Here is a 55,948-nt window from a genome sequence, read left to right on the forward strand (position 1 = left end):
GGAAACCTGACGCCCAGAGAATTTGCTGAGAAAAGAACGATGGACAAACTGGCCGCGTAGGGCCATCAAACCAACCCCAAGGACTCTCCGCTAGGTGGAGGAAACTTGGGGCTCAGGTCACCAAGAAAGCATGGGGGTTACAAGGCGAAAAAACCCGATTTTGATTTTTTTCCGCTGGGGCAACAAACCCTTTAAAATGGCACCGAATTGCACCGGGTTTGGGAACCTTTTGGTCAAGCCCACTCACAGGAAAAGCACCTTGGACTGTGTCACGAAAACTGTGCGACAGCATTCGTCGGGCGGGAGGACGAATGATCGAAAGGTATTTCAGCCGACGCTCGCCCGAACCGATCTGCTTTTTGTAAGGCGGCCTGGTATGAAGAACGTCAGGAACGATCCGGGTTCGGCACGTACAGAAGAGCTGGCCGAGTATCGAAGAGTACCACAGTCAGCTGACTTACTATCGGAACGGCCCGGCGGTCGTCGCGCAGAGCAATCAAAAACGAGGACGGAACCTGACTAAGCTTTTCAACATGGATTTTGCATTTCTTCTTCGGTACTTCCAGGTTCGGCTATACCCACCAATAATCTCTGTCAGAATAGGACTGTACTGCAACGCGTGTTTCACTGCCTTTCTGTTTCCAGTCCTAAGAGACTGGTCAACAAAGTGAAGGATCCAGGCGTGTGCCAGCTCTGGAAACGACCTATCGGGGAAATAGCGGTCTCGCCAATCGACAATCGTTTTGATCTGATTCCAGGTATTCAGATGCTGGTTATTGCCGTGTTTGCGGTACTTCATGCCGGGTCGGTGAACGAGTTCAAATTCAAGGTCGGGATGTTCTATCATGAACATGAAAATCTTGGTGCGCAGGATGATGTCGTCACCTGAGATATCCGGATCCATTCCTCCGATTGCTCTTACGATGTCTGCCTTCACGACAGAAGCCTGTACATAAAATGTACCCAAATTCTCGTACTCGACTTCTAGCAGTTCCTGCGCCGATGCATAGGTCTGGCGGTAAAGCTGCGATGTAAAGCTCTCGCAGGTCACCTCTCCGGCATTGTCGATTTCCATGTTCTCGGTATTCGCGACCAGGACGACTTTGGGATTGTGCTTGATTATCTGCATCTTGGAGGAAATGGCATCCGGCAGTAACAGATCGTCCAATGACAGAAACGAGAAGTACTCACCTGTCGCGGCCTCAATCCCTCTATTGACGTTTAACGGAACATTGCCGGTATTGTCTTGCAGGATTAGCCGGAAAGGATAGGGGGACTGCGCAAGCGTATTTTCCAACACCTCGGCATTTCCGTCCGTCGAGCCGTCATCGACGACCACGATCTCAATGTGGTCGTAGTCCTGCTGGAATATCGACTCGAGCGCCGCCCGCGAGAATGCCTCGTGGTTATATGTGGTGCAAATGATCGAGCACACGGGCGACGGAGAGATCGGGTCTGTCACTTAGGCCATCCTTTCATGGTTTTGTACTAGCTCAGGCGAGCCAAAGATCGTTCTCGATCATATGTTCTATCTGTTCACTGGGTTGGGACGGGCGCATCTGATTTTATAGCGGGCGTTGGCTAGCCGCTTCTGAAAGGTCTCGTGTCTAACAGGCCGGGGCAGAGCGATGCCAGACCGCCCGCCCCTGTCCGACGCAAGCGACACATCCAGATCGCAGCAGCCTTCACGAGGCATGACGGTTCCCCCCCTATTGGAGGTGCCTTTTAGTACCTTGTGCCTGCTATGTCGACAAACGGTTTTGCGCCACCAGATCGCATGGTGCACGCGCCCGCATTAGGACCTGCAATAAACGCGGTAATTGCGTCGCCCCCAGTCGGTATATAGATCGGCCATGATTGTACAAAACTGGCCTTCGACCGTGAACTGCCGGATCGGAGCAGCCCCCGGGCCACCAAAGACGCTGACGGTATCCCCAATCTGAATACTGTCGGCCCCGGTGACATCAGCAACAATCGCATTCATAGAGATTTTCCCAACCACCGGCGCCAGAAAATCCCCTGCGACAACCACATTGCCATTGTTTGAATTGCGCCTGAACCCATTCTCATACCCGATCGCGATACAGGCCAGACGGCGGCTGCTCTCGATCCGGTAATCTCTATCATACCCAACGGTTGACCCCGCCGGGTAGTCTTGCAGGCTCACCACGCGCGCCTCAAGATCCATCGTGCTGCGAAAGCCCAGTTCGGGCTTGAGAATCCCATATAGTATGGCACCGCAGCGATACATGTCGGTGGAGACTTCCGTCTCTGAGATCAGCGTCAGCGAACTGCCCGCATGCACCAAGACATCGGCGCGGTTCAGATCACTGTTTTCAAAGACCCACGACACCTGTTGCTGGAACAGGGCGTCACTTTGCTGCAATTGCAGCGGGTCGTTTGATGGAAAATGCGTACAGATCCCGCCAATGTTGTCGCCCAGGGTGGCCAGGATATCACTGCATTCGGCCTCACCCACCTCTGTCGAGATTTCAAGCGCATCCCGCGACATGCCTGCTGAATTCAGGGCTAGATGCACGCAGGTCCTATACCGTCCAGTCTCCAGATGGTTGAGGATCAGTTGTGCCGCCTGACGCGTGGCAACCTGCTCTTCGACCCGATCCTCCAGCGCGCCCTCGATTTCCTGAGGGGCCGCAGCCCTAAGACGAATAACAGAGCCGTCGAACCCCGCCTGACGCACCGCCCGTGCCTCGGCATTGGTGGTGATCCCGATGCAGGTGACACCCTGTTCGCGGACAAGCGGCACAACCTGCGAAATGCCATGCCCGTAGGCATCGGCTTTCAGCACCGCACAAAAACGTCTCCCCTTTGGGACGAGATCAAGAGCAAGTTCAAGGTTCTTCGAAATACGATCCGTGTGAATGGTACACCAAGAGGCGGGTCGGGCTTCCATGATTTTCAACTCTGCACGGGTCTAAGAAGGTCATCAATGACGCAGCAAAATAGGTCGGTCACAACCGGAAGCAAGGCGTCTGGGAAATCGTAGTCCGGGTTGTGAAGCTGCGGCTGCGCCTCCCCCGCACCGACATACAGCAGGGCCGCCTTGGCACCGTCTTCCCCGAAACGGCCAAAGTCCTCTGACCAGCGCATCGGTGCCGCCATCTCCAGGCAGGTCTGACCCAGAGCCTGCGCGCCGCGCCGCGCGACTGCCGTGGCCTCTTCATCATTCACGACGGCCCGAAAGATATCATGCCAGTGGGTCTGGACCTTCAGATTGGCGCTCTTGTCTGCAACCAACTGCAGCGCCTCGGCGATCAGCCCATCCATCCGTTCGTTCGTCATCGAGCGCAGCGTCACGCGCAACTCTCCGTCTGCAGGCGATATCCCAAAAGCGGGTTCACCAAGGTTTGCATGGGTCAGAGTGCTGAGCGCGAAATCGGCATCGCTGGTCACCCCCTGGCTAAGCCCGGGCAGAGCAACCATCAGATCGGCCATTGCATTGGCGGGGGAAACCCCATCTTCGGGGGCTGCCGCATGAGAGCTTTTGCCCTCCAGCAGAATCTGCATACCGCGCGACGCACAGTTGCCCGGCCCCGCCCGCAGGCCGATTTCGCCAAGCGGGCGACCAGGAACATTGTGATAGGCAAAGGCATAGTCTGGACGTATCTCGGGCCAGCGCGGATCTTCGATAACGGCCTTGGCGCCAGCGCCTGTTTCTTCGGCGGGTTGAAACAGCAGAATGACGCGCCCGGCGGCGGGACGATGGCGCGCCAGCCGCATGCCAACCCCAAGAAGCGAAACCATGTGCCCGTCGTGCCCGCACAGATGTCCGCGCCCCTCTATTTCGGATTTATATGGCAAGGACGAAAGTTCACGGATCGGCAGCCCGTCGAGTTCGCACCGCAGCAGCACGGTGGGACCTGCCGCAGCCCCGGTGAACTCAGCCGCGACGCCATGGCCACCAAGGCCCTGCCAGATCCGATCTGCACCCAGCAGGGTCAGCTCAGAGGCGATCCGCTCTGCCGTTGCGGCCTCTTCGCCCGAAAGTTCGGGGCGGCGGTGCAGCGTCTGGCGCAACGCCGTAAGCTGCATAATCTGATCAGAAGAAAGAGCAGGCATCAAAAACTCCTCAGAAGACCTTGGCGTTCACGGCAACGACAGGGGGGATATTGACCGCAAGAGGCGGGGGTGGAGCAAAGGCTGTTGGCGTGGCGCATAGATTGCTCCTTAGATCTCTTCGGTGCCGCACCAGTCGGCGATGAACATGGCTGTGGCTTTGGTTATGCGACGCATGCTTTCCAGGTCGACGCGTTCATTGAATCCATGAATGGCTTCGGCGCGCGGGCCATAGACCAGTGCTGGCGTATCCGCATAAAGACCAAAGAAACGCGCGTCGGTTGTGGCAGTGATCGCTTCGCGCACCAACGCCTCGCCCGTGGCGGACCGATGCGCCTGATCCAACGCCGCGATGGCTGATACCGCCTTGGCGGAACTGTCCCGCGACAGTGCGTAGCCCTCGGCGTGAAAGCCGTGATAGACAATTTCAGGCAGCGAATTGCGCAGAAAATCATTGTCACGGGCGGCATCCAGAATCACTTGCTCGATCTCGGCCTTTGCGGCCGCGATGGATTGGCCGGGAAAGATAGCCATGCGCACGTCAAAGACGCTCCAGGCTGGGACCGAACTGGTCCAGTCTCCACCTTCGATCTTGCCGACATTCAGGTTCAGCGCATGATCCATATGCGCGTAGTCTTCAGGCCGGTTTTCAGCGGCGTTCCAGCGGTGTTCCATATCATGCAGCGCCCGGATCAACGGAAAGGCGGCTTCGATCGCATTGGCACCGCTGCCCGCATAGGCAACATGGGTCGGCAGCCCCTTGAGATGCACCTGGAACCAGATCACCCCCAACTGTGCAGTGACCAGATGTTCGCTAAAGGGTTCCGGGATCAGGGCCGCATCGGCCCGATACCCGCGCGCCAGACAGGCCAACGCACCGTTGCCAGTGCATTCCTCTTCAACCACGGACTGGAAAAACACATCCGCTGCCGGGGCGCGGCCACAGGCCCTAAGCGCATCCAGCGCAAAAAGGTTCGAGGCCAGCCCGGCCTTCATGTCGCCGCCGCCCCGCCCATAGAGCCAGCCGCCTTCGACCCGCGGTTCAAACGGTGGGCTGTCCCACATGTCCAGCGGCCCGGCAGGCACCACGTCAATATGCCCGTTCAGGATGAGTGATCGGCCCGCCTGTGTCCGGGACCGGTGGGTGCCCACCACATTGACTGCATCCTCATAGGGGCCAAGCACCGGCGAAAATCCCGGCAGGTGCTGGATCTCGGCGATATCAATCTGCCAGCGATCAAGATCATAGCCGCGCGCGCTTAGCTCCGCCGCCATGAAATCCTGCGCCGATTGTTCATTGCCACGGGTCGAAGGATGCGCGGTCAAATCGGACAGGAAGGTGACCTGCCGGTCAAAAGCTGCATCCACAGCGGCGCCCAGGTCTGTGTTCAGGCCTGCGTTCAAGTCATCTTCCATGGCGGGCCTCAAATTCTGGCAGATCGGTATCCGGCAGCAGCAGGGGCGCGCCGGTGGCCTCGGCCACTTCTGCCGCGCTAATGCCGCCCAGTGTTTCAACAAGCACAAAACCCCGTGGCGTTACGTCGATAACGGCCATGTCTGTAAAGATCCGTGCCACACAGGCCCTTGCCGTTAGCGGCAATGAGCATGTTTCTTTCAGCTTCGGGTTGCCAGCGCGGTCGGTATGCGTGGTCAGAACCACCACCCGCCGCGCCTTTTGGGCCAGCTCTACGCCGCCACCGACGCCGGGGCTGAATTTGCCGGGGATCTTCCAGTTGGCCAGATCGCCGCTGGCGCTCACCTCGAAAGCGCCCAGCATTGTCAGATCCAGCCGTCCCGAACGCACCATGGCAAAGCTGGTGGCACTGTCGAAAAAGGCCGATCCCGGCACTGTCGAGACATAGCTGCCACCGGCATCAATCAGATTGCGGTCGGCCTGGTCCGGCGTCAGCGTTGGACCGATACCAGTCATGCCGTTTTCGGTGTGCAAGCAGACCGGAAAATCCCTGGGCAGGTGGTTGACCACCTGGGTCGGCAGGCCGATGCCAAGGTTGACCACCATCCCCGGTGTGATCTCGCGCGCGGCGCGGGCAATCATGCGTTCTTTAGCGCTGGACAACGGCGTATTCCTTGCTCAGTTCTGCCAGTTCGGCAACATGATCGACAAAAACACCAGCGGTATGGACGGCATTCGCAGCCAGCCCGCCAAGCGGCAGCAGGGTTTCGGTCTCGGCAATCACGCAATCAGCCGCCATTGCCATCAGCGGGTTAAAGTTCTGCGCAGTTGCGACATAGGCCAGGTTGCCAAAGATATCGGCGCGGTCGGCGTGGATCAGCGCCACATCGGCACGCAGGGCGGTTTCCACCAGATGCGGCTTTCCCGCGATCTCGACCACCTGCTTGCCCACCGCCAGCTCGGTGCCGATACCGATATCACTCAGCACAGCCCCAATCCCGGCACCGCCTGCCCGAATACGTTCGGCCAGAATACCCTGTGCGTTGAACTCCACCTCGATCTGGCCTGTATTCATCAGCGAAATCGCATGGGTATTCAGGCCCAGATGGGTGGTGATCAGCCGCGAGACCTGGCCGCTTTGCAGCAGGTGATCGATGCCCATGCCCGGCTCGTTTGCGTCATTCTTGATGATCGTCAGGTTATCTGCCCCATGGTCGACAAGCGCCTGGATCAGCGTCATCGGTGTGCCGGGCACGCCAAAGCCGCCAATCATGACCCTGTCGCCCGGTTTGATCTTGGCAATGGCGCTGGCAATCTTGCAGCTTTTGTCTGGCAGTCTCATGCGGCCTCCGCGATGGGCAGTCCCACCTCTGTGGCAAAGGCATCCAGCGCATCCAGCAGGATCGTCATGATCTCGTCGATCTGCGCTTCGGTAATGATCAGCGGCGGTGCGATCAGGAAATGGTCGCCTGCGGTGCCGCCTCGGGTGCGGCGGGAATAGATGATAAGGCCGCGCTCATAGGCCAGTTCGACAAGCCGTGCATGGGCGTCCAGCTCTGGCGGCAGGGGCTCCATGGTTGTACGGTCCGCGACAAATTCAAAAGCCGTCAGCAACCCCTTGCCGCGCACATCGCCGATAAAGGGATAGCGATCCATCAAGGCACGCAGGCGCGTCATCAGGACATCCCCCATGCGGGCAGCATTTTCGATCAGGTTTTGGTCTTCCATCTCTTCCAGCACCGCCAACCCAGCGGAACAGGCAAGCGGATTGCCGGCATAGGTAAAGCCATGCAGAAAGCCACCCGCATCCAGAACCGGATCGACCAGACGCGCGCGCGCCACAATAGCACCCAAAGGCGCATAGCCTGCGCCAAAGCCCTTGGACATGGCGACAATATCCGGGGTGATGCCCCAGTGTTCGGCGGCCAGGAACTTGCCGGTGCGGCCTGCCCCGGTCATCACCTCATCATAGATCAGCAGCACGCCAAATTCGTCGCAGATCTCACGCACCCGGCCATAGTAGCTGTCCGGGGCAACCAGCGCCCCGGTCGAGGCCCCGCCGACGGGTTCCATCAGGAAGGCCAGCACATTCTCCGGCCCTTCTTTCAGGATCTGCTCGCGTAGCAGCTCGGCGTATTTCAAGCCGCGTTCTTCTTCGCTCAGGTTGTCGCGGTCCAGATAGGTCGCGGGGGCCGCCACCTTGGGCATGCCCTGCATCATCGGGGCAAAGGGTTCGCGCAGCGGATCATAGCCTGTCAGGTCCAGCGCCCCGAAGGTGCACCCATGATAAGAAGGAAAGCGCGAGATCACCCGGTGACGGCTGCCCTGCCCCTGGGTCAAGGCATATTGCCGGGCCAGCTTCACGGCGCTTTCCACCGCTTCGGACCCGCCCGAGACAAAGAAAACACGATCCAGCCCGTCCGGCGTCATCGCAACGGTTTTTGCCGCCAGATCCTCGGAGGGATGGGTGCGAAAATGCAGCCGGTAACCAAAGGTGGCCTTGTCCATCTGCGCCTTCATCTTGGCAAGGACGCGCGGGTTGGAGTGACCGATGTTGGACACCATCGCGCCGGACGATCCGTCGATGTAGCGTTTGCCGGTCTCATCAAACAGATAGATGCCCTCGCCATGCTCCAGAAAGGGGCGCGGCGTGCGGGATTGATAAAACAGGTAGGAAATCTCGTCGCTCACTTTGCACCTTCGATATGTTTGCGGAGGAACTCTCGGGTTCGTTCCTTGGTTGGATGTTTGAACATGGTCGCAGGTGGGCCTTCCTCGACAACAACGCCCTTGTCCATGAACAGCACGCGGTCACAGACCGAGGCCGCAAAGTCCATTTCATGGGTGACGATAATCATCGTCATGTGCTCTTCTGCGAGCCGTTTCATGACCAGGTTCACCTCTTCCACCAATTCGGGATCCAGGGCAGAGGTTGCTTCGTCAAACAGCATCAGCTTTGGCTTCATCGCAAGCGCCCGGGCGATGGCGACCCGCTGCTTCTGACCACCAGACAGCTGCGAGGGATAGTAGTCGATCCGCTCCAGCATCCCCACCTTGTCCAGCTGCTCTTCTGCGAGCTTATCGGCGGCCTCTTGCGACAATCCCTTGAGCATCTTTGGCGCCATCGTGACATTTTCGCGCGCGGTCATGTGCGGGAACAGGTTGAAGTGCTGGAACACCATGCCGACCTGCTGACGCATTTCATTGATGTGTTTTTCATATTGGCGGTGCGGCAGGCTTTTGTTCACCTGCACGCCGTCCAACCAGATTTCCCCGCCGGTCAGCGGATCCAGATCGTTGATGGCGCGCAGCAGTGTGGATTTGCCTGACCCTGATGAGCCGATGATGCCAACGATCTGGCCGCGCGTAACGGAAAGGCTGATGTCCTTGAGAACCTCAAGCGCGCCAAAGGATTTCTGTGCATGGCGGATTTCGACGAAGTCTGTCTGTTCGGTCATGATTGGTCTCGCAAGATCAGCGGGAGATGGCAATGCGGCGCTCGATCTTGCGCTGCACCCATTCCATGCAAAGGTTGATGACGTAGTAGAAGGCAGCGGCAAGGATGTAGAACTCGAACGGACGATAGGTCTTGCCGATCACCCGCTGGGCGGAAAGCGTCAGTTCGCTGACCCCAATTACCGAAACCAGGGCGCTGTCTTTCAGCAGGGCAATCATGTTGTTGCCAATCGGCGGGATCACGGCGCGCACCGCCTGCGGGATCACTACTTTGCGCAGGGCTTCGCCTCGGCTTAATCCCAGGGTGCGTGCCGCTTCCATCTGGCCCTTGTCGACTGCTAGGATTGCCGTCTGGATCAGTTCAGAGTTGTAGACCGCAAAATGCAGCCCCAACCCGATGATACCGGCCACAAAGGCAGGCAGGTCAATGCCGATCTGCACCAGGCCAAAATAGATCAGGAACAGCTGCAGCAGAAGCGGCGTGCCCATAAATACCCACTCGATCAGGCGGAAAGGCTGGCGGATGATCCAGGGCGCATAAAGCGCGATCACGGCGAAGACGATACCGCCAAAAAAGCTGAGGATCGCGGATGCGACGGTGATGCCCATAGTCCAGGCAGCACCCAGCAATACCACATCCAAATACTTGGGAATAATCGAAAAATCGAGGCCCATCTGTCTTTCCTTTTCCGATCAGTTAATCTGAACTTTGCGATCCAGCCAGGCAACGCCACGGCCCACCACATAGATGATGATCATGTAGAGAACCCCTGCCAGCAGGAACATCTCGAAGGGTTTGTAGGTCGAGCCGATATAACGTTGTGCGGTATAGGTCAGTTCGATGACCGAAATCGCCGCCACCAGGGCTGTCGCCTTGATCAACATATTCAGGTTCACGCCCAACGGGCGCACCATCAGCCGCGAGGCCTGCGGCAGGATAACCTGATATGTGGCTTGCCAACTGCTAAGCCCCAGGGTCCGGGCGGCTTCGCGCTGCCCCTTGTCGATCGAAATGATCGCCCCGCGAATGGTTTCCGTCATATAGGCTCCGGCATTGATACCCAGACCGATGACGCCAGCCTCGAAGGCATCCAACTGGATGCCGATCTGTGGCCCGCCAAAATACAGGATGAACAGCTGAATCAAGGCGGGGGTGCCGCGAAACAGGCTGACATAGGCGGCCCCGAGGAATCGCAGGGCCGCAAATCGTGACAGTCGGGCGGCAGCGCCGAGCGTGCCACAGGTCAGGCCCAGAATGGCGGTCAGCACTGACAACAGGATCGTTGTCCAGGCGGCCTCCAGAAAGAACGGATAAACCTTGAGCATCAGTTCAAAGTCCATGCTTCACTCCTTTGACCTGGCGACACAGCCGCGATGCAGCCATGTGCAACATTCGTGACGAAAGAAATCCCATGCTGGAAATCATGCAGGTCCACACTTTGTTTGGGTAGGGATCGGCCTCTACGCTTAGGTCAGGCCACAAAGGGGCCGAATTGCCGAGGCGCGTAATCCATCATGCCATTGCGGCAACCCCCTGCCGCCGTATCCGGCGGCAGGGAACAGCGATATCAGCGGATGTCAGCGCCGATCCATTTTTCAGCAAGAGCGAGATAGGTGCCGTCTTCCATCATCGAATCCAGGGCTTTTTGCATTTCTGCGGCCAGCTCGGGGCTGCCCTCACGAATGGCAATACCCGCGCCGAAGGGCTCTGTGGTGGGGTCGGCAAACATCTCGAACGCCTGCTCCTTCGCGGTCATCGCCAGGATGGCTGCAATCGAGTCGTTTACAATTGCATCAACCCGGCCGTTTTCCAGCTCAAGCAGCAGTTCTGGCAGACCTTTGTAGGTATTGATGTCATAGCCGCGATCACGGGCCCAATCTTCGTGGGTTTCGCCCAGTGTCAGGCCAACACGCTTGCCTTCCAGATCTTCAAGGCTGGCAATGCCCGACCCCGGCTTGGTAAAGATGGCGCGCTTGTCCGAATAGTAGGGGCCAACAAAATCAACCACTTCGTCCCGCTCTGCGGTGATGGTCATCGACCCGACAATCGCATCATATTTATTGGCCAAGAGGCCACCAATGATGCCGTCCCATGCCGTGGTGACGATTTCGGCTTCCAGGCCCATGCGCTTGGCGATTTCGGTCCCGACGGCAGGGTCAAAGCCGACAACCTCGTTTTCATCGTTCACAAAGTTGAACGGAGGGTAAGCGCCGGACATCGCGATGCGGATCACCCCTTTTTCTTTCAGGCTATCCAGCTCCTCGGCGGCGGCAGTGTTCATGCCGAAGGCCGCAAGACCTACGGCTGCGATTGCACTTTTAAGGATGGTACGGCGGAATGTCATTGTGATCTCCCTATTGATCAAAATCAGGATTTATCCTGTGCGTTTATTGGCGGCAGGCCCGCTCTGAGAAAAGACTTGCATGTGGCATCACATCGCGCAAATAAATAATAGGCATTCTTAACATAGATGAAAACTATGAAGCTACCACATGGACATCGCTTTCCCTGGAACCTTGATTGGAATCTCTTGCGTACTTTCATGGTGGTGGTCGAGCAGCGCGGCATCTCCAAAGCAGCGAATTTTCTTGGCTTGAAGCAGCCGACGGTATCGGCAGCCCTAAAGCGTCTTGAGCAGACCACCAATAAGACGCTGGTTATCCGCAAGCCCAATGAGTTCACCATTACCCGCGCAGGCCATGCGCTTTATACCGAATGCGCCAAGATCTTTGGCTCGATCTCCCAGCTTCCGTCACTGCTTGACGCGGATACCGCCGAATTGCGCGGACATCTGTCGATTGCCATCACCAGCTCTGTGATTTCAGAGCACTTCGGGGATATTCTGAACCGGTTCTGCAAGGCGCACCCACATGTCACCTATTCTTTTTCCGTGCACGAAAGCGGCGATATCGAGACCATAATATCGCAAAACCGGGCCAGTTTCGGGGTCTGCCTCTTGTCGGCGCTTCCGAAAAATCTGAACACATTGGTCCTGTACCGGGAATTCTTTGGTCTTTACTGCGGCGCACGGCACCCCCTGTTCAGCGCCAAAACCATCACCCCGAAAGATCTGGAAGGCGAACCCTTCGTGGCCTTTCAAACCGAAGCCGAAGGCGGGCCGCTTGAAGTCATCTCTCGCCTGCGTGCCCGGATGGGATTGGCCAATACCTGGCGCGGGGTATCCTCGAGCCTGAATGAAATCCGCCGGATGATCATGGCTGATATCGGGATCGGCGCCCTGCCCCTGCACGTCGCCAAACCGGATGTGGCAGCTGGCCACATCCGCCAGTTGCCGCCCTATGACGCCCTGCCGATGGTGAACATCTACCTGATTACCAACCCGGCACGCCGCCTGTCCGATGCGGAAGCCGCCTTCTTGTCCACCTGCGAAGCTGAGATTTCAGCCATCGATATTACCGAACGGACATATGGGGCAGACCTGGATCCCCAAGCCCTGCAATACCCAGCCGAGGGCACCCCCCTATCGCCGCCCGTCCAGTCGGATTGAAATCCGCATTTCGAACCACATTCAGGTGCGTCGCAATTCTATTGTGATCCAAAAAGATGTGGCCTTCGTAGATTGGGTATGATGACATTCGACATTGATATCTCTCACAGGCGCGCTCTCACCGGGCGCCCTCGCCATGAAGGCAAAGACGTGTCGAAAGTGCAAAGCAACTATTCTGAGCAAACCAAATGGATGCTGAGGGTGAAGATCGATAGGGACAGGGCCGCCTTTGCTGCCTTGTTCGATCACTTTGCACCGCGCCTGAAGGGGTTTGTCATCCGTGGCGGCACCCCTGCTGCGCAGGCCGAGGAAGTGATCCAGGATGTGATGCTGACAGTCTGGCGCAAGGCCGAGCAGTTCGACCCGCATCGCGCCCAGGTTTCCGCCTGGATCTATCAGATTGCCAGACACCGGCAAATTGACATAGCCCGCAAAGAGGCCAGGCCGGTTCCTGAAGAACTGAAAGAAGATCCGGGCGCTGAAGCGGATGCCAGCCAGATCCTGGCGATAGAGCAGGAAAGCGAACACCTGAAGCAGGCGCTTCAGCGTCTGAGCGAAGATCAAAGGGTCATTGTCGAAAAGGCCTATCTGGGGGAACTGACCCACCAAGAGATCCAAACTCAGACGGGGCTGCCGCTCGGGACCATCAAATCAAGAATTCGTCTTGGCCTTGAGCGGCTGAGACATGACCTAAAGGGGCTGCGCTCATGACCGCAATCACCCATCATATCCCAGATCATTTGCTCGCATCCTATGCTGCGGGCACCCTGCCGCATGCCTTTGCCCTGGTCGTGGCCAGCCATATTTCCATGTGTAATGACTGTCGCGCCGCCGTTGCCGCCCATCAGGCCGTCGGCGGGGCCATCCTGGAAGCCACCAGTGCAAGCCCTCTGTCCAGCGGGTTGCGCGCCAGCGTCCTGGCGCAATTGGATGCACCGGCCAGAGCCGAACCAATCTATGACCGTTCTGGCATCTACCCCGGTCCCGTCGTGGCGGCGCTGCAGGGACAGCAGCCCAAATGGAAAGCTCTGGGCATGGGGGTTCGCCAGACCATCCTGACGGCGGATGCCGAGTCAAATGCGCGCCTGCTGTTCATCCCGGCAGGGCAAGCGGTACCAGACCACAGCCACAACGGATTGGAGCTGACAATGGTGCTGCAGGGCAGTTTCAGCGATAGCACCGGACGTTTTGGCATTGGCGACGTCGAAATCGGCGATGAGGACCTTGATCACACGCCAACCGCCGATCCAGGTGACCCCTGCATTTGCCTTGCCGCGACAGATGCGCCGCTGCGCTTCAAAGCCCTGATACCGCGCCTGCTGCAACCTCTGTTTCGGATCTAGCCCCCGTGCCACCATGCAACAGCGGCCTGGTCGCGGGCCGCGATCCTGCAAGATGAAGTGCGGCACCGGGGCAGTCATCAACCGCATTCCAAAGCGGCAAGCCCCCGGTCAACTGCCCCGCCGCCGCTGGCTGGCTGGCTTGCACCAGCGCAAAAGCCCGATGATCAACGGTGCATCGTGGCCAGAAGCTCGGCAACTTTGATGCCGTATTTGCGCATTTCAGACTTGTTCATAATGACGCCATTCTCAGTCAAATACATCCAATCCGTCGCCTCCAGGGTATAGCCGCCCGACTCTTCCGGCAGGGTGATCAGGTAGCTCAGCTTGACGGTTGACCCAGAGATGACGCCTTTGCCCTCGCCAACGATGTCATCCGCGGTGGCGGTAAAGGTAGAGGCGCTGTCCATCCGCAGATACCATTTGCGTTGCTGTGTTTTACCGTTCGAATAGGTGAAGTTTTCTGTCAGGGTTCCGGTATCGCCGTCCCATTCGCCAACCATCTCTGCAACAAAACTGTTGGTCATATCGCCCTTTGGCCCAAAGATAAGCCCCTCTGACTGCAGGCGGCCAGAGAGATGCTCCTGCAAGACAAAGCTGGGTCCGCTGTCCTTGTAGTCTGCCGGGTTTTGCGCGCGAAAGCTGAAGAACCGGTCTCGCGCCATAATTATCAACAGCACAAGTACCAGAATGGTGGTCAGGATTTTCATGTCGCGGTATCCTCCGTCGGAAGGGTCATGGCCAGGCCAATCGCGGCCAGTTTCAGAAGGCAGGGCAAAATCGCATAGGCCCCATTCAGCGCTGCAAGCGCCTGCGGCGTGTTTTCTGCTCCGGGTTCAAAGCCGCTCCATTGCAAGGTCGGCAGCACCAGAAAGGCCGCCAGGGCCAGCCCCAGCTTGCCTGCAAAAGACCAGATACCAAAAGCAGTTGATGCCCTTAGATTTGCCCGTACCAGGGCCATGGAAAACATCACCGGCAGGATCACCATATCGGCGCCCAATGCGACACCCGAAGCCAAGCAGATGATGGCAAACCCAATCAGGTTGCCGGGGGCAAGGAAGGCCGCGCCGACAAAGGCACAAACCGCCAGCGGCATTGCAATCAACAAGGTATTGCGCGGGCCAAGTTGGCGACTGATCCGTGCCCAGAGAGGGACAGACAATCCCGCAGATGCAAAGAAGAGCAGCAGCAAAAGGCCCGACTGGTCTGCAAGATCGAGCCTGTCTTCGACAAAAAACAAAAACAGAGTTGATGTGATCGCGACAGGCAGGCTGTTGATCAGCGCCAAAAGCAACAGGCGGGCGGCACCGGAGGTTGCCAGGCCTTGCAGGTTCAACGCGGTGCCAAGCTGCACCGGACGTCGCCAGATGCTGCGCGCCAGGACCGCCGTCATCAAGGCCAAAGTGCCAAGGCCCCACCCCAGCGCCGGATAGCCCTGCGCCGAAGCCCCCAGCAAGACAAGGAGCGTCGGCGCAATCGCCACCAAAACCACCCCCAGCAGCATCCCGCCTTCACGATAGGCCGCCATGCGGGTGATCTCGGCAGTGGTTGCCTGTTTGGCCAGCATCGCACTGCGTCCGTACAGCAGGATCATGCCCAGGCTGTAGGCGGAAAACAGCAAGACCAAAACCAGGGTGAGCCGAAACGTGATGCCTTCTCCGGGTTGCAGCATGAACAGAGCGGGGAAGCCAAAAGCCAGGCCAAGGGCCGCCGCAGCCGCAAAGACCCGCTGCGCCCGCGCCCAACGATCCAGCGCCCATCCGATCAATGGGTCCTGCACCAGATCAATCAGCCTGATCCCCATCAGGATCACGCCAACCGTGCCCAGACCAATCCCCAGATTGACCGAGGCAAACCGCGGCAAATGGATGTAAAGCGGAATACCCGCCGCGGCCAACATCAGGGCATAGAGACTGACGCGCGGGTAAAGCAGGCTCTGGCTCACCGGTTCGCGCGTCAACGGCATGCCCCACTGTTCTGACGGGCAAGCCCCTGCCTAACGCCACCCAAAGCTTGCCACTGCCGCCGAAATGCAGGATGCACCCCGCGCCCGCCCTGCCGGACAGCGTACAGGCGCGTTCTGCCCCGCATTCTATGCATGGTCGAGTTCCACCTGCACAACATTGGTATGGCCGATGGCAAAAGAGGCAGCGCAGATTTCCAGATAGTACTGCCAATTGCGAAAGAAGCTGTTGGAGTACCCCATGTCCAGAATACGCGCGCGCTGTGCAACCAGCCGCTTTGCCCAGATACGGCAGGTGCGTGCATAATCTTCACCAAAGGAAAAACTGTCCCGCACACGCAGCCCCGCCTGTTGCGCCTGGGCGGCGATCACGCTGTCCGACAGCAGCATCCCACCGGGGAAAACATACTGGCGGATATAGTCAGACGAACTCTTGTAGGCGGCAAAGAAACTGTCTTGAACTGTGATCGCCTGCAATAAAACCCGGCCATCTTCGGCCAGGTTGCGCTTGAGCATGGAAAAATAGCTCGGCCAGTAACGGGCGCCGACGGCTTCGATCATCTCGATGGAAACGATGTTGTCATAGTGCCCATGGACATCGCGATAGTCCCGCAGTTGGATTTCAGCCCGTCCATCCAGGCGACATTCAGCATAGCTGTGCTGGTTGCGTGAGATGGTGATGCCGGTGACGTTGCGCCCCTCGGAGGCAGCGTGATCGGCAAAGCCGCCCCAGCCACAGCCAACTTCCAGAACCTGTTCGCCATCATTCAATCGTGACAGGGCACGGCTGTTCTTGCGGCGCTGTGCGGAGCCCAGATCGTCATCTCCACCCGCAAAGAGACCGGACGAATAGGTCATGCCCTCGTCCAACCAAAGCTGATAGAATTCATTCCCCACGTCATAGTGCGCCCGAATATTCTTACGTGCGCCGCTACGCGAGTTCGCACGCAGCACCGTATCCAACAGCCGGTACTTCAGGCTGCTGAGGCGGCTCGCCTTGTCATAAGCGCCCAGATTGTCGCGGTTCAGCATGGCCAGACTCACCAGCCCCTCTATCGACGGCGTGTCCCAGAGCCCATGCACGTAGGCTTCGCCCAGACCGACCTGACCATGCGCTGCCATGGCGGAAATTGCCGACCAATCGCGAATATTCATCTCGGCCTGCGGCCCGGAGTTACCAAATTCATAGCGCGCACCATCCGGCGTGCGCAGGGTCAGCCGCCCCTCATGCAGACGTTCGCAGATCGACAGGAATTGCGTTTTTAGGGCTTTGTCCGTGATGCGCATAATTGGATCCCTTCTCTATCGATACTGTAGTCATTTGCTGCACAATGCGCATCGCGCTGGCGATGCCGTCCTCATGAAAGCCGTGCCGATTGTAGGCCCCGGCAAACCAGGTGCGATTTTGCCCCTGTATGTGGCGCAGGGTCTTTTGGGCCTGCAATGCCGCCCGGTTAAACACGGGATGTGCAAACTCTACCCTATCATAAATCTTACTATTCTGGATGGAGTTTGCTGGATTGAGGGTCACAAACAACGGATCTTGTTCAGGAATTCCCTGCAATTTGTTCATCCAATAGGTCACACTGGCCGTGTCGGCCTCGGCTCTGTAGGTCCAACTGGACCAACAGGCACGGCGCTTTGGCATCTGTGTGACATCGCAGTGCAACACTGCGGTATTGGGCTGATAGCTTATGGAACCAAGCGCCTGAGCCTCCAGCTCTGTTGCCCCCGCGCCCACTGCGCCCCCCTGCCCCAGAATGGCCAAGGCCTGATCCGAATGACAGGCAAGGATCAGTTCATCGAAACCCGCCTCTGTTGCCCCATCGCAGGTAATTGAAACCCCCAGATCAGACCGTTGAACCGCCCGGACCGGGGCCCCTATGCGCAGGGTACAGCCGCGCGCCAGCAAGGCAGCCTGCAGCCGACGAACATATTCAATACTGCCGCCTTTCACCGTCCACCATTGGTGCTTTCCAGTTCCGGCCAGCAGGGCGTGATTGCGAAAAAACCGCACCAAGGATTTCGCCGGGAAAGCATCTACATCACCAACCGGCGTTGACCAGATCGCACCACACATCGGCATGAGATACTTGTCTCGAAACCAAGTCCCCAGCCCCAGCTCCTTCACCAGGTCCCCAATCGTGATGTCATCGTGATGCGCGGCGCTTTCCGCGTTCTTTCCGAACTTCACGATATCAGCAATCATGCCATAAAACTCTGGCCGGGCCAGATTGCGTTTTTGGGCAAAGATAGAGCGCAGATCGTTCAGCCCATATTCCAACCCGCTATTGTCCATGCTGACGCCAAAGCTCATGTCGCTTTTCATCACCGGCACGTTCAGATCATGAAACAAGCGGGTCAAATACGGGTAGGTCGCATAGTTGAAGACGATAAAGCCGGTATCAACCGGCTGATCCCCATTCTTGCCAGCCAAGACGGTTCTTGCATGCCCCCCCAAGCGATCGTCCGCCTCAAACAGCGTCACGTCGTGATAGGCAGAAAGATAGTATGCAGCCGATAGCCCCGATATCCCCCCGCCAACGACCGCAATTCTTTTTCTAGGGCCCCGTGTCTGGTCAAGCATGCCTACCTCATTCGCTTATCGTTCTCAGGGTGTTACGGTGGTGCCTATCAAACGGATCAGATTTTCTTTTGCAAATGTCAGAAAGAGTGATCCGTGACAGCCCAGAACACGTAGGCATTGTATGATTGATCACATTCAGGCCAGGACATTTCACCGCCGCCGTGGCGCGCTGCACAACGCCTTTCACTATGGCGTTGATTTTGTCGTGAGCGACCTCTCCCCGACCTCTGGACACCTGCCTGTACGTCTGCTGTCGCACAATCGCTTCAATCTCTGGTCTTTGTGGGATCGCCACCACGGCGGTCCGCGCGGCCAAGGCCGGGGCGTCAACTGGTTTCGCCAGGTGCTGGCTGAACAGGGTTTCCCCCTGGACCAAGCGCAGCTACTGTTGGTTACCCAGCCGAGCTTCTTGGGGTTTCAATTCAATCCTGTCAGTTTCTGGGTCGCCCTGCTTGACGAAAAAGTATGTGCCTTTGTTGCCGAGGTGAACAATACATTTGGTCACCGCCACTGCTACTTCTGTGCCCACGAGGGGTTTACCCCCATCACATTTGAACAGGTGCTCTGCGCCCGCAAGGCGATGCACGTCTCGCCCTTCCAGCAGGTCGCAGGCGAATACAGATTCAACTTTGGCTTCACCAAAGATCAGTTGAATGTCCGCATCCACTATCAGAATGGCGATCAGGGTGTGCTGGCGACCTTGGCAGGAAAACGCAAACCTGCAACGGATCGCTCATTGCTCTGGGCTGCGCTACGGCGTCCCTTTGGGGCGGCTCGGGTGGTTTTCCTGATCTATTGGCAGGCCCTGATCCTATATCTGAAACGGGCACCTTTTCTGAAAACACCGCCCCCCGGGCTGTCACCGATGACAGCCAGCAAAAACCTGGATGAATGAGGCAAACATGCCACTGGCGGGAAAAACATATTGGCTGATAGGTGCCAGCGAGGGCCTGGGCCGCGAACTGGCAGTGCAACTGGACCAGGCCGGGGCGCGTTTGGTGCTGTCGGCCCGCAGTACCAGTAAACTGGCAGCCCTGACCCAAGAGCTGACGCAAGCCAGGGCCTTGCCAATGGATGTGACCGATGCAACTGCCGTACGCCGCACATGCGCTGAATTGGGCCCTGTGGACGGTGTGATCTACAATGCCGGAGCCTACGAGCCGATGGCGACCCAGGACTGGCAGGCAGACTCCGTCCTGCAGATGGCCGATGTCAATTTCATCGGCGCCCTCCGGGTGCTTGGCGAAATCATGCCCCGCTTTGTCGCACAGGGGCACGGCGATATTACCCTGATCGGATCCCTGGCCGGTTATCGCGGCCTGCCAAATGCCGTCGGATATGGCGCAAGCAAAGCTGCCCTGATCAGCCTGGCCGAAACCATGCGCCATGATCTAAAGGGCAGTGGCATTACCGTGAGGCTGATCAACCCCGGTTTCATCAAAACGCGATTGACCGACAAAAATACTTTCAAAATGCCGATGCTGATGACGGCGACTTCGGCTGCTCAGCAGGTCCTCAGCGCCATGCAGTCCCGCAGGTTTCGCACCGATTTCCCCCGCCCTTTTTCCTGGGGGATAAAACTGTACAGCCTGTTGCCTGACCTGATGGCCTACCGGGGGCGCTAGGGGCCGCCCCGGTGTGGATGGCCACGCCGGGCAAGCCCGGACGCGGCCCTGTCCAGCAGGTTAGTGTGCCTGCATCTGCGCCGCGACATCGGCGGCGGTCAGCCCGGCGGGATAATAGGTCGGCCAGTTCGTCAACTCTTCCAGCAAGGCGGCGCGGTCATCGCCCCAATAGAGATGGAAGTGATCTGATTTGGACGGGGCGATCCGGTGGTCGCTGAATTGGAAGAAGGCAGGGGCAGCCTCATCGCCGCTGACCTTGGCAAAGACAAAGCGCACCCCGCGATTGCCCCTTTTGTAGGTAAGCACCTCATAGCCATCATTTGCATATTGGGCCTGCACCGCCCCACCCTGACTGAAAAAGGTGACGTTGTCGCCTTTAATCAGGATCCGTTCCACATCTGTGGCATATCCTGTGGAATAATATGCCTTGTATTCCTCGGCGGTTTTATCCCCGTGCTCTGCCTTGTGCTGCATCACGCCATCCAGCGCGCCACTCTGCAACAAGGGATAGACTGATTGCCAATCACCGGCCCAATCAGACAGGGCACGGGCCTTGATCTGGGCATCGTCAAAGTAACCTTTGGAGATCTCTTCTGCAGCGTGCGAGTGGTCATGGCTATGGCTATGGCTATGGCTATGGCTATGGCTATGCGTGCCAGCTTGGGCACTGTCACTCCCGGTTTCGGCACCCGCCGAAAGGGGAGCTGCAACCAGGGTGCCAGTGGTCAAGCTAGCAACAGCCAGGGCGCGGATCTGTTTTGCGAGGGGAAGCGGCATATGTGTCTCCATCCAAGTGGGGGGCTTCTAGCCCAATTGATTCGTTACGTTATGACATAACAATCTCAGCTCGTAGCCGATCCCACTTCTGACGGCAACCCGCGCCGTTGCCGCCAGTCAACTGCCAAGTCACAAATCAACCCATGTGTTAATATACCAGCCACTGGAGGCGGGCGAATTCCGCCCGCCTCTCCGCCTTACTGCGGTAGCTGGGACTTTAGAAATGCAAAGTGACACGCCGCCATACCCTGGTAGGCCCGCCAGCCATCAGCCGTGTTCTGCGCCACCGCATCCGAGAGCACCGCAAGCGGTGTGCCGCTGGATCGCGCCAGGATCAGCGTCTGCGCCGCCTTTTCAAAGAAGTACAGATCCTCAAAGGCATCCGCCACGGTTTGCCCGACAACCGTCACCCCGTGATTGCCCATCACCAGCACCGCCTTATCCCCAAGAGCCTCTGCCAGGCGAGCCCCCTCTTCGGCGGCATCAGCGATCCCGCCAAAGGCAAGATCATAGGCCGTACGGCCATAAAACCGCGCCGTGTTGTTATCGATTGGCACAATCGTTGGATCAGCCAGACAGGACAGCGCGGTGGCATAGGGCGTGTGGCAATGCAGGATCACCCGCGCAGCCGGATTGCACCGGTGCAGGGCCCCGTGCACGCACCAGGCAGAGGCATCAGGGGCATTGGGCCGCTCCAGCGCCGCGTCATCTGCGCCATCCAGATGCAACAGGTCGTCGGGCTGGATCGTGGCAAAATGCTGCCAGCGCGGATTCAGCAGAAACTGCTGCCCATCCGGCGATGTCGCGGCGCTAAAGTGATTGCCGACGCTTTCGCTCCAGCCCATCTGGTGACAGATGCGAAAGGCCGCCGCGAGATCCTCGCGCAGGGCAACCGCTCCTGCGGCCTCTGCTGTTGGTGCGCTCATGCCTTGAACCGCCCTTCGCTGACGAGGGCGCGATAGGTCGAGCGCATCTCGGCGCGATCCGTATAGCAACCGCGCAGATACCGGTCGCCGCTGGTGGCCGAATAGGCCGCGCGCCCGTGCACGATGCGGTGGTTGTCAAACACCATGCACTCGCCCGCCTGCATGACGAATTGCATCATGTACTTCTCTTCCTGCAGCATCCGGCCAAAACGGCAGAACGCCGGGTAATAGTCATCCAGAAGCTCTTGCTTCAGATCAAAAATATCCGCCATATGCTGGCTGATCGTCACGCCGGAAACCGCGCCATGCTGGTCAAGTTCAATCACCCGTTGGCGCGACCGCATGTCATAGGTGTCATGTTCGCAGTAAAACGGGATATCCACCTGCGACAGCAGTTTGAAACCCTCTGGATCACGGGCGCGGAAATCATTGGCAACCGCCACCCCATCAGAATAAAGACTACCGCCCCCCTGCACGGTATTGGCGCGGCAATGCAGAAACTGGATCCCAGGCGCGTGCTCTTCCGCCGGAGTGTCGGTGTGCAACTCCAGCGCTGCCGCCGTATAGGCCGTATTGGTTGGGTTGATATGGGTTTTGACGTCAAAATAGGTGCCAAAGAATGTTGGTCGTACCTGCCCGATCATCTGCGCCGTCTCGGTCAGCGCGTCATCGCTGTCGGGCATGTCGGTCACGATGGTAAAGCCATCCACCAGCATTGCCTCGATCCATTTTTCCCGCAGCGCCAGATCTGCCAGCAACTGCGGCTGGCTAAAGCGCGGCACCTGAGGATAATGATCGCCATACCAGGCACGGCGCGGCATGTCGGCAGGATCAAAACGCGGCGCAGCGCGGCACCCCTCTTCCAGCCACTCCAGCGGAAAGCGACTGACATGCTGCTCTCCTTCCCAGGTGATTTCCAGCGCATCGCCCGTCACCTCCGCCAGGGCGGCGCGTGGCGGCTGCTCCCCGAGCTGAAAGATATCAAAACTGCGCTCGCGCGTGTCAGGGTTAAAAGACGAAGGGCAATTGTCCCGCAGCCAGTAGTAGTTGAAGTAATGGCTGGCACCGTCGGACAGCACAATCTCCAGCCCCTTTTCCTTGAGCATCGGCGCGGCAATCGGCAGGGAAGTCACATTCATATCTGGTCTGGCTCACTTTGTTTTCAGACAGGTTTCCCCTGCTACATCTCATGGGTTTCACAGCTGAAACAGATCGAATAGAGTGAAGCTATATTAAGCCACAGGTAAACTAATGGACCCACTTCCGCCGCTGCGGCTTCTGGCCACCTTTGAAACCGTCACGCGCCTGGGGTCGATGCGAGAGGCCGCTGCCCGGCTGAATGTCACGCTGCCGGCGGTCAGCCAGACGCTCAAGGCGCTGGAAGGGCACGCCGGTGCCGATCTGTTTGATCGTAGCACCCGCCCAGCACGGCTGACCGATGCCGGAGAGATCCTGGCGCGGGCCACCCGAGAAGGGCTGGGCCAAATCGCCGCCGCGCTGGAGGACATCCGCGCCATGCATGGTCAGGAAGACCGCCATGTAACCCTGGCCTGCACCCTGGGCATGGCAACCTATTGGCTGATGCCCCGACTGCCCGACTTTTATGCCCACCACCCCGAAATCACCGTCAATGTGCAGGCGCCGCCCTCGGATCTGCCCAACCTGGCCCCTGGCATTGATATCGCGGTGCGCTATGGCACCGGCGGCTGGCGCGAGGGCCGCACGCACAAGCTGTTTGACGAAAGGGTATACCCCGTTGGCACACCGGCGCTGATTGCGCGGCTTCAGGCAGACGGCATCGGACTGGACCAAGCGCGCCTGATCCATGTGCGCAGCCCCCACAATCAGCACTGGGCTGGGTGGGAGGACTATCTGCGGAAATCCGGCATCCATCGCACCCGGCTGTCAGGTCAAAGCTTCAACAACTATGTGCAGGCCGCCCAGGCGGTTCTGGATGGGCGCGGTTTGATGCTGGGATGGCGTTCAATCAGCACCCGCGCGGTCATGGACGGCGCCCTGCAGGCCTGGCCCGATGCAACCCTAGACCTAGGCACTGCCTATTTTGTCACCGCCGCCAGCCGCCTTTCCAACAGCGCCCAGTGCTTTCTGGACTGGTTGACGAAACAGGGGGACAAAGAAGACCAGGCGCAGACTGACGGCACCCCCTGCCCGCCGCACCCTGCCTAAGCATTTGAACGAAATCGACTATCGCGCTAAAAGATACCTGATTGCCCACCCTGCAGGGAGAAACCGCCCCTCTGCAGCCGCGAGCCTGCGGGCAAGCGCTTAATGGAGATTTTAACTTTGAAACTGCTACGATTTGGCCCCAAGGGGCAGGAAAAACCCGGCCTTCTGGACGACAACGGCACGGTCAGGGATCTGTCCGCCCATGTGAGCGATATTGCCGACGATACGCTGGGCGCGGCTGGGCTGGCAAAAATTGCCGCCCTTGATCCAGCCAGCCTGCCTGCGGTTGAACCAGACCGGCTTGGCCCCTGTGTCGGCCAGACCGGAAAATTCATCTGCATCGGGCTGAACTATTCCGACCACGCAGCCGAGGCTGGCATGAACGTCCCCAAAGAACCTATCATCTTTGCCAAGGCGACCTCGGCGATTTGTGGCCCCAACGACGATATCGAGCTGCCGCGCGGATCAAAGGCCAGCGACTGGGAGGTCGAGCTGGCTGTGGTGATCGGCAAAGAGGCCAAATACATCACCGAGGCCGAGGCCTTGGACCATGTTGCCGGCTATTGCGTTGCCAACGATCTGTCCGAACGTGATTATCAGATCAAACACGAAGGCCAGTGGACCAAGGGCAAATCCGCCGATACCTTTGGCCCCCTCGGCCCCTGGCTGGTCACCCGCGACGAGGTGCCGGATCCGCAGAACCTCAGTCTCTACCTGGATGTGAATGGCACCCGTATGCAAAGCGGATCTACCGCCACGATGGTCTACGGGGTCGCCCATGTTGTCGCCTATCTGTCACGCTTCATGAGCCTGCAGCCAGGGGATGTGATTGCAACTGGCACCCCTCCCGGCGTTGGCATGGGTATGAAACCGCAGCCCATTTACCTGAAGCCAGGCGATCAGATGGAGCTTGGCATCGAGGGGCTGGGCCAGCAGGTGCAGAAGGTTGTGCAGGGCTAACCCTATCAGCAAAGGGGGCGGAGTAGCCCCAGGAAATGACGAAGGCTGCGCCCCCCTGCGGGCCGCAGCCTTCTTGATACCCGGCAACGCCCGTTACGGAAGCAAGGCCAGACGCTTGAGGAACAGAGATTTCACCGCCGGGGCATCGACACCGATACATACGGCGGTGGGTTTGCGCGTGCCGGCCTCGGCCTCAAGCGTCGCGCCAGAGGTCTCGCCACTGCATGACACCCGCATGGGCAGGGTTTCCACCTCGAACAGATCGGGGTGGGTGCAGGCGATGACCGCTGCAGGGTCATGCAGGGAACACCCGTCGAGCTTGCCAACCGTTTCATAAAAGGCCAGGTAGAAGGCCGACATTTCTTGCAGCATGCCGCCCAGCTCTGGCGACTGACCCGCGATACTGGCAAAATCATCCGGGGTGCACAGAATCCGGTGGGTGACATCCAGTCCGACCATGACCAGCTTGGCCCCCGCCGCAAAGACCACATCCGCCGCATGCGGATCGTGATAGATATTGGCCTCGGCATGGGGGGTGATATTGCCGCCCTCCCGCAGGGAGCCCCCCATAATGACGATGCTTTTGACATTGCGGGCAAAATCAGGATCACGCTGGATGGCTAGGGCGATATTAGTCAGCGGTCCGATGGGGCAAAGCACCAGCTCACCTTTGTATTCCCGCGCCATCCGGATCAGAAAATCGGCAGCCTCTTCCGCCACGGGCTGCCCCTTGGGGGTGGCGGCAGGAATATCGCCAAACCCTTCCGCGCCATGCACCTGCGCCGAGGGGGCAAAGGGCGGCAAGGACAGCGGTGCGGCGGCCCCTTCAGCAACCGGCAGCTCCAGATCAACCGCTTCCAGCAGGCGCAGCGCATTGCGGGTGGCAATCTTTGTGGTGACGTTGCCAAAGATCGTAGTCAGCCCCAAAAGCTCGATATCCGGGGCGGCGGCGGCATAAAAGATCGCCATGGCATCATCAATGCCGGGATCTGTGTCGATAATCAGTTTGACCATGAATCTCTTTCCCCTCGCTGATCGCGCTGGCCTAGCATTTCTGCCGCAGCGCCAGCAAGACCCGGCCCGTCGCAGCGCCCAAGGCCCCAGACAAAAACGCCCGCGCAGGGGCGCTGCACGGGCATATATCTTTGCAAGAACCGGGTTTACCCGGTCATGGCTGGATCAGGTGTTGAACAGGAAGTGCATGACATCGCCATCCTTGACGACATATGACTTGCCCTCAGAGCGCATCTTGCCGGCCTCTTTTGCACCCTGTTCACCATTGCAGGCGACAAAATCGTCAAAAGCGATGGTCTCGGCCCGGATAAAGCCCTTTTCAAAATCACCGTGAATGACCCCAGCCGCCTGCGGCCCCGAGGTGCCCTGGCGAATGGTCCAGGCGCGGGCCTCTTTGGGGCCAACGGTGAAATAGGTTTCCAGGTGCAACAATTCATAACCTGCCCGGATAAGACGGTCGAGCCCGGCCTCTTCCAGCCCCATCTCGTCGAGGAACATCTGGGCTTCCTCAGATTCGAGCTGGCTGATTTCTTCTTCGATCTGCGCCGAAATAATCACATGGGAATTGCCCTGCGCCGCCGCCATTTCGGCCACTTTGGCGGAATGTGCGTTGCCCGCGACCGATTCCGACTCACCCACGTTGCACACATAGAGCACCGGCTTGGTCGACAGCAGCTGCAGCATCTTCCAGGCCTTGGCGTCGTCTTCGTCCACTTCGACCAGGCGTGCAGGCTTGCCATCTTCCAACATGGCCTGGGCCTCGGCGAGCAGGCGCTCCTGCTGCTGTGCCTCTTTGTCGTTGCCTTTCAGCTTGCGCACCAGATTGGCCCGGCGCTTTTCGATGCTTTCGAGATCCGCCAGCATCAGCTCTGTTTCGATGGTTTCGGCATCGGCAACCGGATCAACGCGACCATCAACATGGGTCACGTCTCCATCTTCAAAACAGCGCAAAACATGTGCAATTGCATCGGTTTCGCGGATATTGGCCAAAAACTGGTTGCCCAGACCTTCACCCTTGGATGCGCCTTTGACCAGACCGGCGATATCAACAAATGTCATCCGGGTCGGGATGATTTGTTTGGATCCGGCGATCGCAGCCAGCTTATCCAGACGCGCGTCCGGCACCCCGACTTCGCCCACATTGGGTTCGATCGTGCAGAACGGAAAATTTGCCGCCTGTGCCGAAGCGGTTTTGGTCAACGCGTTAAACAAAGTCGACTTGCCAACATTCGGCAGGCCCACAATTCCCATTTTAAAGCCCATATCGGCCTCCTGATGCCACTTGGGAATGGCTTCTAGGCAGCATTGCCCTCCGGCGCAAGGCAACTTGACGTCTTGCTCCTGTTCAGAGTGATATGGGAAGGTCTTGATATACCATCACGCAACGTCGCATCTGCGTGTGCGCAGGTTTCATATTGAGAAGAAGATCCTATTTCATCCCTGGTTCCAGGACGATTGAGGAAAGCAATGAAAACAACGATACTATTGTCTGCGGCTTTGGCTACCGGGCTTGCAGGTGCTGTTACGGGCCAAGAGATCGTTCTTGGCGCGGGCTATACCGACTATTCGCACAATGGCGCCCAGGATGGCGCATTGCTTGCGCTTGAATATACGCACACTCCCTTTTACGAAGGCCGGATCTTTTCCACCCACCTCGCTGGCGCCATCGAAGTGGTCGAAACCGGGGATGCCTTTCTGGGGGTCGGTGTCAGTGGCAAATGGACCCTGCAAAACAGTTGGTTCATCGAGGCAAGCGTTTTACCCGGCGCCTATGTCGAAGCCATCCAGCTGAACGAGCTCGGCTCTACCTTTGAAATCCGCAGCCAGATCGCGGTTGGCAAGCGTTTCAACAACGGCAAGGGCCTGTCGCTTGGGCTAAGCCACAAATCAAATGCCTCGACCGGATATATCAATCCAGGCGTCAATGCGGTGACCCTGCGCTGGCATATTCCGCTGAGCTAGGGACGGTGCCACCTTGGGCCAATTTACGCAAAGCGCAATTTGGCCTGGGCAGCGGGATTGATTTCCCGGGCAAGTTTCGGCACACCAGAGCGATAAGTTGCAAGAGGCCCGACAATGACCCGTATTGACGCAAAATTCGCCGAACTCAAAGCCGCCGGCAAAAAGGCCTTTGTGTCCTATGTCATGGCTGGTGACCCCGATTATGACAGCGCATTAGAACTGGTGAAGGGCCTGCCCGCCGCAGGCGTCGACATCATCGAACTGGGCCTGCCCTTCACCGATCCGATGGCAGACGGCCCCACCATTCAGCTGGCCGGTCAGCGCGCGCTTGATGGCGGCATGACCCTGGAAAAAACGCTGCAGATGGCCGCCGAATTCCGCAAGGGCGATGACACCACCCCGATTGTATTGATGGGCTACTACAACCCCATCTATAACCGCGGCGTAGAGAAATTTTTGATCGATGCCAAAGCTGCGGGTATTGACGGGCTGATCGTGGTGGATCTGCCCCCCGAAGAAGACGAGGAACTGTGCATTCCAGCGCAAAAGGCAGGGCTGAACTTTATCCGCCTGGCCACCCCCACCACGGATGACAAGCGACTGCCCACCGTGCTGCAAAATACCTCTGGCTTTGTCTATTATGTCTCCGTCACGGGCATCACCGGCTCTGCCGAAGCCCAGGCCGGCGATGTTGGCCCCGAAGTCGCCCGCATCAAGGCGGCAACCGATCTGCCCGTTATTGTCGGCTTTGGCATCAATACCCCTGAAAAGGCGCAGAACATCGCCTCTATTTCCGATGGGGCCGTTGTTGGCAGCGCCATCGTCAGCCAGATCGGTGCAGGCAAACCCACCGCCGAGGTTCTGGATTTTGTGAAATCCCTGGCAGAGGGCGCCCACCGAGGGTGAACAGAACCTTATCGGTGCAACTGTCACCACCTGCCGCTGAGGTCCACATCATCAGAAGCCGCGCCGCCTGGTGCGGCTTTTTGCGTCATAACTGCCGCCCTTCTGCAGTGTTGCAGCAGCCCTCAATAATTGGTAAGGAAAACTTACCAGATCATAGCGAGGGCTAATCCGTGCCGGTAATCACCAATATTCAGGACCTGAAACGCATCTATGAACGGCGAGTGCCGCGGATGTTTTTTGACTATACCGAAAGCGGAAGCTGGACCGAGCAGACCTTTCGCGAAAACAGCTCTGACTTTGAAAAAATTCGCCTGCGCCAGCGCGTTGCGGTGGATATGTCCGGGCGCTCAACCAAGGGTCAGATGCTTGGCCAAGACGTCACCATGCCGGTATCCCTGGCCCCGGTTGGCCTGACCGGCATGCAACACGCTGATGGTGAAATCAAAGCCGCCAAGGCTGCTGCCGCCTTTGGCATCCCCTATACCCTTTCGACCATGTCGATCAACTCTATCGAAGACGTTGCCGAAGCCACGGATAAACCCTTCTGGTTTCAGCTCTACACCATGACGGACGAAGACTATGTACGCCGCCTGATCCAACGCGCCAAGGATGCAAAATGTTCTGCCCTTGTCATCACGCTTGATCTGCAGATTCTGGGCCAGCGGCACAAAGATCTGAAAAACGGCCTCTCTGCCCCCCCGAAACTGACCCCAAAGACAATCGCCAACCTGATGACAAAATGGACCTGGGGCCTGCAGATGCTGGGGGCCAAGCGGCGCGAGTTTGGCAATATTGTCGGCCATGTCGAGGGCATATCGGATGCCTCTTCACTGGGGGCATGGACGGCAGAACAATTTGACCTGTCGCTGGACTGGGGCAAAATCGCCAAACTAAAAGAAATGTGGGGCGGCAAGGTGATCCTGAAAGGGATCCTCGATGCCGAAGACGCCAAGATGGCCGTCAAAGTAGGGGCCGATGCTATTGTGGTCTCCAACCATGGCGGTCGACAGTTGGACGGGGCGCTCAGCTCGATCAGAATGCTGCCACAGATCCTGGATGCCGTAGGGGGCGACATCGAGGTAATACTGGACAGCGGTATTCGCTCTGGTCAGGACGTACTGAAGGCGCTGGCCATGGGGGCCACCGGCACCATGATCGGACGCGCCTATATCTACGGGCTGGGTGCCATGGGCCAGCAGGGCGTCACCACCGCCCTAGAAGTGATCAGCAAAGAGCTGGACACCACCATGGCACTCTGTGGCGAACGAAATGTCAGCGATCTTGGCCGCCACAACTTGCTGATCCCCAGTGACTTTGAAGGCTCCTGGCAGGAATAACGGCCAAGCCGGATCAGAATATCCGGTCCTGAAACCAGATCAGGGCCGGATAGGCGCAAAGCCAGATCCAGAAAAACCGGTTCAGACCAAAAAAGCAGGCGTTGGACAAATGAAACCCCGCCGCGCCGAGCAGTGCCAGCTTCAATGCGATGGGGTTCAACAGGGCCAGCGGGAAGACCAGTTCAAACAGGATGACCGCCCAGCCCATGATCCATAAAAAGCGCCGTCGCTCGGCCAGGCCGCGCAGCGCTTCGCTCACCGGATAGGCGGAAAAGCGAAAGACATCGCGCAGGGCGCTGCCGCTGCGCCATTCGGGATTGAACACCTTGACCCAGCCCGAGACAAAATAAGACAATAGCAGCTGCACCGCCAGATAGGACAGCGCCATCTCTTGCCAAAAGACTGTCGGCGCCAGGTGCGCCAGGCTCAGACAGCTGAGGATCAGCATCGTCATCTTATCGCTGCCGCCGTTATAAGGCCCCTGATACCGCCAGAGCATCGCCAGGCCGAGTCCCCAAAGCCCCCAGACCGGCCAGCCACCACCAAGCCCAAACGCCAGCCCGAGACACAGCAGCAGCCGCGACACAAAGGTCACCCGATCCCGCAGTGCTACCCCTCCCAGCGCCAGGTGCTCCAGGCTTTGCTGGGCAATGGCAAAGGCCAGGAACAGCTGCATCCAGCCCATCGCCTGGGCTGCCGTCAGCCCCTGCTCCAGAAACAAGATCCCGCTCAAATCGGGCCCTCCTGTATCTGGGCCAACGGCACCGGCCTGCTTTCATATTCCACCAGCTTTACAACCCGCACGCCTTCTCGCGACAGAAACACCAGGCGAAATTGCAACTCCTGAGCCCCCTGGGGCAGCAATCGAGCGACCCTTTGGTTGATTTCATCAATGCTATGCTGGCTTGGTGCCTCAATCAGGCGTTCCGCGCAGCTGAACAGATAAAGCTGTTCGTTCCATTGCGGGTTCCACAACATCCGCTGCAGCATCTGCCACAGGCGCAAATGCTGCGGCCGGGGGCGGTCCTCTTGCCAGCCGCCAACCGCATGGGCCGCGCTTTGGCCTGGCTCAATCAGGCGAAATTCAATCCGAGGCGAAGGCGCCACCGTATTGAAAAACCGCCAAGAGGGAATCACCGTTGGCAAGAACAGGGAAATCAGACGCAGCACTTCAGCAGCCTCCAGGGATTGAACACTGGCGCAAGACTAGCCTGCTGGCTTTAACACTTCCCTTAGCCCCTGCTGTTTGCCCCGGCTTGCAACTCGGCAAAAGCTCTGGTTAAGGGCGGCTTCTGGGCGACGCATCACATATCGGTCGGTTTCATTTAGCTGCCGACTTCATTTGGCCGCAAATATCCCGGGGGGAGGCCGCAGGCCGGGGGGCGGCGCCCCCAATCCCGGGGGCCCTGCGAACTGCCCCTTGCGAAACCCCGAAATCCCCTGTAAGGGCAGGCCTTCACGTGGGGTGACAGCCTTGGAGGCACCCCGCATAGATATATTGGAGAATTCAAATGGCAAAAGAGATTCCTGATCTCGTCGCCGAGGAACGTGCGGGGACGGGCAAGGGCGCCGCTCGCGCAGCACGTCGTGCTGGCATGGTTCCTGGTGTTGTTTACGGTGGTGATACAGATCCACTTTCGATCCAGATCCCGTTCAACGTTCTGTTGAAAAAGCTGAAGGCCGGCAAGTTCAAGTCCACCCTGTGGAACCTGAAAGTTGAAGGCCAGGAAGACGTACGCGTGATTTGCCGCGACGTTCAGCGTGATGTTGTCAAAGATCTGCCAACCCACCTCGACCTGATGCGCCTGCGCCGGACGTCGAAGATCAACCTGTTCATCCCGGTTGAATTCCTCAACGAAGATACCTGCCCTGGCGTCAAAAAAGGCGGCATGCTGGCCGTGGTTCGTCCCGAAGTCGAACTGGTTGTGACCGCAGGCGATATCCCTGAGAAGCTGACCGTTGATCTGGCGAACAGCGTCATCGGCGATGTTATCACCATCTCGTCGATCGAGCTGCCCAAAGGTGCACGCCCAACCATCGACCGTGACTTCGTTATTGCAAACATTGCAGCCCCCGGCGGCATTGCTGCAGGCGATGAAGACGAAGATGCAGGCGACGAAGCTGCCGACGCAGCTGAAGAATAAGATTCTCTTCCCCATGGGAGAGGATGAAACGGGGTCCTTCGGGGCCCCGTTTTTTTTCGCGCCTATGCCTCAGCCCTGCCCCGCCTTGCGCAGCCCGGCTCTGCGGCGCTCAACCGATAAAATCTGCGCAAAAACGGCACCGAACACGACACTGCCCCCTGACGAAGCCGTAGCGCGCAAACCGTTCCTTTGCTTTTGCCAGCCATACTCGGACCCGGAGTGAGAAGAATTTAGGTGAGTAAAATGTTGGATCCCCTAGAACAGGAAGAGGCACGCCTGCGCAGACGGCTGCTGTTTCGGATATTGCGTGGTTTCAATTTTGACGCGCCACAGTTTTGCGGCGAGACCATATCAGTTCCGGTCCCGCGCCAGTTCTTGTCACAAAAAGAGACCTACCTCCTCCGCCCAGAGAGCCGCTGCCCACGCATCTGATTGCCGGTCTCGGCCTTGGGCCTTGCTGCGCAGGGTAGCCTGCGACACAGGGCACTGGATTTCCGGCCCCAAACAGGTCATGTAGCAGCCCAAACCAGCGCTGCCCCACAAGGACCAATGACCCGAACGCCGGGCGTATCATCCAGGGGCGGCACCACCAGATCAATGTGAGACGAGACAGGCTATGAAACTCTTTGTTGGGCTCGGCAATCCAGGCGACAAATATGCCCGCAACCGCCATAACATCGGCTTTATGGCCCTGGATCAAATTGCCTCTGACCATGGGTTCAGCCCCTGGAAAGCCAAATTCCAAGCTCTGATTTGCGAGGGCACATTGGGTGGTACCAAGGTTTTACTGATGAAACCCCAGACCTTTATGAACCTGTCGGGCCAGGCAGTCGGAGAGGCGATGCGGTTTTACAAGCTGACCAGCCAGGATGTCACCGTACTGCATGATGAGCTGGATCTGGCACCGGGGAAATGCCGGGTAAAACAGGGCGGCGGCCATGCCGGCCACAATGGGCTGCGCTCGCTGCATTCCCATATCGGGGCCGATTATGGCCGGGTGCGCCTGGGCGTTGGGCATCCCGGCCACAAGGACGCAGTTGCCGGCTATGTCCTGCGCGACTTTCCCAAGGCTGATGAAGCCTGGCTGGGTGATCTACTGCTTGGTATTTCAGATGGGGCGGCGGCCCTGGCCGCCGGGGATGGCGGAAAATTCATGAATGCCGTGTCATTGCGGGTGGCGCCGCCGCGCAGTTCCACCGGTTCCAAACCCGTAAAAAATCAGCCTGCGCCCGCAAAACCCGGCCAGCAGCCCGCCCAAAAAGCACCCACTGACTCACCCGCAGGGCCGCAAGACAAGGCAGCGGATGCTAATCCAGCGCCAGACAGCCGCTCGCCCCTGGAACGGCTCGTCGACAAGTTCAAATAACTGCCTGCCGCCATGTCATGCTTCCTATCGCGCCCCTACGCGGTCTAGGTTTGTGATCTGAGGAGGCCCAATAATGAAAAAACAGCTCAAACGCCTGCTGCGCATGCTCGCCGTCGTGGCCATTCTGCTGGCCGGGTTTGGCATCTGGAAGCGGGAACAGATCCTGCGGCTCTGGGCGGTGAACTCACTGTTTTCCGCCGAAAAGATCGTGGCCAATTTTTCCAACATGGATGCGGCCTTCCTGACCACACCGGTTTTGCGCGGCACCGGCCCCGTCAGCCCGCTGCCACAGGGGCCTGAAATGACCCTGCCCGCCACCACGCCGGACTGGATAGAGACACGCGCCGTGACCTCTTTGTTGGTTCTGAAGGATGGAGAGATCCGCCACGAGAGCTATCACCTTGATACAAATCCAGATGACCGGCGCATCTCTTGGTCGGTGGCCAAAAGTTATCTTTCGGCGCTGTTTGGGGTGCTGCTTGAGGAAGGTGCCATTGGATCAATCGACGACCCCGTCACAAAATATGCGCCGCAGCTGATCGGCAGCGCCTACGACGGTGCGTCGATCCGAAATGTGCTGAATATGGCCAGCGGCGTCACCTTTGATGAAGACTATCTGGATTATGATTCTGATATCAACCGCATGGGCCGCGAGGTCGCCCTGGGCGGCACATTGGATCAGTTTGCCGCCGACCTCACCGAGACCTTCGCCGCCCCCGGTGAGACCTGGCAATATGTCTCTATCGACACGCATGTGATTGGCATGGTGATACGCGGTGCCACCGGGCAGAGCATTGCAACGCTGCTGCAGAACAAGATCATCGCCCCCCTCGGGCTCGAACAGGACCTCTACTATGTCACCGATGGGCAGGGGGTCGCCTTTGTTCTGGGCGGGCTGAATATCACCACGCGCGACTATGCCCGCTTTGGGCTGATGATCGAACAGCAAGGCCACTACAATGGGCAGCAGGTGGTGCCGCGCGATTGGGTTGCGGTCTCCACCGCCGCCTCTGCCCCGACAAAACCCGGCAAGATCGGCTATGGGTATCAATGGTGGATCCCGGTTGGTGCCCATGACGGAGAGTTCCTGGCACGTGGCGTCTACGGACAATATATCTATATCGACCAGACACGGAATGTGGTCATTGTCAGCACCGCCGCTGACCGCAAGTTCCGCGATCCAGGTGTCAGCGCTGCCAATGTCGAAATGTTTCGAAAACTAGCGCAGATACTGTAAGCTACCCGGTATGACACCAGATCCCAGCCTCAATGTGCTGGGCGGGGCACTAGAGCCCTGCTCGCATGCCCCGCGTACCGGCTTCTTTCGGGATGGCCATTGCAATACCTGCGTTCAGGACCAGGGCAGCCATACCGTCTGCGCGGTGATGACGGCCGAGTTTCTGGCCTTTTCAAAATATGTAGGCAACGATCTGTCAACGCCGCGCCCCGAATACGGCTTTGCCGGATTGAAGCCGGGCGATCGCTGGTGTCTCTGTGCCAGCCGTTTCTTGCAGGCCGTAGACGAAGGCTGCGCGCCGCTCGTCGTGCTGGCGGCTACCCACCTACGCGCACTGGACGTCATCCCCATGGCCCTGTTGCAGGCCCATGATGTGCAGCCCCCCGGACAGCGTAACCTTCAATAGGCAAGGCCTGCCCGCCCTGCCGCCTTTGGCAACCGCCTAAAGCGTGATCTCGGCAATTGACCTGGCGGCGGGTTTGCCGCTATCCACCACTGTCGCCAGCTGCCCGGTCCTCCCTCGACCGTTCAACGCCAGCCTTTCCCCCATATACTAGGAGACCGGCCATGAGCTTTATCGCTATGAATCGTTTTAAAATTCGCCTCGGGCGCGAAGAAGATTTTGAACAAATCTGGAAATCGCGCGAATCCCACCTCAAGGAGCTTTCGGGATTTCGCGAGTTTCGCCTTCTGAAAGGACCCGAAAACGAGGATCACCGCCTGTATTCCAGCCATGTGATCTGGGACAGCCGCGATGATTTTGAGGCCTGGACGAAATCGGAACAATTCCGCGCCTCGCATCGCAACGCCGGCAAACGCAAAGGCGAAAGCCCAATCCTGGGCCACCCGCAGTTTGAAGGCTTCGAAACCGTCCTGCACGAGGCCTGACCACGATAAAGGCCGACCCGGTATTCCGGATCGGCCTGCCACTTTATCCTGATTTGACTGACGCCATTAGTCCTCGAAGGTGCGGCCTTCTTCGGTATCAGACATGTCAAAGCCCAGGTGTTTGGCCACGGTAAAGACATCCTTGTCACCACGGCCACACATATTCATCACGATGATATGGTCCGCAGGCAGATCCGGCGCGATCTTCATCACATGGGCCAGCGCATGGCTGGGCTCCAGTGCCGGAATGATACCTTCCATCGCACAGGACAGCTGGAATGCCTCCAGCGCTTCCTTGTCGGTAATCGAGACATATTTCGCCCGCCCCGTATCATGCAGCCAGGAATGTTCGGGGCCGATACCGGGGTAGTCCAGCCCAGCCGAGATTGAGAACCCTTCCTGAATTTGGCCGTCGTCATCCTGCAGCAGATAGGTGCGGTTGCCGTGCAGCACACCGGGGCGACCCCCGGTAAGAGAAGCACAATGCTGCATGCGGTCATCAACGCCTTTGCCGCCAGCTTCGACCCCGATGATATTGACGGATTTGTCATCCAGGAAAGGATGGAACAGGCCAATTGCGTTCGAACCGCCACCAATTGCAGCAATCAGCGTATCTGGCAGACGGCCTTCGCCCTCTTGCTCCGCCAGCTGCCAGCGCACTTCCTTGCCGATGATCGACTGGAAATCACGCACCAGGGCCGGATAGGGATGCGGGCCTGCGGCGGTGCCGATGCAATAGAAGGTATCGTTGACGTTGGTCACCCAGTCGCGCAATGCGTCATTCATGGCATCCTTCAGGGTGCCACGGCCCGATGTCACCGGGATCACCTCGGCGCCCAGCAGGCGCATGCGGAACACATTGGGAGCCTGACGCTTCACATCATGCGCGCCCATGTAAACTACACATTTCAAGCCAAACTTGGCACAGACAGTGGCGGTGGCCACCCCGTGCTGCCCGGCACCGGTTTCGGCAATGATGCGGGTTTTGCCCATGCGCCGCGCCAGCAGAATCTGGCCCAGCACATTGTTGATCTTATGCGCGCCTGTATGGTTCAGCTCATCGCGCTTCATGTAGATCTTGGCACCGCCCAGATGGGCGCTCAGCCGTTCGGCATGATACAGCGGGCTGGGACGGCCGACATAGTGCTGCCACAGATCGTCCATCTCGGCCCAGAAGCCTGGGTCATCCTTGGCACGGTTGTATTCTTCTTCCAGGCTCAGAATAAGCGGCATCAAGGTTTCCGAGACAAACCGCCCCCCAAAGATGCCAAAGCGACCCTTTTCGTCGGGGCCATTCATAAAGCTGTTGAACAGATCGTTTGCCATGGGTTTTCCCTTTGTCGCAGCGCTCAATATGACTATCGCGCAGGCGGCGGCGGGTAAAGAGAGAGGCTGCAGGATTCTGCACGGGCCCGACATTTCCCCACCAAGACTCCACAAGGGCCCGGTTGGTGGCGTGTTGTCAGCGGGTCACAACGGGAGGGGCCGACAGGGCGGCAGTTGTAAATCTGGCGATCAATTCAGCGTCTTTTTGCCCCGGCGCTGCCTCTACCCCGGAAGAGACATCCACCTGACGCGCCCCGGTCATGCGGATAGCCTCGGCCACATTGTGGGGCGTCAGACCGCCAGCCAGCATCCAGGGGCGCTGCCAGTATTTGCGCCCGGCCAGCAAGCGCCAGTCAAAGGCCAGCCCATTGCCGCCCGGTAAATCGGCGTCTTTTGGTGGCTTTGCATCTATCAAGAGCTGATCCGCAACCTGTGAATACAGGTCGATCTGCGGCAGATCGTCGGCATCGGCGACGCCAATGGCTTTCATCACCGGCAGCCCATAGCGCGCCTTGACCTCGGCCACCCGCTGCGGGCTCTCACGGCCGTGCAGCTGCAACATATCAAGCGCAACCGTCTCGGTCAGCGCATCCAGCGCGGCATCATCGGCATTGACCGTCAGCGCCACCTTGCACAGGCCAGCGGGCACCTCCAGCGCCAAAGCGGCGGCCTGCGGCATGGGTATATTGCGCGGGGATTTTGGGAAAAACACAAAACCCACATAGGCGGCACCCGCATCGGCAGCTGCCACCACATCCTGCGGGCTGCGCAGCCCACAGATCTTTACCCCAATTGCACTCATTCGCTTGGCTCAGCTGGTCTCATCCAGAAGGGCCAGAACGTCGTCTTTGCCCTCATGTTTCTGTTGTTTCAGCTTTTTGACTTCGCGTGACAGTTTTTTCACTTCGCGATTCTGGGTGCTGACGGCCCGGCGGTGCTTATGCTCGCGAAGCCATTCCCAGATAAAGCCAATCGCCAGCCCCGCGCCCAAGCCCCCCAGCACCACCACAAACAGCGGCAAAGCAATAGAAGGATTGATGCCAAAAAGCTCGGCCACGGCGGACGGCAGCAGCTTCAGGTCGACAATCGTACGGTTTGCGATGCAAACCGACACCAGCAGGATCCCCAGGGATCCCAGAATAGCATAGCGAATATAGCGCATTTAGGCCTTTCCGTTCAGGCGGTCCCTCAAGAGCTTACCGGTCTTGAAGAACGGAACATGTTTTTCTTCCACTTGGACAGTTTCACCAGTGCGTGGGTTGCGGCCCACCCGCGAGTCTCGCTGTTTCACCGAGAACGCGCCAAAACCGCGCAATTCGACCCGGTCGCCCCGGGACATCGCGTCGGTCACTTCCTCGAATACCGTATTCACGATCCTTTCGACATCCCGCTGATACAGGTGCGGGTTTTCGTCTGCAATCTTCTGAATCAATTCAGAACGGATCATACTTCCTGCCCTCCCAAAACTACGCAAGCCTTTGTTGGCTAACGACAACTATAGGTACAAATCAGCGTTCAAGGAACCAAAACAGACAAGGGGCGGCCAAATTTTAGCGCCCATAGCCCCCCAAGAGGCGGGATTTTCTCTTTGTTTACGCAGCTTGAGCGCAAAAACAGGCCCCAGACAGGCTTTCAGCCAACAAAAGGAGCGCTGCGAAAGTGATTGATTCGCAGAGTGTTACGCTGCAACTGTGGCGCGCAGTCCGCCGCGCCGGGCCCCGGCGGACCAGCCCCCCGCCGCAAGGCCCACAACACAGGATTGAATGCGCTGCCAGGCTGCATTCCCTGGTGGAAATCCGCTCAAACAGAAACGGCCCCGCCATAAGGCGGGGCCGTTCTGCTCAACCTGCGCCAAAGCGCCAGTCGAAATTTAGTCGTTGTTCAGAGCTGCGCCCAGGATATCACCCAAGCTTGCGCCGGAATCCGAGGAACCATACTGCTCAACAGCTTCTTTTTCTTCTGCGATCTCGCGGGCTTTGATCGACAGACCCAGACGACGGGTCTTGCTGTCGACATTGGTGACGCGCACGTCGACCTTGTCGCCAACATTGAAGCGCTCGGGGCGCTGCTCTGCGCGATCACGCGACAGGTCGGAACGACGGATGAAGCTCTTCATGCCTTCGTATTCGACCTCGATGCCGCCTTCTTCGATGGCAGTAACGTTCACGGTGACAATCGAGCCACGCTTCACGCCGCCAACGGCTTCAGCGAACTTGTCGCCGCCCAGGGCTTTGATCGACAGAGAGATACGCTCTTTTTCAACGTCCACTTCGGAGACAACGGCCGAAACCATGTCGCCTTTGCGGTAGTTCTGGATCGCATCTTCGCCGCGCTCGTCCCAGGACAGGTCGGACAGGTGAACCATGCCGTCGATGTCGCCGTCGAGGCCGATGAACAGACCGAATTCGGTGATGTTCTTGACTTCGCCTTCGACTTCGGTGCCCTCGGGGTTGGATTCCGAGAAGACTTCCCATGGGTTGCGCTGTGTCTGCTTGAGACCCAGGGAAACGCGGCGCTTGGAGCCGTCGATTTCCAGAACCATGACGTCAACTTCCTGCGAAGTGGAGACGATCTTGCCGGGGTGCACGTTCTTCTTGGTCCAGGACATTTCGGAAACGTGGACCAGACCTTCGACACCGGGCTCCAGCTCAACAAATGCACCGTAATCGGTGATGTTGGTAACACGGCCTTTGTGGACCGAGGAGAGCGGATATTTGGCGCCAACCAGATCCCATGGATCTTCCTGCAGCTGCTTCATGCCGAGGGAGATACGGTGGGTCTCTTTGTTGATCTTGATGACCTGAACCTTGACGGTTTCGCCGATCGCCAGGATCTCGGAGGGGTGGTTCACCCGACGCCATGCCATGTCGGTGACGTGCAGCAGGCCGTCTACGCCGCCCAGGTCAACAAATGCACCGTATTCGGTGATGTTCTTGACCACGCCGTCAACCGAATCACCTTCGGAGAGCTTGCCGATAACTTCGGCGCGCTGCTCGGCACGGGATTCTTCGAGAATCGCACGACGCGATACAACGATATTGCCACGACGACGGTCCATTTTCAGGATCTGGAAGGGCTGTTTCAGACCCATCAGAGGGCCAGCGTCGCGCACGGGGCGCACGTCAACTTGCGAACCTGGCAGGAAGGCAACTGCGCCACCCAGATCGACGGTAAAGCCACCTTTGACACGACCAAAGATCGCGCCTTCGACGCGCTCGTCGTCGGCGTAGGCTTTTTCCAGACGGTCCCAGGCTTCTTCGCGGCGCGCCATCTCGCGAGAGATAACAGCTTCGCCACGGGCGTTTTCTGCGGAACGCAGGAAGACTTCTACCTCGTCACCAACAGCAATTTCAGGAGCTTCGCCAGGGTTTGCGAATTCTTTCAGGTCAACGCGGCCTTCCATCTTGTAGCCTACGTCGATCAGGGCCTGGCCCGCTTCGATCGCGATAACCTTGCCTTTAACAACGGACCCCTCGTTTGGGGTGTCCATTTCGAAGCTTTCGTTAAGAAGGGCTTCGAAGTCCTCCATAGATACGTTTTGAGCCATGAGGTCTCAGGTTTCCTTTACAAAGTTTTCTGGCCGTGCGGTTGTCTCCGCCGGTCTTGGGGTTTGGTCGCATGGGACGTGGCACAAAGGCATCTGGAGCAAACAAACACAAAGGGCCGGAACTTGCCCCGACCCTGCTCAGATTGCCATTCGAGCGTTGGCCGCCCCTATACTGACAGCGCGGCTTATACGTCCAATATCCGCTACAATCAAGCCTAAAGCCCCTGCGCACTGATGCGCGGCCCTTGAAACAGGACCAGTTTGATCCAGCCCGACAGCCCGGCCCCCAATGCGGGGCAAAGGCCGCCGGGTACAGCAGCCTTTGCCATGATCTGAAATGCGATCAGTCGATATTGGTCACGAATGTGTTCAGCGGTTTGCGCACCTTCTTCAAATCCACCAACCAATCACCGCTTGCATCACGGGTGCCCAGCGGCAAGAGCAGGACCGAGCGCAGGCCTTTCTCTTTCAACCCAAGGATTTCGTCGACCTGGGCCGGATCGAAGCCTTCCATCGGAGTGCTGTCAACGCCCAGTTCAGCCGCCGCAGCCAGCGCAAATCCAAGGCCGATATAGGCCTGCCGCGCCGCGTGGGCGTAGTTTTCTTCTTCGGTTCTGGGCAGATACATCGCCTTGAGGCGGTCATAGTAGCCCTGCAGCAGATCGGTCATGCCGCCCCGCTCTGCCGCCATCTGATCGACCACGGCGTCAATGCGCGCTTCGCTGTAGTTATCCCAGGCGGCAAAGACCAGCAGGTGTGAACCATCGGTGATCTGGGCTTGATCCCACGCCACAGGGCGAATGGCGGCGCGAATGTCCTTATTGCGCACCACCAGCAATTCATAGGGCTGCAACCCGCTGGAGGTCGGCGCCATCTGAACCGCCTCGACGATCTTGGCCACGGCCGCCTCTGAAACTGGCTTGGAGGGATCCATCTTCTTGGTGGCGTAGCGCCAGTTCAGCTTTTCTAGAAACATATTCTTTCCCGTCATTGGAAGGTTTTACTCCCCCGACATAGAACTGAACTGTTCAGTTTAAAAGGGGCGCGCAGAAAAATTCCATGATACATCACCGGAAACCGGTACAGGACCGGTGGTGCCGGGGCCGCAATCCGTGTGTTACGGCTGTTGCTGGCGTGTCTCGATCAGGGCAATGGCCTGCGCCACCGCCTGTTCAATAGAAAGGTCGCTGGTATCAATCACCACCGCATCCGGCGCCGGTTTCAGGGGCGCTTCGGCCCGGTTCATATCACGGTCGTCGCGCGCCTTCACGTCAGCCAGCACCTCTTCCAGCGTGTCTGCCTGTCCGGTGGCCGACAGTTCCAGAAAGCGGCGCTTGGCGCGCACTTCGGCGCTGGCTGTCACAAATAGCTTTACCTCGGCCTGTGGGCAGATCACGGTGCCAATGTCGCGCCCATCCAGCACTGCGCCGCCTGCCCGCCGGGCAAAGGCACGCTGGAAATCCACCAGCGCTGCGCGCACCTCCGAGATCACCGCCACCTTCGATGCGGCCTGCGCCGCCTCTGGGCCACGCAGATCATCGCGCTGCAGATCCTCCGATGTCAGCGCCTGCGCCGCATCCACCGGGGCAAGGCCGTCCAGTGTCTTGACGCCAACCGCACGATACAACAGCCCGGTATCCAGATGGCCCAGCCCCAGCGCTGCCGCAACGGCCTTGGAGATTGTGCCCTTGCCTGCGGCTGCAGGCCCGTCGATGGCAATGGTAAAAGGCCCGGTCATCTGCGCTGTGCTCCTCTCTGGCATGGCTGGGTCTGGCTTGAAATCTGGTTTCAAGCCAGCTCTCAAGCCTGGCTGAACTTCGCGCCCAGTCCTGTCATCAGGGGTTCGAAAATCGGAAAAGACGTGGTGATCGGCGAGCCATCATCCACCGTCACCGGTTTTTGCGCCCCCATACCCATCACCATGAAGGACATGGCAATACGGTGATCAAGAAAACTCTCGCAGGTGCCCCCGCCTGGCACGCCATCGGGGCCAAGGCCTTCGACCGACCACCAGTCTTCGCCGTCTTCGACAGTAACCCCATTGGCCCGCAGCCCGCGCGCCATGGCGTCGATGCGATCACTTTCCTTAACGCGCAGCTCTTTCACACCGGCCATCATGGTCTTGCCAGTTGCAAAAGAGGCCACAACCGATAGCACCGGATATTCATCAATCATCGAGGCCGCCCGTTCCGGTGGCACCGCGATCCCCTGCATATCGGGGGAATATTTGGCCCGCAGATCTGCCACAGGTTCGCCCCCCTCTTCGCGCGGGTTTTCAAAGGTCAGGTCAGCGCCCATATCCTGCAGCGTGTAAAACAGGCCTGCGCGAGTCGGGTTCAGGCCAATGCCCGGCACCAAGACATCCGACCCCGGTGTGATCAGCGCAGCACAGACCGGAAAGGCCGCACTGGAAGGATCACGCGGCACCGCGATCACCTGTGGCTTCAGCTCAGGCTGCCCCGTGAGGGTGATCACCCGGCCCTCGTCGCTGTCCTCGACGGTGATTTCGGCGCCAAAGCCTGCCAACATGCGTTCAGAATGGTCGCGCGTGGCTTCCTTTTCGATCACAACGGTTTGACCCGGCGCATTCAGCCCCGCCAGCAGCACCGCGGACTTCACCTGCGCCGAGGGCACAGGCACCACATAGCGCACCGGTGTCGGCTGCGCCGCGCCGACGATCGTCATCGGCAAACGCCCGCCGCTGCGGCCAACCGTTTTGGCACCAAACAGCGCCAGAGGATCCGTCACCCGGGCCATTGGACGCCCGTTCAGACTGGCGTCGCCGGTAAAGGTCACCGCAATTGGCGAGGTCGCCATACAGCCCATGATCAGCCGCACCCCGGTCCCGGAGTTGCCGCAGTCGATCACCTGATCCGGCTCGGCAAACCCACCGACGCCTACACCAAAAACCGACCAATTGCCGCTGCCGTGGTTCACCACTTCCGCACCAAAAGCCTGCATTGCCTTGGCGGTATCCAACACATCGTCGCCTTCCAGCAGACCTGAAATCTTGGTTTCCCCGACAGCCATGGCCCCCAGGATCAGGGAGCGATGTGAAATCGACTTATCCCCCGGCACCTCGGCCACACCGGTCAGCGGCGCGGCGCGGTGAGAGGTCATCGGGATCGGGGTACCGTGTCCGGACATGGCGCTTCCTTTGTATCATCGTTCGGTCTGTTCTGTTGCCGCTATCGGTAACGAATTGCAGCCAGCGGGTCCAGCGCGGATCACAGGCGACAGGCCAGGCACGGGACCAAGCGGCTAACCAAGTCGGCGAAAGGTCAGATAGGTTGGTGTTCTCCCCTCGCGCAGCGCCTTTTGTTCATAGCGGGTAGAAATCCAGTCGCCCCAGGGTTCGCGCCAATCCGCCGCCTCGCTGGCCAGCCATTCAAAACCCGCCTTCGGGACCTCTTCCAGGGTCTGGCGCACATAGTCGGGAATATCTGTGGCGACGCGGAAAATGCCCCCCGGCTTCAGGCAGCGTGCCAGCGGCTCCAGGTGTTCCTGGGTGACAAAACGGCGGCGGTGGTGGCGGGTCTTGGGCCAGGGATCCGGGTAGAGCAGAAAGGCCTTGGCAATCGACTGCGGCGGAATCACATCCATCAGATCACGCGCGTCCCCCGGATGCACCGCGATATTATCACAGCCCGCCTTGCGGATTTTTCCCAAGAGCATGGCAACCCCGTTGATAAAGGGCTCGGCACCGATAATGCCCACATCCGGATTGTTGCTGGCCTGATGCACCAGATGCTCTCCGCCGCCAAAGCCGACCTCCAGCCAGGTGTCGCGACCGCCAAACAGCGCCTGCAGGTCCAGCGGCACACGATCCGGGTTTTCATCCCAACCAACCGCACCGGGGCTCAGCGCCTCCAGATCCTCAGCCAGATAGCGGCGCTGGCTGTCCTTCAGGGTCTTGCCACTGAAACGACCATAGAAGTTGCGCCAGGGCGCGCCGCTGACATGGGCACCGTTATCCGAGGCGTCCAGAGCAGAGCCAGTTTCACGGGGTGTTTTCTTGTCAACCATGGGCAGGGTCATCCTTTATGCGGGGCGCGGTGGCACCAGATGTCCGGCATACCAAGGCCAGCACTGGCCCGAACCACGCAATTGGCCGCTCATCTGCCGCAACCACAGGCACAGGTCAAGAGAGCCCGGCCCCATCCCTCCGCGCGTTTACCCCTGGACAGATACAAAAAGGGGCAAAGCGGGCCAATCACAGACCGCTTTGCCCCAGAGGGCCAGCGCCAAGGCGTGACTTAGACGCCGCGTGCCAACGCATCGGCCAGATCTGTGCGCTCCCAGCTGAAGCCACCATCAGCGTCAGGCTCGCGGCCAAAGTGGCCATAGGCGGCGGTGCGCTGATAGATCGGCTTGTTCAGGCCCAGGTGCTGGCGAATGCCACGCGGGGTCAGATCCATCGCCTGGGCAATGGAGCGTTCAATCGCCGCCGGGTCGACCTCACCGGTGCCATGGGTGTCGGCATAAATCGACAGCGGTTCCGAAACGCCGATCGCATACGACAGCTGAATGGTGCAGCGCTCGGCCATGCCGGCAGCAACCACATTCTTGGCCAGATAGCGCGCCGCATAGGCCGCCGAACGGTCAACCTTGGTCGGATCCTTGCCCGAGAACGCACCGCCGCCATGCGGGGCCGCACCGCCGTAGGTATCAACGATGATCTTGCGCCCGGTAAGACCCGCATCGCCATCCGGACCACCAATGACAAATTTGCCGGTTGGATTGACGTGCCAGATGGTCTCTTCCGTCAGCCAGCCTTCGGGCAGGACTTCGTGGAAATAGGGTGCAACGATGGCACGGATGTCTTGCGACGTCAGGCTTTCATCCAGATGCTGTGTCGACAGCACGAGCGAGCCGATCCGCACCGGTTTGCCATTTTCATAGACCACCGAAAGCTGTGATTTGGCGTCCGGGCCAAGCGCTGGCTCGGTGCCATTTTTGCGAACCTCTGCAAGGCGGCGCAGCACCGCGTGGCTATAGTGGATCGGCGCGGGCATCAGCTGTGGCGTCTCGGTAGAGGCATGGCCAAACATGATGCCCTGATCGCCGGCACCTTCATCTTTGCCCTCCGAGGCATTCACGCCCTGGGCAATATGCGCTGACTGTTCGTGCAACAGGTTGGTCACTTCCACCGTTTCATGGTGGAACTTGTCCTGCTCATAGCCAATATCTTTGATACAGGCCCGGATAATGCCATCAATGCGCCCCATGTAATCGTGCAGCTTATCCTGATCCGACAGGCCCACCTCACCGCCAATCACAACGCGGTTGGTGGTGGCGAAGGTTTCCGCTGCAACCCGCGCTTCGGGCTCTTCCGCCAAGAAGGCGTCAAGCACCGCATCCGAAATCTGATCGCAGACCTTGTCCGGGTGACCTTCAGAAACGGATTCCGAAGTGAAAATATAGTTCTTACGAGACATGAAAATGCTCCATTGGGTTAACCTCATCACGCCAGGAAGCCGTTGTGAGAGGAATTCCTTTCTGAGGTACGCTGGGCTGCCCCAGAGGTCAAACACTATTCCAAGGAGGTTAAGCCCCTATGAGCGAGACACAAGGCCGCGCCGCCCCCAGGTCGCCGTCAGCGCCAGCAGGATGCACAGGACGAATACCGGCGCATCGCCCGTGCGACTGTATAGCGTTGCGGCCAGCGGTTTGGGCAGAGAGGCATCAATGGCACCGGCCACGCCCAGCGGCAGGCTTTCGCGGATTCGGCCATAGGGATCAATCATCGCGCTGATCCCGGTATTGGCAACGCGCACCATCGGCAGCCCCTGTTCAGCCGCGCGCATGCGCGCCTGCACCAAATGCTGATAGGGGCCAGAACGGGTGCCAAACCAGGCATCATTGGTGATCTGGATCAGCATATCCGGCCGCGCTGGGGCGGCGTTCACATCGCGGGCAAAAACCGCCTCATAGCAGATCAGCGGCAGCGCCTGGCCAATGCCAAGATCCATCAGCACCGCCCCTGGTCCCGCCGTATAGCCTGCCCCCGCCTGGGCGGCAAAACCGTGGATGCCAAAGCGGGCCATGACATTCCCAAAAGGGACGTATTCGCCAAAAGGCACCAGGTGCGCCTTATCGTAGATCTGATCGACCCGGCCCTGCCCGGTCAACAATACCGCCGAATTGAAATAGCGCCCCTGATCGCGCCGCTGAATACCTAGCAACACAGGCTGCCCACCGACCTGCGCCGCGATGGCAGACAGGGCGTCTTCGGCATCGTTGAGCAACTGCGGCACCGAGGTTTCCGGCCAAAGGATCAAATCCGGCTGTGCCTGGCCTGGCGCCCCGTCACCCGCGCTCAGCTCTATCGCGCGACGGACAAAATCCCAGCGCCGCTCGGGCAGCCATTTTTCTGCCTGGGGCGCATTGGGCTGTACCAGCCGCAGCAGATGTGGGCTCATCTCTGGTTCCGGGGGACGGCTGAGCAGGGCATAGCCCGCCAGCGCCACCACCAGCAGCGGCGATACCGCCAGCAAAGGCCGACGCCGCAATAGCGCCAGCGGCAGCGTCAACACCAGGGTCAGCAACGCCACCCCCTGTTCCCCCACAAAGGGCAGCAGCCGCGCTACCGGAGTGTCGATCCAGAACTGGGCAAATCCCGCCCAGGGAAATCCGGTAAACAGATAGGCGCGGCCAAATTCCGCCAGCGCCCAAAGCGCAATCAGCAAAACCAGCCGATGCCCCCCCCGCGCCCAGCGTGCCGCCAGACCAAAGGCCAACGCCCAGAACAGGGCCAGCCCCGCCGCCAGAAAGACCAGTGCAAAAGGTGCCATCCAGGCATAGCGCGCAGCATCAATCTGAAAGGGTTCAACAATCCAGGACAGACCAAAGCTGAAATAGCCCAGCCCCGCGAATAATCCAATACCAGCCCCTTGCATCGCAGAGCGCGCCCAAAGCACCAGCGCCCCGATACCACCAAAGGCCAGCGGCAGGCCCCACAAGATATGAAAAGGGGCCAGCGACACCGACAACAAGGCCCCCAGCCCAAAGGCAGAAAAACTCGCCAGCCAGGTCGGGCGATGCGCTGCAGCACGCCGGGATCGTGCCCAGAAACCGGTGCTCACGCGGCGGGATCCGGCATCATCACCCGCAGCCGCTTGATGCGGCGGGGATCGGCATCCATGACCTCGAATTCGGGCCCGTCAGGGTGTACGATGACCTCTCCGCGCGCCGGAACTCGGCCGCAAAGCATAAAGACCAGACCGCCAAGACTGTCGATTTCTTCAGCATCCACATCTTCGTGGCCAGTGAGCGAGCAGCCAATCTCGGCCTCGAACTCGGCCAGGGGGGTGCGGGCCAGCGCGATATAGCAGCCGGCCTTTTCCTGATACCAGGTCTGGTCTTCGCCAGGATCGTGTTCATCCTCGATTTCCCCGATCACCTGTTCGATCAGATCTTCGATGGTGACCAGCCCGTCAACGCCGCCATATTCGTCAATCACCAGCGCCATGTGGCGGCGCTCTGCCTGCATTTTGGCCAGCAAAACACCAATGGGCATCGAGGGTGGCACAAAGAGCAGAGGCCGCAGCATCTCAGACAGTTCAAACGGCTTGCTGCCACCGTTGAACCCATGGGTCAGGGCAAAATCCTTGAGGTGGGCAAAGCCAAGCGGCGTGTCCAGCGTGCCCTCATAGACCGGGATGCGGGTAAAGCCGCTGTCGCGGAACACCTGCACCAGGTCATCGCGATCAATCGAAACTGGCACCGAGAGAATTTCCGCAGCGGGAATAGCCACGTCTTCGACCCGCATCCGACGCAGGTTCATCATGCCACGAGATTGGAACTCAGGGCTTGGACCCTGCGCCACTGGTGGCTCTTGCTCGGGGGGGGAATCCGGCGTGAAAGCGCCAAAAATACGCTCCCACAAGCTTGGTTGTTGTACAACACCTGCTTCTGCCGTGGTCTTGCCAATGTTCTGGAGCGCGCCATGCGCCGCGTTAGAACTGCCTTCTATTTCGCCCATCTGTCCTATCCAAAATGCCCCGTCAGAGGCGGTCATCAACAGTATATGGGTCATCCAGACCCAAATTGCCAAGTATCTTGACCTCCAAGCCTTCCATTACTGTGGCATCAAGGTCGCTAATGTGGTCATAACCCAGAAGATGCAACACTCCATGAACGACCAAGTGCCGCAAATGATCAGCCAAAGGCTTTTTTGCGGCATCCGCCTCGCGCTGGCAGGTCTCATAGGCGATTGCGATATCGCCCAGCGGGATTTCCCCGGTAAAATCTGTCTCGGGTCGTCGCGGCTGGCCGCCAGGTTCTGCAGCCGCCAGATCTTCGGCTGGCCAGCTTAACACATTGGTGGCGGTAGGCTTGTCGCGGAACTCATCATTCAACGCACAGATCTGGGCATCATCACAGGCCAGCAGGGCGATTTCGCAGGCCTCTGGATCCAGCTCAAAATGCGCCAGCACCGCCAGGACCGCCTGGCTTGCCAGCCTGTCCAGCCCAGCCTCTTGCCAGCGGCTGTCTTCAATTGTGATCTCCAACGCCATCGCCTGCGGCCTCTCTGCTCATGTCAGCCCCCACAAAGTCCAGCGCGGCTGCTTGCGCAGCAAACCTCAGGCCGGGGGTGTTTCTGCGTCATAGGCTTCGATGATGGCGGCGACAAGCGGATGTCGCACCACATCGCGGGCGGTAAAGTAATTGAAGCTGATTTTGGAGATCGGCGAGAGCAGCCGCTCCGCATCAGCCAAGCCCGAGGTGACGCCGCGTGGCAGGTCAACCTGGGTGCGATCCCCGGTCACCACCATGCGTGATCCCTCGCCCAGGCGGGTCAGGAACATTTTCATCTGCATCGAAGTGGCATTCTGCGCCTCGTCAAGCACCACAAAGGCGTTTGACAGCGTCCGCCCCCGCATAAAGGCCAGTGGGGCGATTTCGATCTGCTTTTCCTCCAACAGCTTGGCCAACTGCTTGCCCGGCAGAAAATCATTCAGCGCATCATAAAGCGGCTGCATATAGGGATCGACCTTATCCTTCATGTCGCCGGGCAAATAGCCAAGCTTCTCGCCCGCCTCGACCGCAGGGCGCGACAGGATGATCTTGTCGACCTGACCGGTAATGAAGAGATTCACCCCAACAGCCACCGCCAAATAGGTTTTACCGGTACCTGCAGGGCCAATGCCAAAGGCCAGCTCATGCTCAAAAAGCGACCGAACATAGGCCTTTTGCGCGTCGGTACGCGGCTCTACCAGTTTTTTACGGGTCTTGATCTCGACCTGCCCGCCCATGAACATCTCAAGCTGGTCATCGCGGGTTTCTTCTGGCCCATGGCCCATGCGCAGTTCCCGGTCAACATCGCCGTGTTCGACGCTGCGGCCAGTTTCCAGCCGATCATAAAGCGCCGTCAGCACCTCTACCGCTTGATCCCGCGCGGCGTCCTCTCCCATGACCAAAAGCTGGTTGCCCCGGCGCACGATCTGCACGCCGATGTTTTTTTCGATCTCCGACAGGTTGCGATCATATTCACCGCACAGGTCAATCAGCAGGCGGTTATCAGGAAATTCAAGCAGAGCTTCTTGCGCGCTCTGGGTGGTTGGCGGCTGGATCCGGGCGCTTGTGGCCAATTGGGGCTCCTGAATTTGAGGTTTACCTCCCCAGTCTGCCCCCGCCCATGCGCAGGCGCAAGCGGGCGCGGTGCAAATTCACACAAAAGATACAAAATGGCCGCCCGAGACAGGCGGCCATTTCAAAAGCAAAGGCAAGCAGGGTTGCGATCTGCACCCTACAGTGCGTCAGGCAAACTCGACCCGTCTTTGAAAGGTCCAGTCGCCACATTGCGCGGCAGTGGGCTGTTGCAAACGGGTTTGCCATCGGGGGTGCGCCGCAGATCAGCATAGCCTTCGAGGCCATCATCAATGATCCAGTGTTCACAGCCCTGCGGATCCACCCAGATACCCGCTGTCATATTCGACAGATGCGAGTTGGAGCTATCCCCGGCGTGCTGATCACGGGTCTTGTCATAGGTAACACCACAGGCCGACACGGATGCCAAGGCAAGGGACAGAGCGGTTGCTTTGAAAAAATGCATCTTGATGTCCTTCATTAGCGCAAGCAGTAGATTTCGACGCGGCGGTTTTGCGCCATATTGGCAGCGCTGGTATTTGGCACCCGTGGGTCGCGCTCACCATAGGCGCGAATATCTGCAATGCGCGCGCCGACAGACTTGGCGACCCCGGCGACCGCATTGGCACGCCGCTGCGACAGGGCGATATTATATTCGTCAGAGGCACGGCTATCTGTATGACCCGCAACCACAAAGGAGCGCACCTGCCCCTTGTTGGATTTAAAGAACTCTTGCAGGCGGGACTTACCAGCGGCGCTGATATAGGATTTATCGGTGGCAAAAAACTGATCTGTTTCCATCACCCCGCAGAGATTGCCACGGCGGCACACCGGCTTGCCATCCGGTGTCACATGCGGCGTCATGTAGCCCTCGGCGCCATCATCCATGACCCAATGTTCACAGCCATCCGGGTCAACCCAGATTGTGGGCACATAGCGTTCCCCCACGATGGTGCGCTGACCTGTGGTGGCGTTTTGCGCCTGAACCGATGCCGCCGTCAGGCTCAGCGCGGCCGCAGCAGCGGCCAGCACAACGCGCATATTCTTTGTCTTAAATATCATCACAACCAGATTTCCTTCACCTAAGTCCCCCCAGGGAGCTTGCCGCTTAAAATTCCTAACACTCAGGTTATCAGCAACAATCTACACGGTTTTTATCTAAAAACAGCCCCCACTCAGGCAGGCATCCGGCATGACTATGCGATTTTAAGCAACACTCGTACAGCTTTATTGAAATTGTCGCCAAAGGCGCTGCAATAATGACTCACCTCCTGCAATGGGAAGCGAGGGCCAAACAGATTTCCCCGTGAAATCAATCGTCAACCGGGACCCTAAGAATCACTAGGGCCCAGGGCTGCGCTAGTCAATCAACTCACCTGCAAGCGAATTGGTGCGCGATTCAACGATGCGCACCCGTGCCAGATCGCCAGCTTTGCGACCGCAATCAGCCACGTGAACCGCATGCAGGTAGTCCGATTTTCCCAGCATCTGACCGGCTTCGCGCCCAGGCTTTTCAAACAGAACCCCAACCTCGCGGCCAACCATACTGTCCTGGATCTCGCGCTGCTGCCGGGTCAAGAGCGCCTGCAGACGTTGCAACCGATCATCGGCCTCGGCCGGGTCCACCTGGGGGCGTTCGGCAGCTGGCGTTCCGGGACGGGTGGAATATTTAAAGGAATAGGCAGTGCCGTATTTCACCTCTTCAACCAGATCCAGCGTCGCCTGAAAATCCGCTTCGGTCTCTTCTGGGAAGCCAACAATAAAATCCCCCGAGATCAAAATATCGGGGCGTGCCGCCCGGATCCGTTCCAATAGACGCAGATAGCTCTCGGCGGTGTGGCTGCGGTTCATCCGCTTGAGGATCCTGTCCGATCCCGCCTGCACCGGCAGATGCAGATAGGGCATCAGCTTCTTGCAAGTCGCATGTGCCTCGATCAGATCATCCATCATGTCGTTGGGGTGGCTGGTGGTAAAGCGAATGCGCTCCAGCCCATCGACCTTGTCCAGCTCCCAGATCAACTGGGCCAGTGTCATGTCCCCCTGCGGTCCGGCCCCGTGATAGGCATTGACGTTCTGCCCCAGAAGGGTGATTTCACGCACCCCTCGTTCCACCAGATCGCGCGCCTCGGTAAGGATACGATCCACCGGCCGCGACACCTCGGCCCCCCGCGTATAGGGCACCACGCAAAAGGCGCAGAACTTATCACAGCCCTCTTGCACCGTCAGAAAGGCCGATGGCCCGCGCGGGGCCTTGGGCCGACGCTTGAGCTTCTCGAACTTGTCCTCTTCGGGAAAATCAGTGTCGAGCACCTTTTCCCCGCTGCGCGCCTTCGCTTCCATCTCTGGCAGACGGTGATAGCTTTGCGGCCCCACAACCAGATCCACCAGCGGCTGGCGGCGCATGATTTCCTGCCCCTCGGCCTGCGCGACACAGCCCGCAACCCCGATTTTCAGATCCGGCTTTGCCGCCTTCAGCTTTTTGAACCGGCCCAGCTCGGAATAGACCTTCTCGGCGGCCTTTTCCCGAATGTGGCAGGTATTGAGCAGGATCATATCCGCATCTTCAACTGATTTGGTCTCGCTATAGCCCTGCGCGCCCAGCTCTTCTGCCATGCGTTCACTGTCATAGACATTCATCTGGCAACCATAGGTCTTGATAAACAGCTTCTTGGGCGCGGTCATATGGTAGGGCCTTCCAGCAGAGGTGGGATACAGGACAAAAACAACGGCCTGCCATAGCGGCAAATCTCGTGGCTTGCAATGCAGGCGGGATTACCTGATTTTAGCGGCAAATGCCAGAAAGGCAGAGACAAAGAGCATGATGCATTCTTCGCTGGACGATTTCCTCAAGCAACACAAGGCGCTACTGGTGACAGGCCCGGTGGCGCTGATCTTTGTCGAGGACGATGTCGAGATTGCCTCGACGCTGCGCCATCACCTGCAATCCGGCTTCACGACGGTTGTCGCCCTCATGCCCGATGCCTTTGATCTGCCGCGCGACATCAAGCCCAAGGTGCACCGGGTGCCGTTTGATTGCAGCGCGCCTGAACAGGTCTTTGCAGCAATCAACCAGGTCATTGGGGCCGCCACGCCGGGGTGCTGGCTCTATTATTGCTACAACGCTGAATACCTGTTCTTCCCCTTCTGTGAAACCCGCACCGTGGCTGAAATGCTGACCTTCCACCGCGAGGAACGGCGCGCTGCTATGCTGACCTATGTGATTGATCTTTATGCCGGGGATCTAACGCAGCACCCCAATGCCGTCTCACTGGAGACCGCCTATCTGGACAAATCCGGTTACTACGCCCAATCCCGCAACAACGCGCAGGGCGACGCGCCATGTGAGCGGCAGCTGGATTTCTTTGGCGGGGTACGCTGGCGCCAAGAAGAACACATCCCGCCAGACAGCCGCAAGATAGACCGAATTTCACTATTCCAGGCCAGGGACGGCTTGGTGCTGAACGCGAATCACACCTTCAACCTGCAGGAATACAACACCTACGCCTGCCCCTGGCATCACAACCTGACCGCCGCGATCTGCTCCTTCCGCACCGCCAAGGCGCTGAAACGCAACCCAGGATCGACTTTTGCTATCAGCAGTTTTCGCTGGCACAACTCAACGCCTTTTGAATGGCACTCACGGCAACTGCTCGATCTGGGCCTGATCGAGCCCGGGCAATGGTTCTGACCCCCAGTTTCCTCTCCCCTGTTCAATTTCGCCCACCACTTCATTTGGCCCCAAATATCCCGGGGGTGAATTGCGCCCCTGGGCGCAAGAGGGGGCAGCGCCCCCCCCTTTAAAGGCAGCCTCGGAGAACGAGAACCTGTCACGTTCATTCGCGTTAAAGCGACAGGCTATCGTTTGTTGATTTCGCATGTCGAATAGCTCGAAACCGGGAACCACTTTCGAGCGACATACTCTAAACTACCGCTGCAGCAGCACCGGGAACCAGTCCTCGCGCAGCCGTTGGCCCGGCTGCATCTCGTGGCCAGGATAGGGCGGCGAGGTCGGGCCGGGGCGCTCCACATAACGCGCGTCATCGCCCACCAACCGCAGAGAGAAAGCCCGGCGACGGCTCTCGCTGGTATTGGCGCGCGCCCCATGCAGGGTTTTGTAGTTGAAGGCCACCGCATCGCCCGGTGCCATGTCCCATTCGCGAATGTCCATACCTTCCGCTTCCGGGTCAGGCACCGCCATGTACTGGCCTTCATCGGCAAAAAAGCCTTCTTCGGACACCCAGCGCGTTGGCAGCACCTCCTTTTCCCATCGGTGCGACCCGGCCACGCAGCGCAGCGCTGCCTGCCGCACAGGATCCAGCGGCGACCAAAAGCTGATCGTCTGCGCGCCTTCGACAAAATAATAGGGACCATCCTGATGCCAGGGCGTCGCCATCGAGGTGCCCGGCTCCTTGACCAGCACGTGATCGTGGAACATCTGCACCCGGTTTGATTGCATCAGATCGGCTGCCACCTCCGCGACCGGAGAAGCCTTGATCGCCGCCTCGAAATCCGGAATGCGAGACCAGTTGCAATAGTCATCAAAAAACCGCCCGGTCTGGCCTGGCTTGTCATTGTTCGACGCATAAGGGCCGGGGTCAGCCATATTGTGTTCAACCCCCTGGCGCAGCTGCTCAACCTGGTCATGGAACAGACCTTTGATAAGCACCACGCCATCGCGCTGGAACTGGTCGATATGGTCTTGGGTAATCAGGGGGTGCACCATTTGGGCCTCCATTTTGGATCGGTGTAGCTTTCGGTTTTTCTACCGCGACACTGTCCGCTTCAGGGTTTAGTTTCAAATCATATATTTCTAAGTTAGGTATAGTTTCATGTTATATCTTACCCTACGCCACTACGAATATGTCTGTGCCGTTGCACAGCAGGGCAGCCTTTCGGCGGCCGCAGAGCGGCTGCATGTCAGCCAGCCCGCGCTCTCCACCGCGCTGGCCCGGATCGAAACACACCTTGGCCATGTGTTGTTCCAACGTCGGCGCGGCGCGCCCCTGACCCTGACACCACGCGGACGCGACTTTGCCAGGGCCGCCCAGGCCCTGCTGGATCAGGCGGCCCAACTGGAAACCCCAGGCGGTGCCAGCCCGGTGACCCAAAGGCTGGTGCTTGGCTGTTTTGCCGATCTGGCGCCTCTCTTGCTAGCCCCTGCCCTACGCCTCCTACGTCAGAGCCTGCCAGAGCTGACCATCAGCCCCCGCGTCGATGGGTTTACCGGTCTTACCGACGCGCTGCTGCAGGGCGATGTTGATCTTGCGCTGACCTATGATCTGGGGCTGGATGCCAGTTTTGAACGCCGCGAGATTGACCAACGCTGCCCACAGGCGCTGGTATCGCCAGACCATCCGCTGGCCAGCCACAGCTCCCTGCCGCTGGCGGCGCTGGCCGAGATGCCACTGATCCTGTCGCAGGAAGGCCTGTCGCTACAGCATATGCTGGCCTTGTTCAAAACCCAGGGACTGACGCCGCGCATCGCCCATCGCGCCGCATCTCTCGAATTGCTGCGCAGCCTGGCGGCCAATGGCGAAGGGGTCGGCGTTAGCTATAGCGCCCCACCGCTAGGGCAGAGCTATGATGGCAAGCCGCTGATCATGGTGCCCATCAGCGATGCCAGCGCCCGCGAGCCGGTGATCCTGACCAGTCATGGTCAACCACCGGCTGGCTCTGCTCAGGCGCGTGCAATTCAGGCCCTATCGCAGGGCCTGGCCATGCAGGCTGCACAGCACACGGCCCTGTAACAAACAGGGCAGTCAGCAGTCAGGCAGTCACAACGGCGAGCGGGTGATGCATCAATCAGCGC

At 58.9% G+C, this 55,948-nt stretch carries 57 protein-coding genes and 1 riboswitch; of the genes, 17 read left to right on the forward strand and 40 right to left on the reverse strand.

The genetic code is table 11. The features are described 5' to 3' along the window. Window positions 1-496: 496 nt before the first annotated feature. The 11 genes from P2081_RS13270 to P2081_RS13320 all read right to left on the reverse strand — a co-directional run bounded on the left by P2081_RS13270 (window position 497) and on the right by P2081_RS13320 (window position 11,292). Window positions 497-1,462 carry a glycosyltransferase family A protein gene (locus tag P2081_RS13270; protein WP_278923361.1) on the reverse strand — a complete coding sequence of 322 codons (966 nt, stop codon included), beginning with the start codon at window positions 1,460-1,462 and terminating at the stop codon, window positions 497-499. Between the two features lie 333 nt (window positions 1,463-1,795). Continuing rightward, window positions 1,796-2,914 carry an alanine racemase gene (locus tag P2081_RS13275; RefSeq protein ID WP_278923362.1) on the reverse strand — a complete coding sequence of 373 codons (1,119 nt, stop codon included), beginning with the start codon at window positions 2,912-2,914 and terminating at the stop codon, window positions 1,796-1,798. 5 nt (window positions 2,915-2,919) lie between these two features. Continuing rightward, window positions 2,920-4,080 (reverse strand): amidohydrolase, encoded by a 1,161-nt coding sequence (locus tag P2081_RS13280; protein ID WP_278923363.1) that lies wholly within the window; start codon window positions 4,078-4,080, stop codon window positions 2,920-2,922. A gap of 108 nt (window positions 4,081-4,188) precedes the next feature. Beyond that, window positions 4,189-5,493 carry an ArgE/DapE family deacylase gene (locus P2081_RS13285; protein ID WP_278923364.1) on the reverse strand — a complete coding sequence of 435 codons (1,305 nt, stop codon included), beginning with the start codon at window positions 5,491-5,493 and terminating at the stop codon, window positions 4,189-4,191. Then, on the reverse strand, window positions 5,483-6,154 hold the full coding sequence (locus tag P2081_RS13290; protein WP_278923365.1) for a 3-oxoacid CoA-transferase subunit B: 672 nt from the start codon (window positions 6,152-6,154) through the stop codon (window positions 5,483-5,485). The genes P2081_RS13285 and P2081_RS13290 overlap by 11 nt, the downstream gene beginning before the upstream one ends. Further along, window positions 6,141-6,833 carry a CoA transferase subunit A gene (locus P2081_RS13295; protein WP_278923366.1) on the reverse strand — a complete coding sequence of 231 codons (693 nt, stop codon included), beginning with the start codon at window positions 6,831-6,833 and terminating at the stop codon, window positions 6,141-6,143. Before P2081_RS13295 ends, P2081_RS13290 begins: the two co-directional genes overlap by 14 nt. After that, the gene (locus P2081_RS13300) at window positions 6,830-8,182 is read right to left on the reverse strand and encodes an aminotransferase family protein (RefSeq protein WP_278923367.1); all 1,353 of its coding nucleotides are present in this window, start codon (window positions 8,180-8,182) and stop codon (window positions 6,830-6,832) included. The genes P2081_RS13295 and P2081_RS13300 overlap by 4 nt, the downstream gene beginning before the upstream one ends. Then, the gene (locus tag P2081_RS13305) at window positions 8,179-8,949 is read right to left on the reverse strand and encodes an amino acid ABC transporter ATP-binding protein (RefSeq protein WP_278923368.1); all 771 of its coding nucleotides are present in this window, start codon (window positions 8,947-8,949) and stop codon (window positions 8,179-8,181) included. Before P2081_RS13305 ends, P2081_RS13300 begins: the two co-directional genes overlap by 4 nt. 16 nt (window positions 8,950-8,965) lie before the next feature. Beyond that, window positions 8,966-9,622 carry an amino acid ABC transporter permease gene (locus P2081_RS13310; protein WP_278923369.1) on the reverse strand — a complete coding sequence of 219 codons (657 nt, stop codon included), beginning with the start codon at window positions 9,620-9,622 and terminating at the stop codon, window positions 8,966-8,968. Between the two features lie 18 nt (window positions 9,623-9,640). Then, a complete protein-coding gene (locus P2081_RS13315) occupies window positions 9,641-10,288 on the reverse strand; it encodes an amino acid ABC transporter permease (RefSeq protein ID WP_278923370.1) in 648 nt (215 codons plus the stop codon). A 227-nt stretch (window positions 10,289-10,515) separates the two neighbouring features. Next, entirely contained in the window at window positions 10,516-11,292 is a 777-nt protein-coding gene (locus P2081_RS13320; protein WP_278923371.1) for a transporter substrate-binding domain-containing protein, read from the reverse strand. A 135-nt stretch (window positions 11,293-11,427) separates the two neighbouring features. On the opposite strand from P2081_RS13320, the gene P2081_RS13325 reads away from it, so the two are divergent. The 3 genes from P2081_RS13325 to P2081_RS13335 all read left to right on the forward strand — a co-directional run bounded on the left by P2081_RS13325 (window position 11,428) and on the right by P2081_RS13335 (window position 13,799). Continuing rightward, complete coding sequence (locus P2081_RS13325) at window positions 11,428-12,456, forward strand: LysR family transcriptional regulator (RefSeq protein WP_278923372.1); 1,029 nt, start codon at window positions 11,428-11,430, stop codon at window positions 12,454-12,456. Window positions 12,457-12,648: 192 nt separating this feature from the next. After that, window positions 12,649-13,167 carry a sigma-70 family RNA polymerase sigma factor gene (locus P2081_RS13330; RefSeq protein ID WP_278923373.1) on the forward strand — a complete coding sequence of 173 codons (519 nt, stop codon included), beginning with the start codon at window positions 12,649-12,651 and terminating at the stop codon, window positions 13,165-13,167. Beyond that, the gene (locus P2081_RS13335; RefSeq protein WP_278923374.1) at window positions 13,164-13,799 is read left to right on the forward strand and encodes a ChrR family anti-sigma-E factor; all 636 of its coding nucleotides are present in this window, start codon (window positions 13,164-13,166) and stop codon (window positions 13,797-13,799) included. Before P2081_RS13330 ends, P2081_RS13335 begins: the two co-directional genes overlap by 4 nt. Window positions 13,800-13,963: 164 nt before the next feature. Here P2081_RS13335 and P2081_RS13340 read toward each other — a convergent pair whose 3' ends face one another. The 4 genes from P2081_RS13340 to P2081_RS13355 all read right to left on the reverse strand — a co-directional run bounded on the left by P2081_RS13340 (window position 13,964) and on the right by P2081_RS13355 (window position 18,346). Then, window positions 13,964-14,506 (reverse strand): DUF3833 family protein, encoded by a 543-nt coding sequence (locus P2081_RS13340; protein ID WP_278923375.1) that lies wholly within the window; start codon window positions 14,504-14,506, stop codon window positions 13,964-13,966. Then, window positions 14,503-15,762, reverse strand: a complete 1,260-nt coding sequence (locus P2081_RS13345; protein WP_278923376.1) for an MFS transporter — start codon at window positions 15,760-15,762, stop codon at window positions 14,503-14,505. Before P2081_RS13345 ends, P2081_RS13340 begins: the two co-directional genes overlap by 4 nt. 126 nt (window positions 15,763-15,888) lie before the next feature. Continuing rightward, on the reverse strand, window positions 15,889-17,046 hold the full coding sequence (locus tag P2081_RS13350) for an SAM-dependent methyltransferase (protein WP_278923377.1): 1,158 nt from the start codon (window positions 17,044-17,046) through the stop codon (window positions 15,889-15,891). Further along, window positions 16,985-18,346 carry an NAD(P)/FAD-dependent oxidoreductase gene (locus tag P2081_RS13355; RefSeq protein WP_278923378.1) on the reverse strand — a complete coding sequence of 454 codons (1,362 nt, stop codon included), beginning with the start codon at window positions 18,344-18,346 and terminating at the stop codon, window positions 16,985-16,987. The genes P2081_RS13350 and P2081_RS13355 overlap by 62 nt, the downstream gene beginning before the upstream one ends. Window positions 18,347-18,467: 121 nt before the next feature. On the opposite strand from P2081_RS13355, the gene P2081_RS13360 reads away from it, so the two are divergent. Next, complete coding sequence (locus P2081_RS13360; RefSeq protein WP_278923379.1) at window positions 18,468-19,241, forward strand: DUF1365 domain-containing protein; 774 nt, start codon at window positions 18,468-18,470, stop codon at window positions 19,239-19,241. Further along, entirely contained in the window at window positions 19,234-19,971 is a 738-nt protein-coding gene (locus P2081_RS13365) for an SDR family NAD(P)-dependent oxidoreductase (protein ID WP_278923380.1), read from the forward strand. Before P2081_RS13360 ends, P2081_RS13365 begins: the two co-directional genes overlap by 8 nt. Window positions 19,972-20,031: 60 nt before the next feature. Here P2081_RS13365 and P2081_RS13370 read toward each other — a convergent pair whose 3' ends face one another. The 3 genes from P2081_RS13370 to P2081_RS13380 form a co-directional block, all read right to left on the reverse strand. Next, complete coding sequence (locus P2081_RS13370) at window positions 20,032-20,748, reverse strand: ZinT family metal-binding protein (protein ID WP_438826537.1); 717 nt, start codon at window positions 20,746-20,748, stop codon at window positions 20,032-20,034. Between the two features lie 197 nt (window positions 20,749-20,945). Beyond that, the gene (locus P2081_RS13375) at window positions 20,946-21,674 is read right to left on the reverse strand and encodes a class II aldolase/adducin family protein (protein ID WP_278923382.1); all 729 of its coding nucleotides are present in this window, start codon (window positions 21,672-21,674) and stop codon (window positions 20,946-20,948) included. Then, window positions 21,671-22,813, reverse strand: coding sequence for a TauD/TfdA family dioxygenase (locus P2081_RS13380; RefSeq protein ID WP_278923383.1), 1,143 nt, complete (start codon window positions 22,811-22,813; stop codon window positions 21,671-21,673). Before P2081_RS13380 ends, P2081_RS13375 begins: the two co-directional genes overlap by 4 nt. A 112-nt stretch (window positions 22,814-22,925) precedes the next feature. Here P2081_RS13380 and P2081_RS13385 point away from each other — a divergent pair, with 112 nt between their 5' ends. Continuing rightward, the gene (locus P2081_RS13385) at window positions 22,926-23,861 is read left to right on the forward strand and encodes a LysR substrate-binding domain-containing protein (RefSeq protein ID WP_278923384.1); all 936 of its coding nucleotides are present in this window, start codon (window positions 22,926-22,928) and stop codon (window positions 23,859-23,861) included. Between the two features lie 117 nt (window positions 23,862-23,978). Then, on the forward strand, window positions 23,979-24,821 hold the full coding sequence (locus tag P2081_RS13390; RefSeq protein WP_278923385.1) for a fumarylacetoacetate hydrolase family protein: 843 nt from the start codon (window positions 23,979-23,981) through the stop codon (window positions 24,819-24,821). 93 nt (window positions 24,822-24,914) lie between these two features. On the opposite strand, the gene P2081_RS13395 is transcribed toward P2081_RS13390, so the two are convergent. Together P2081_RS13395 and ychF are read right to left on the reverse strand one after the other, a co-directional pair. Beyond that, the gene (locus tag P2081_RS13395; protein ID WP_278923386.1) at window positions 24,915-25,835 is read right to left on the reverse strand and encodes a nucleoside hydrolase; all 921 of its coding nucleotides are present in this window, start codon (window positions 25,833-25,835) and stop codon (window positions 24,915-24,917) included. Window positions 25,836-26,000: 165 nt separating this feature from the next. Then, window positions 26,001-27,098, reverse strand: coding sequence for a redox-regulated ATPase YchF (ychF, locus tag P2081_RS13400; protein WP_278923387.1), 1,098 nt, complete (start codon window positions 27,096-27,098; stop codon window positions 26,001-26,003). Window positions 27,099-27,302: 204 nt separating this feature from the next. On the opposite strand from ychF, the gene P2081_RS13405 reads away from it, so the two are divergent. The 3 genes from P2081_RS13405 to P2081_RS13415 all read left to right on the forward strand — a co-directional run bounded on the left by P2081_RS13405 (window position 27,303) and on the right by P2081_RS13415 (window position 30,040). Continuing rightward, entirely contained in the window at window positions 27,303-27,797 is a 495-nt protein-coding gene (locus P2081_RS13405; RefSeq protein WP_278923388.1) for an acyloxyacyl hydrolase, read from the forward strand. Between the two features lie 114 nt (window positions 27,798-27,911). After that, entirely contained in the window at window positions 27,912-28,703 is a 792-nt protein-coding gene (trpA, locus tag P2081_RS13410) for a tryptophan synthase subunit alpha (RefSeq protein WP_278923389.1), read from the forward strand. Window positions 28,704-28,873: 170 nt separating this feature from the next. Continuing rightward, window positions 28,874-30,040 carry an alpha-hydroxy acid oxidase gene (locus P2081_RS13415; RefSeq protein WP_278923390.1) on the forward strand — a complete coding sequence of 389 codons (1,167 nt, stop codon included), beginning with the start codon at window positions 28,874-28,876 and terminating at the stop codon, window positions 30,038-30,040. Window positions 30,041-30,053: 13 nt separating this feature from the next. Here P2081_RS13415 and P2081_RS13420 read toward each other — a convergent pair whose 3' ends face one another. Together P2081_RS13420 and P2081_RS13425 are read right to left on the reverse strand one after the other, a co-directional pair. After that, window positions 30,054-30,773, reverse strand: coding sequence for an HTTM domain-containing protein (locus tag P2081_RS13420; RefSeq protein WP_278923391.1), 720 nt, complete (start codon window positions 30,771-30,773; stop codon window positions 30,054-30,056). Then, a complete protein-coding gene (locus P2081_RS13425; RefSeq protein WP_278923392.1) occupies window positions 30,770-31,210 on the reverse strand; it encodes a hypothetical protein in 441 nt (146 codons plus the stop codon). The genes P2081_RS13420 and P2081_RS13425 overlap by 4 nt, the downstream gene beginning before the upstream one ends. Before the next feature lie 341 nt (window positions 31,211-31,551). On the opposite strand from P2081_RS13425, the gene P2081_RS13430 reads away from it, so the two are divergent. The 5 genes from P2081_RS13430 (at window position 31,552) to hmuQ (ending at window position 35,675) form a co-directional block, all read left to right on the forward strand. Then, entirely contained in the window at window positions 31,552-32,184 is a 633-nt protein-coding gene (locus P2081_RS13430; protein ID WP_278923393.1) for a 50S ribosomal protein L25/general stress protein Ctc, read from the forward strand. Between the two features lie 616 nt (window positions 32,185-32,800). Further along, complete coding sequence (gene pth / locus P2081_RS13435; RefSeq protein ID WP_278923394.1) at window positions 32,801-33,550, forward strand: aminoacyl-tRNA hydrolase; 750 nt, start codon at window positions 32,801-32,803, stop codon at window positions 33,548-33,550. Window positions 33,551-33,623: 73 nt separating this feature from the next. Then, entirely contained in the window at window positions 33,624-34,787 is a 1,164-nt protein-coding gene (locus P2081_RS13440) for a serine hydrolase domain-containing protein (RefSeq protein ID WP_278923395.1), read from the forward strand. 10 nt (window positions 34,788-34,797) lie between these two features. Then, window positions 34,798-35,193 carry a DUF2237 family protein gene (locus P2081_RS13445; RefSeq protein WP_278923396.1) on the forward strand — a complete coding sequence of 132 codons (396 nt, stop codon included), beginning with the start codon at window positions 34,798-34,800 and terminating at the stop codon, window positions 35,191-35,193. Window positions 35,194-35,354: 161 nt separating this feature from the next. After that, a complete protein-coding gene (gene hmuQ / locus P2081_RS13450; RefSeq protein WP_278923397.1) occupies window positions 35,355-35,675 on the forward strand; it encodes a heme-degrading protein HmuQ in 321 nt (106 codons plus the stop codon). A 66-nt stretch (window positions 35,676-35,741) separates the two neighbouring features. On the opposite strand, the gene trpB is transcribed toward hmuQ, so the two are convergent. The 17 genes from trpB to miaB form a co-directional block, all read right to left on the reverse strand. After that, window positions 35,742-37,001, reverse strand: coding sequence for a tryptophan synthase subunit beta (trpB, locus tag P2081_RS13455; protein WP_278923398.1), 1,260 nt, complete (start codon window positions 36,999-37,001; stop codon window positions 35,742-35,744). A 136-nt stretch (window positions 37,002-37,137) separates the two neighbouring features. After that, window positions 37,138-37,803, reverse strand: coding sequence for a phosphoribosylanthranilate isomerase (locus tag P2081_RS13460; RefSeq protein WP_278923399.1), 666 nt, complete (start codon window positions 37,801-37,803; stop codon window positions 37,138-37,140). Window positions 37,804-37,812: 9 nt separating this feature from the next. Further along, the gene (locus P2081_RS13465; protein ID WP_278923400.1) at window positions 37,813-38,163 is read right to left on the reverse strand and encodes a lipopolysaccharide assembly protein LapA domain-containing protein; all 351 of its coding nucleotides are present in this window, start codon (window positions 38,161-38,163) and stop codon (window positions 37,813-37,815) included. Continuing rightward, window positions 38,164-38,448, reverse strand: coding sequence for an integration host factor subunit beta (gene ihfB / locus P2081_RS13470; RefSeq protein WP_009811081.1), 285 nt, complete (start codon window positions 38,446-38,448; stop codon window positions 38,164-38,166). It abuts the gene before it with no gap. A gap of 423 nt (window positions 38,449-38,871) precedes the next feature. After that, window positions 38,872-40,548 carry a 30S ribosomal protein S1 gene (gene rpsA / locus P2081_RS13475; protein ID WP_278923401.1) on the reverse strand — a complete coding sequence of 559 codons (1,677 nt, stop codon included), beginning with the start codon at window positions 40,546-40,548 and terminating at the stop codon, window positions 38,872-38,874. Window positions 40,549-40,891: 343 nt separating this feature from the next. Then, window positions 40,892-41,524 carry a nitroreductase family protein gene (locus P2081_RS13480; protein WP_278923542.1) on the reverse strand — a complete coding sequence of 211 codons (633 nt, stop codon included), beginning with the start codon at window positions 41,522-41,524 and terminating at the stop codon, window positions 40,892-40,894. A 141-nt stretch (window positions 41,525-41,665) separates the two neighbouring features. After that, entirely contained in the window at window positions 41,666-42,286 is a 621-nt protein-coding gene (gene cmk / locus P2081_RS13485; RefSeq protein WP_278923402.1) for a (d)CMP kinase, read from the reverse strand. 62 nt (window positions 42,287-42,348) lie between these two features. Then, on the reverse strand, window positions 42,349-43,695 hold the full coding sequence (gene aroA, locus P2081_RS13490; protein WP_278923403.1) for a 3-phosphoshikimate 1-carboxyvinyltransferase: 1,347 nt from the start codon (window positions 43,693-43,695) through the stop codon (window positions 42,349-42,351). Window positions 43,696-43,809: 114 nt separating this feature from the next. Next, entirely contained in the window at window positions 43,810-44,574 is a 765-nt protein-coding gene (gene trmB, locus P2081_RS13495; protein WP_278923404.1) for a tRNA (guanosine(46)-N7)-methyltransferase TrmB, read from the reverse strand. A 230-nt stretch (window positions 44,575-44,804) separates the two neighbouring features. Then, on the reverse strand, window positions 44,805-45,986 hold the full coding sequence (metK, locus tag P2081_RS13500) for a methionine adenosyltransferase (RefSeq protein ID WP_278923405.1): 1,182 nt from the start codon (window positions 45,984-45,986) through the stop codon (window positions 44,805-44,807). 5 nt (window positions 45,987-45,991) lie between these two features. Then, a riboswitch (SAM-SAH riboswitch) is annotated at window positions 45,992-46,040 on the reverse strand. Window positions 46,041-46,103: 63 nt separating this feature from the next. Next, window positions 46,104-47,633 carry an apolipoprotein N-acyltransferase gene (gene lnt, locus P2081_RS13505; RefSeq protein WP_278923406.1) on the reverse strand — a complete coding sequence of 510 codons (1,530 nt, stop codon included), beginning with the start codon at window positions 47,631-47,633 and terminating at the stop codon, window positions 46,104-46,106. Further along, window positions 47,630-48,532: a CBS domain-containing protein gene (locus P2081_RS13510; protein ID WP_278923407.1), complete on the reverse strand. Its 903-nt coding sequence runs from the start codon at window positions 48,530-48,532 to the stop codon at window positions 47,630-47,632. Before P2081_RS13510 ends, lnt begins: the two co-directional genes overlap by 4 nt. A gap of 22 nt (window positions 48,533-48,554) precedes the next feature. Continuing rightward, window positions 48,555-49,067, reverse strand: coding sequence for an rRNA maturation RNase YbeY (gene ybeY / locus P2081_RS13515; RefSeq protein WP_278923408.1), 513 nt, complete (start codon window positions 49,065-49,067; stop codon window positions 48,555-48,557). 66 nt (window positions 49,068-49,133) lie between these two features. After that, entirely contained in the window at window positions 49,134-50,141 is a 1,008-nt protein-coding gene (locus P2081_RS13520; RefSeq protein WP_278923409.1) for a PhoH family protein, read from the reverse strand. 158 nt (window positions 50,142-50,299) lie between these two features. Further along, window positions 50,300-50,605, reverse strand: coding sequence for a hypothetical protein (locus tag P2081_RS13525; RefSeq protein WP_278923410.1), 306 nt, complete (start codon window positions 50,603-50,605; stop codon window positions 50,300-50,302). A gap of 14 nt (window positions 50,606-50,619) precedes the next feature. Further along, a complete protein-coding gene (locus P2081_RS13530; protein WP_278923411.1) occupies window positions 50,620-51,201 on the reverse strand; it encodes an OmpA family protein in 582 nt (193 codons plus the stop codon). 297 nt (window positions 51,202-51,498) lie between these two features. Further along, a complete protein-coding gene (gene miaB, locus P2081_RS13535; protein ID WP_278923412.1) occupies window positions 51,499-52,821 on the reverse strand; it encodes a tRNA (N6-isopentenyl adenosine(37)-C2)-methylthiotransferase MiaB in 1,323 nt (440 codons plus the stop codon). A gap of 136 nt (window positions 52,822-52,957) precedes the next feature. Here miaB and P2081_RS13540 point away from each other — a divergent pair, with 136 nt between their 5' ends. After that, complete coding sequence (locus P2081_RS13540) at window positions 52,958-53,827, forward strand: glycosyltransferase family protein (RefSeq protein WP_278923413.1); 870 nt, start codon at window positions 52,958-52,960, stop codon at window positions 53,825-53,827. Window positions 53,828-54,064: 237 nt separating this feature from the next. Here P2081_RS13540 and P2081_RS13545 read toward each other — a convergent pair whose 3' ends face one another. Continuing rightward, entirely contained in the window at window positions 54,065-54,862 is a 798-nt protein-coding gene (locus P2081_RS13545; RefSeq protein ID WP_278923414.1) for a phytanoyl-CoA dioxygenase family protein, read from the reverse strand. A gap of 106 nt (window positions 54,863-54,968) precedes the next feature. Between P2081_RS13545 and P2081_RS13550 the strand changes: the two genes are divergently transcribed. Next, window positions 54,969-55,886 carry a LysR family transcriptional regulator gene (locus P2081_RS13550; protein WP_278923415.1) on the forward strand — a complete coding sequence of 306 codons (918 nt, stop codon included), beginning with the start codon at window positions 54,969-54,971 and terminating at the stop codon, window positions 55,884-55,886. The last annotated feature ends 62 nt before the right edge of the window (window positions 55,887-55,948 follow it).

The organism is Pseudophaeobacter profundi, from assembly GCF_029697505.1.
Lineage (GTDB): Bacteria > Pseudomonadota > Alphaproteobacteria > Rhodobacterales > Rhodobacteraceae > Pseudophaeobacter > Pseudophaeobacter profundi.

Excerpts from the sequence above, each read along its gene's own strand:
- aroA (WP_278923403.1), bottom strand. The coding sequence starts at position 43,695 with ATGTCCGGACACGGTACCCCGATCCCGATGACCTCTCACCGCGCCGCG.
- P2081_RS13525 (WP_278923410.1), bottom strand. The coding sequence starts at position 50,605 with ATGCATTTTTTCAAAGCAACCGCTCTGTCCCTTGCCTTGGCATCCGTG.
- P2081_RS13510 (WP_278923407.1), bottom strand. The coding sequence starts at position 48,532 with ATGGGCGAAATAGAAGGCAGTTCTAACGCGGCGCATGGCGCGCTCCAG.
- P2081_RS13465 (WP_278923400.1), bottom strand. The coding sequence starts at position 38,163 with ATGCGCTATATTCGCTATGCTATTCTGGGATCCCTGGGGATCCTGCTG.
- P2081_RS13320 (WP_278923371.1), bottom strand. The coding sequence starts at position 11,292 with ATGACATTCCGCCGTACCATCCTTAAAAGTGCAATCGCAGCCGTAGGT.
- P2081_RS13330 (WP_278923373.1), top strand. The coding sequence starts at position 12,649 with ATGCTGAGGGTGAAGATCGATAGGGACAGGGCCGCCTTTGCTGCCTTG.
- P2081_RS13445 (WP_278923396.1), top strand. The coding sequence starts at position 34,798 with ATGACACCAGATCCCAGCCTCAATGTGCTGGGCGGGGCACTAGAGCCC.
- P2081_RS13460 (WP_278923399.1), bottom strand. The coding sequence starts at position 37,803 with ATGAGTGCAATTGGGGTAAAGATCTGTGGGCTGCGCAGCCCGCAGGAT.
- P2081_RS13385 (WP_278923384.1), top strand. The coding sequence starts at position 22,926 with ATGGACCCACTTCCGCCGCTGCGGCTTCTGGCCACCTTTGAAACCGTC.
- P2081_RS13480 (WP_278923542.1), bottom strand. The coding sequence starts at position 41,524 with ATGTTTCTAGAAAAGCTGAACTGGCGCTACGCCACCAAGAAGATGGAT.
- P2081_RS13310 (WP_278923369.1), bottom strand. The coding sequence starts at position 9,622 with ATGGGCCTCGATTTTTCGATTATTCCCAAGTATTTGGATGTGGTATTG.
- P2081_RS13315 (WP_278923370.1), bottom strand. The coding sequence starts at position 10,288 with ATGGACTTTGAACTGATGCTCAAGGTTTATCCGTTCTTTCTGGAGGCC.
- hmuQ (WP_278923397.1), top strand. The coding sequence starts at position 35,355 with ATGAGCTTTATCGCTATGAATCGTTTTAAAATTCGCCTCGGGCGCGAA.
- P2081_RS13530 (WP_278923411.1), bottom strand. The coding sequence starts at position 51,201 with ATGATATTTAAGACAAAGAATATGCGCGTTGTGCTGGCCGCTGCTGCG.
- ychF (WP_278923387.1), bottom strand. The coding sequence starts at position 27,098 with ATGGGCTTTAAAATGGGAATTGTGGGCCTGCCGAATGTTGGCAAGTCG.
- P2081_RS13345 (WP_278923376.1), bottom strand. The coding sequence starts at position 15,762 with ATGCCGTTGACGCGCGAACCGGTGAGCCAGAGCCTGCTTTACCCGCGC.
- P2081_RS13405 (WP_278923388.1), top strand. The coding sequence starts at position 27,303 with ATGAAAACAACGATACTATTGTCTGCGGCTTTGGCTACCGGGCTTGCA.
- P2081_RS13285 (WP_278923364.1), bottom strand. The coding sequence starts at position 5,493 with ATGGAAGATGACTTGAACGCAGGCCTGAACACAGACCTGGGCGCCGCT.
- P2081_RS13335 (WP_278923374.1), top strand. The coding sequence starts at position 13,164 with ATGACCGCAATCACCCATCATATCCCAGATCATTTGCTCGCATCCTAT.
- trmB (WP_278923404.1), bottom strand. The coding sequence starts at position 44,574 with ATGGTTGACAAGAAAACACCCCGTGAAACTGGCTCTGCTCTGGACGCC.
- P2081_RS13550 (WP_278923415.1), top strand. The coding sequence starts at position 54,969 with ATGTTATATCTTACCCTACGCCACTACGAATATGTCTGTGCCGTTGCA.
- pth (WP_278923394.1), top strand. The coding sequence starts at position 32,801 with ATGAAACTCTTTGTTGGGCTCGGCAATCCAGGCGACAAATATGCCCGC.
- P2081_RS13350 (WP_278923377.1), bottom strand. The coding sequence starts at position 17,046 with ATGCGCATCACGGACAAAGCCCTAAAAACGCAATTCCTGTCGATCTGC.
- P2081_RS13295 (WP_278923366.1), bottom strand. The coding sequence starts at position 6,833 with ATGAGACTGCCAGACAAAAGCTGCAAGATTGCCAGCGCCATTGCCAAG.
- P2081_RS13370 (WP_438826537.1), bottom strand. The coding sequence starts at position 20,748 with ATGCCGCTTCCCCTCGCAAAACAGATCCGCGCCCTGGCTGTTGCTAGC.
- P2081_RS13440 (WP_278923395.1), top strand. The coding sequence starts at position 33,624 with ATGAAAAAACAGCTCAAACGCCTGCTGCGCATGCTCGCCGTCGTGGCC.
- P2081_RS13395 (WP_278923386.1), bottom strand. The coding sequence starts at position 25,835 with ATGGTCAAACTGATTATCGACACAGATCCCGGCATTGATGATGCCATG.
- miaB (WP_278923412.1), bottom strand. The coding sequence starts at position 52,821 with ATGACCGCGCCCAAGAAGCTGTTTATCAAGACCTATGGTTGCCAGATG.
- P2081_RS13275 (WP_278923362.1), bottom strand. The coding sequence starts at position 2,914 with ATGGAAGCCCGACCCGCCTCTTGGTGTACCATTCACACGGATCGTATT.
- P2081_RS13355 (WP_278923378.1), bottom strand. The coding sequence starts at position 18,346 with ATGCTTGACCAGACACGGGGCCCTAGAAAAAGAATTGCGGTCGTTGGC.
- rpsA (WP_278923401.1), bottom strand. The coding sequence starts at position 40,548 with ATGGCTCAAAACGTATCTATGGAGGACTTCGAAGCCCTTCTTAACGAA.
- P2081_RS13545 (WP_278923414.1), bottom strand. The coding sequence starts at position 54,862 with ATGGTGCACCCCCTGATTACCCAAGACCATATCGACCAGTTCCAGCGC.
- P2081_RS13325 (WP_278923372.1), top strand. The coding sequence starts at position 11,428 with ATGAAGCTACCACATGGACATCGCTTTCCCTGGAACCTTGATTGGAAT.
- trpB (WP_278923398.1), bottom strand. The coding sequence starts at position 37,001 with ATGGCAAACGATCTGTTCAACAGCTTTATGAATGGCCCCGACGAAAAG.
- P2081_RS13360 (WP_278923379.1), top strand. The coding sequence starts at position 18,468 with ATGATTGATCACATTCAGGCCAGGACATTTCACCGCCGCCGTGGCGCG.
- P2081_RS13340 (WP_278923375.1), bottom strand. The coding sequence starts at position 14,506 with ATGAAAATCCTGACCACCATTCTGGTACTTGTGCTGTTGATAATTATG.
- P2081_RS13365 (WP_278923380.1), top strand. The coding sequence starts at position 19,234 with ATGAATGAGGCAAACATGCCACTGGCGGGAAAAACATATTGGCTGATA.
- P2081_RS13430 (WP_278923393.1), top strand. The coding sequence starts at position 31,552 with ATGGCAAAAGAGATTCCTGATCTCGTCGCCGAGGAACGTGCGGGGACG.
- P2081_RS13280 (WP_278923363.1), bottom strand. The coding sequence starts at position 4,080 with ATGCCTGCTCTTTCTTCTGATCAGATTATGCAGCTTACGGCGTTGCGC.
- ihfB (WP_009811081.1), bottom strand. The coding sequence starts at position 38,448 with ATGATCCGTTCTGAATTGATTCAGAAGATTGCAGACGAAAACCCGCAC.
- P2081_RS13540 (WP_278923413.1), top strand. The coding sequence starts at position 52,958 with ATGATGCATTCTTCGCTGGACGATTTCCTCAAGCAACACAAGGCGCTA.
- P2081_RS13305 (WP_278923368.1), bottom strand. The coding sequence starts at position 8,949 with ATGACCGAACAGACAGACTTCGTCGAAATCCGCCATGCACAGAAATCC.
- metK (WP_278923405.1), bottom strand. The coding sequence starts at position 45,986 with ATGTCTCGTAAGAACTATATTTTCACTTCGGAATCCGTTTCTGAAGGT.
- P2081_RS13375 (WP_278923382.1), bottom strand. The coding sequence starts at position 21,674 with ATGAGCGCACCAACAGCAGAGGCCGCAGGAGCGGTTGCCCTGCGCGAG.
- cmk (WP_278923402.1), bottom strand. The coding sequence starts at position 42,286 with ATGACCGGGCCTTTTACCATTGCCATCGACGGGCCTGCAGCCGCAGGC.
- trpA (WP_278923389.1), top strand. The coding sequence starts at position 27,912 with ATGACCCGTATTGACGCAAAATTCGCCGAACTCAAAGCCGCCGGCAAA.
- P2081_RS13380 (WP_278923383.1), bottom strand. The coding sequence starts at position 22,813 with ATGAATGTGACTTCCCTGCCGATTGCCGCGCCGATGCTCAAGGAAAAG.
- ybeY (WP_278923408.1), bottom strand. The coding sequence starts at position 49,067 with ATGGCGTTGGAGATCACAATTGAAGACAGCCGCTGGCAAGAGGCTGGG.